This window comes from Paraeggerthella hongkongensis, from assembly GCF_003726035.1.
Classification (GTDB): Bacteria; Actinomycetota; Coriobacteriia; order Coriobacteriales; family Eggerthellaceae; genus Paraeggerthella; species Paraeggerthella hongkongensis.
Map to the genome: position 1 here is coordinate 57,672 of NZ_QICD01000008.1, position 41,128 is coordinate 98,799.

31 protein-coding genes, 1 rRNA gene and 1 other annotated feature are annotated in these 41,128 nt (G+C 61.4%); of the genes, 6 read left to right on the forward strand and 26 right to left on the reverse strand.

What is annotated here, in order from left to right; genetic code table 11:
• Positions 1-248: 248 nt before the first annotated feature.
• From cysK to DMP08_RS05780, 3 genes are all read right to left on the reverse strand, one after another.
• The gene (gene cysK / locus DMP08_RS05770; RefSeq protein WP_123192005.1) at positions 249-1,178 is read right to left on the reverse strand and encodes a cysteine synthase A; all 930 of its coding nucleotides are present in this window, start codon (positions 1,176-1,178) and stop codon (positions 249-251) included.
• Between the two features lie 105 nt (positions 1,179-1,283).
• Positions 1,284-2,648: an MFS transporter gene (locus tag DMP08_RS05775; protein WP_123192006.1), complete on the reverse strand. Its 1,365-nt coding sequence runs from the start codon at positions 2,646-2,648 to the stop codon at positions 1,284-1,286.
• Between the two features lie 6 nt (positions 2,649-2,654).
• Complete coding sequence (locus DMP08_RS05780; protein ID WP_123192007.1) at positions 2,655-4,106, reverse strand: M20/M25/M40 family metallo-hydrolase; 1,452 nt, start codon at positions 4,104-4,106, stop codon at positions 2,655-2,657.
• Positions 4,107-4,185: 79 nt separating this feature from the next.
• Here DMP08_RS05780 and DMP08_RS05785 point away from each other — a divergent pair, with 79 nt between their 5' ends.
• Together DMP08_RS05785 and DMP08_RS05790 are read left to right on the forward strand one after the other, a co-directional pair.
• A complete protein-coding gene (locus tag DMP08_RS05785; protein ID WP_123192008.1) occupies positions 4,186-5,688 on the forward strand; it encodes a helix-turn-helix transcriptional regulator in 1,503 nt (500 codons plus the stop codon).
• A gap of 139 nt (positions 5,689-5,827) precedes the next feature.
• A complete protein-coding gene (locus DMP08_RS05790; RefSeq protein ID WP_123192009.1) occupies positions 5,828-7,513 on the forward strand; it encodes an FAD-dependent oxidoreductase in 1,686 nt (561 codons plus the stop codon).
• A 160-nt stretch (positions 7,514-7,673) separates the two neighbouring features.
• On the opposite strand, the gene DMP08_RS05795 is transcribed toward DMP08_RS05790, so the two are convergent.
• From DMP08_RS05795 to DMP08_RS05845, 11 genes are all read right to left on the reverse strand, one after another.
• On the reverse strand, positions 7,674-8,216 hold the full coding sequence (locus DMP08_RS05795; protein WP_123192010.1) for a methylated-DNA--[protein]-cysteine S-methyltransferase: 543 nt from the start codon (positions 8,214-8,216) through the stop codon (positions 7,674-7,676).
• Between the two features lie 99 nt (positions 8,217-8,315).
• Entirely contained in the window at positions 8,316-9,461 is a 1,146-nt protein-coding gene (locus DMP08_RS05800; protein ID WP_123192011.1) for a DUF3810 domain-containing protein, read from the reverse strand.
• Positions 9,462-9,537: 76 nt separating this feature from the next.
• On the reverse strand, positions 9,538-10,581 hold the full coding sequence (locus tag DMP08_RS05805; protein ID WP_123192012.1) for a ribonucleotide-diphosphate reductase subunit beta: 1,044 nt from the start codon (positions 10,579-10,581) through the stop codon (positions 9,538-9,540).
• Positions 10,582-10,799: 218 nt separating this feature from the next.
• A complete protein-coding gene (locus DMP08_RS05810) occupies positions 10,800-13,331 on the reverse strand; it encodes a ribonucleoside-diphosphate reductase subunit alpha (protein WP_123192013.1) in 2,532 nt (843 codons plus the stop codon).
• Positions 13,332-13,627: 296 nt separating this feature from the next.
• A complete protein-coding gene (locus DMP08_RS05815; protein ID WP_123192014.1) occupies positions 13,628-15,268 on the reverse strand; it encodes an FAD-dependent oxidoreductase in 1,641 nt (546 codons plus the stop codon).
• 8 nt (positions 15,269-15,276) lie between these two features.
• Complete coding sequence (gene ahpC / locus DMP08_RS05820; protein WP_123192015.1) at positions 15,277-15,840, reverse strand: alkyl hydroperoxide reductase subunit C; 564 nt, start codon at positions 15,838-15,840, stop codon at positions 15,277-15,279.
• A 222-nt stretch (positions 15,841-16,062) separates the two neighbouring features.
• The gene (locus DMP08_RS05825) at positions 16,063-17,541 is read right to left on the reverse strand and encodes an ABC transporter ATP-binding protein (protein WP_244596831.1); all 1,479 of its coding nucleotides are present in this window, start codon (positions 17,539-17,541) and stop codon (positions 16,063-16,065) included.
• Between the two features lie 9 nt (positions 17,542-17,550).
• Positions 17,551-18,306 carry an energy-coupling factor transporter transmembrane component T gene (locus DMP08_RS05830; protein ID WP_244596832.1) on the reverse strand — a complete coding sequence of 252 codons (756 nt, stop codon included), beginning with the start codon at positions 18,304-18,306 and terminating at the stop codon, positions 17,551-17,553.
• A gap of 1 nt (position 18,307) precedes the next feature.
• On the reverse strand, positions 18,308-18,958 hold the full coding sequence (locus tag DMP08_RS05835; protein WP_114567526.1) for an MptD family putative ECF transporter S component: 651 nt from the start codon (positions 18,956-18,958) through the stop codon (positions 18,308-18,310).
• An 80-nt stretch (positions 18,959-19,038) separates the two neighbouring features.
• On the reverse strand, positions 19,039-20,772 hold the full coding sequence (locus DMP08_RS05840) for an ABC transporter ATP-binding protein (protein ID WP_123192016.1): 1,734 nt from the start codon (positions 20,770-20,772) through the stop codon (positions 19,039-19,041).
• Positions 20,769-22,616, reverse strand: a complete 1,848-nt coding sequence (locus DMP08_RS05845) for an ABC transporter ATP-binding protein (RefSeq protein ID WP_123192017.1) — start codon at positions 22,614-22,616, stop codon at positions 20,769-20,771. The genes DMP08_RS05840 and DMP08_RS05845 overlap by 4 nt, the downstream gene beginning before the upstream one ends.
• A gap of 291 nt (positions 22,617-22,907) precedes the next feature.
• Here DMP08_RS05845 and DMP08_RS05850 point away from each other — a divergent pair, with 291 nt between their 5' ends.
• The 4 genes from DMP08_RS05850 to DMP08_RS05865 all read left to right on the forward strand — a co-directional run bounded on the left by DMP08_RS05850 (position 22,908) and on the right by DMP08_RS05865 (position 26,291).
• Positions 22,908-23,345 carry a Fur family transcriptional regulator gene (locus DMP08_RS05850; RefSeq protein WP_123192018.1) on the forward strand — a complete coding sequence of 146 codons (438 nt, stop codon included), beginning with the start codon at positions 22,908-22,910 and terminating at the stop codon, positions 23,343-23,345.
• Positions 23,346-23,740: 395 nt separating this feature from the next.
• Complete coding sequence (locus DMP08_RS05855; RefSeq protein WP_123192019.1) at positions 23,741-24,763, forward strand: metal ABC transporter substrate-binding protein; 1,023 nt, start codon at positions 23,741-23,743, stop codon at positions 24,761-24,763.
• Positions 24,760-25,524 carry a metal ABC transporter ATP-binding protein gene (locus DMP08_RS05860; RefSeq protein ID WP_161555425.1) on the forward strand — a complete coding sequence of 255 codons (765 nt, stop codon included), beginning with the start codon at positions 24,760-24,762 and terminating at the stop codon, positions 25,522-25,524. Before DMP08_RS05855 ends, DMP08_RS05860 begins: the two co-directional genes overlap by 4 nt.
• Positions 25,479-26,291 carry a metal ABC transporter permease gene (locus DMP08_RS05865; protein WP_123192021.1) on the forward strand — a complete coding sequence of 271 codons (813 nt, stop codon included), beginning with the start codon at positions 25,479-25,481 and terminating at the stop codon, positions 26,289-26,291. Before DMP08_RS05860 ends, DMP08_RS05865 begins: the two co-directional genes overlap by 46 nt.
• Before the next feature lie 91 nt (positions 26,292-26,382).
• Here DMP08_RS05865 and DMP08_RS05870 read toward each other — a convergent pair whose 3' ends face one another.
• The 12 genes from DMP08_RS05870 to rrf form a co-directional block, all read right to left on the reverse strand.
• Positions 26,383-27,762, reverse strand: coding sequence for a uracil-xanthine permease family protein (locus DMP08_RS05870; RefSeq protein ID WP_123192034.1), 1,380 nt, complete (start codon positions 27,760-27,762; stop codon positions 26,383-26,385).
• 128 nt (positions 27,763-27,890) lie between these two features.
• Positions 27,891-29,792 (reverse strand): YgiQ family radical SAM protein, encoded by a 1,902-nt coding sequence (locus DMP08_RS05875; protein WP_123192022.1) that lies wholly within the window; start codon positions 29,790-29,792, stop codon positions 27,891-27,893.
• Positions 29,793-29,896: 104 nt separating this feature from the next.
• On the reverse strand, positions 29,897-30,793 hold the full coding sequence (locus DMP08_RS05880; protein ID WP_123192023.1) for a DUF4013 domain-containing protein: 897 nt from the start codon (positions 30,791-30,793) through the stop codon (positions 29,897-29,899).
• Positions 30,794-30,970: 177 nt separating this feature from the next.
• Positions 30,971-32,080: a group II intron reverse transcriptase/maturase gene (ltrA, locus tag DMP08_RS05885; protein ID WP_211328397.1), complete on the reverse strand. Its 1,110-nt coding sequence runs from the start codon at positions 32,078-32,080 to the stop codon at positions 30,971-30,973.
• Positions 32,014-32,373, reverse strand: a complete 360-nt coding sequence (locus DMP08_RS12530; protein WP_211328398.1) for a hypothetical protein — start codon at positions 32,371-32,373, stop codon at positions 32,014-32,016. The genes ltrA and DMP08_RS12530 overlap by 67 nt, the downstream gene beginning before the upstream one ends.
• Before the next feature lie 475 nt (positions 32,374-32,848).
• Positions 32,849-33,226: a 50S ribosomal protein L7/L12 gene (gene rplL / locus DMP08_RS05900; protein ID WP_123192024.1), complete on the reverse strand. Its 378-nt coding sequence runs from the start codon at positions 33,224-33,226 to the stop codon at positions 32,849-32,851.
• 87 nt (positions 33,227-33,313) lie between these two features.
• Entirely contained in the window at positions 33,314-33,835 is a 522-nt protein-coding gene (gene rplJ / locus DMP08_RS05905; RefSeq protein ID WP_114567537.1) for a 50S ribosomal protein L10, read from the reverse strand.
• Between the two features lie 59 nt (positions 33,836-33,894).
• Positions 33,895-34,037, reverse strand: a sequence feature (ribosomal protein L10 leader region).
• Between the two features lie 121 nt (positions 34,038-34,158).
• Entirely contained in the window at positions 34,159-36,129 is a 1,971-nt protein-coding gene (locus tag DMP08_RS05910) for a putative periplasmic lipoprotein (protein WP_123192025.1), read from the reverse strand.
• Between the two features lie 96 nt (positions 36,130-36,225).
• Positions 36,226-38,904: an aconitate hydratase AcnA gene (gene acnA / locus DMP08_RS05915; protein WP_123192026.1), complete on the reverse strand. Its 2,679-nt coding sequence runs from the start codon at positions 38,902-38,904 to the stop codon at positions 36,226-36,228.
• 15 nt (positions 38,905-38,919) lie between these two features.
• A complete protein-coding gene (locus tag DMP08_RS05920; protein WP_123192027.1) occupies positions 38,920-40,017 on the reverse strand; it encodes an isocitrate/isopropylmalate dehydrogenase family protein in 1,098 nt (365 codons plus the stop codon).
• Between the two features lie 110 nt (positions 40,018-40,127).
• Positions 40,128-40,736 (reverse strand): HEAT repeat domain-containing protein, encoded by a 609-nt coding sequence (locus DMP08_RS05925; RefSeq protein ID WP_114567541.1) that lies wholly within the window; start codon positions 40,734-40,736, stop codon positions 40,128-40,130.
• 287 nt (positions 40,737-41,023) lie between these two features.
• A 5S ribosomal RNA gene (gene rrf / locus DMP08_RS05930) occupies positions 41,024-41,128 on the reverse strand; the annotation flags it as partial.

Here is a 41,128-nt window from a genome sequence, read left to right on the forward strand (position 1 = left end):
AAAGACGCCGAGCCAATGCCGGCACCGCCCGTCCGCCCGCCCCATGTTGCGCCCAAGCCCGACCATGTACCAACCCGCATAGCAACTCGGGTGCAATTCGCTACCGCAAAATGATATTGTCGCCCGAAACGTACGGTTTTCGGCTCGATTCCGTCCGTTTCGGGCGACAATGCATCTTGCAGCAAAAAAGTCCGCCGCAGGTCGTTCGAACCTGCGACGGACCCTTCTTGTTGCATCGTCCCCGAACGTTAGAAGTCGAACATCGCCGTCGAGAGGTAACGCTCGCCCGTATCGGGAAGGATCACCACGATAGTCTTCCCCTCGTTTTCCGGACGACGCGCCAGCTCGGTGGCAGCGGCCACGGCCGCGCCCGAAGAAATGCCCACGAGCAGGCCTTCCTTCGCCGCCAGTTCGCGCCCGGCCGCGAAAGCGTCCTCGTCGGCCACGGCGATGACCTCGTCGTACACGTCGGTGTTCAGCGTGTCGGGCACGAAGCCCGCGCCGATGCCCTGGATCTTGTGCGCGCCCGCGCGTCCCTCGGACAGCACCGGCGAAGTCGCGGGCTCCACGGCAACTACCCGAACGTTCGGGTTCATGCGCTTCAGGTACGCGCCCGTGCCGCTCACCGTGCCGCCCGTGCCCACGCCCGCCACGAAGATGTCCACATCGCCGCCGGCAGCTTCCCAGATTTCCGGCCCCGTGGTGGCCTCGTGCACCGCCGGGTTCGCCGGATTCACGAACTGGCCGGGAATGAACGAGTTGGGAATCTCGGCCGCCAGCTCGTCGGCGCGCGCGATGGCGCCCTTCATGCCCTGCGCGCCCTCGGTCAACACGAGTTCCGCACCGTATGCCTTCATGAGGTTGCGGCGCTCGACCGACATCGTTTCCGGCATGGTGATGATAAGGCGCATGCCGCGCGCAGCGGCGATAGCAGCCAAACCGATGCCGGTGTTTCCCGACGTGGGCTCGATGAGCACGGTGTCCTGGTCGATAAGCCCATCGGCCAACGCCTGGTCGATCATGGCCTTCGCGATGCGGTCCTTCACCGACCCGCCCGGATTGAACGATTCAACCTTGCCGACGATCTTCGCCTTCAGGTTGTGGTTGCGCTCGTAATTCGTCAGCTCCACCAGCGGCGTAGCGCCGATCAGCTCCGACACGCTCTTGTAAACCGTCATACCTCGCCTGCTTTCTCATCTGCGCCCGGCAAGCTCCCGGCCGACAATCGGCCTCAACCCCGGGCTTCCCTTGTGTCGCAGTAAATCCTACTTTCTTTATAGGTTTTAGTCAAGAACCCCTTCCGGCAAGATCTCGAATCCTTCGGCATCCAGCTGGGGCGCGCCCTCGGCACGTCGCCGGGCCACCAGCCGCTTCGCTGCAGGAATGGACGCCAGCAGCGCCGCGCCCATGACGACGCTCGCCACGATGACCATGATCCACACCGGCGCGAACGATAGGTAGACGTCGAACATCACGCCCGACGCCACCGCTCCCACTGCGGCGCCCAAAAGCTCGAACGCCGTGACAATGCCCGTCACCGTGCCAAGATCCTTCTTGCCGTACTCCTTCACCACCATGATAGGCGGCGCCACCGTGCCCATGCAGGTGGCGAACCCGAAGAACAAACAGGCCAAAATCGGGCCCCAGTCGGTAGCGGGAAACAACAGCATGACGCCGGCCAAAACCGACGTGATCGTGCCGAGGATCGTACCCGTGCGCATGCCCCATCGATCGTAGATGGCGCCGAGCGCCACCTTCGCCACGATGACCACCGCCAGGTAGAATGACCATACGCTGCCGGCCCACAGGGTCGAATGGCCGCCGGTGACCACTTCGGTGCCCCCTACGGTCACACTCGTCATGTTCGCAATGGAGTTCGTGATGATGCAGCCGTTCGTGATGCCCATGGCCACGAACCCGATCACCAGCAACCAGAACGCCGAGCTCGAGCGCAAGGTCTTCCATCCCACCGAAACGTTAACGGGAACGTCGGGCGAGCGATCTTCCTTCACCTGCTCGACCTGGCCCGCGCCGTAAGGGACCATGCCCTTGTCGCTGGGGCGCGTGCTGAACGTTGCCAGCACAAGCGGCAACGCCGCCACCAGGCACACCGCAGCCAGCAGCAGAAACGCCGCGCGCCAGCCCGACGCCTCGATCATGGCGCTCGTGGCCGGGGAGAGCACGACTCCGCCAAGGCCCGATCCTGAAAGCGCAATGGACACTGCCAGGCCGCGCTTGAGCGTGAACCAGTTCGAGATGACCACCGAAACCAGCAAGCGCGTACCGGCGACCACCACCATGCCAGCCACCACGCACAGCGCGTACAGTTGCCAAGCAGCCGTAATGAACGAAAGCCCCACCAGCACAAGAGAGCTGGTCAGCACCGTCACCGCGCCCAGCACGCGCGCCGAGCACGTATCGGTCAGCCGCCCGATCACCAGCGACGCGAACACCGCAACCACCGTGGTGATGGAAACGCCCGTGTTGAACTGCCCCACCGTCAACCCTAGGTCGCGCACGATATGCGTCTGGAACAACGGGATGCAGTTCACGAACACCGTGTAGCACGTTGCCATGATCAGCAGGCCGCCCGCCACAATCCACCAGCCGTAGAAGAATTTTCCCTCGCTCGATCCCGCCTCAGCCATGCTTCCTCATTTCCCCAGCTTATCCAAATGCCGAATGAACTCGATGTAGAACCCCACTCCGCGCTTGAACGCGTCCACGTCCAAATTCTCGTCTTGCCCGTGAATGCGCGTGCGCTGATCGCCCTTGAACAAGATGCCCGCGAACCGGTACGTGCGCGGGCATACGCGGGCAAAATGACGCGCGTCGCTGCAGCTGGTCTGGACATACGGGACAATGCCGGCATCGGGGTATACGGAGCGAATCACGCGCTTCACATAAGCGAACGCAGGATCGTCCTCGAACGGAGACACCGGCGAAGGTTCGCTCACTTCGAACAGGTCGTACGCAGTACGATCGTCAAAACGAGCCTTGATGCGAGCGAGCGCATCCCCCACCGTTTCGCTCGGATCCACGCGTACGTTCACCGTGGCTTTCGCCTGCTTGGAAATCACATTGTGGGCCTTCGACCCTTCAAGCTGCGTGAGCGCATACGTGGTGCGCACCATAGCCGCCGTTTCGGGGTCGCGCTGCATGACGCGCACGACCAAGGGACGAAACAGCCATAAATTGCCGAACACCAAGCGCAGCGCGAAACCACCGTGCGCGGCCAATTCGCGAAGCATTGCCGCCACCGGAGCAGACAGCGCGGAGGCCGGCGGGTTCTTCTGCAAACCGTCCAACCCTGCCACCAGCTTCGCCGCGGCGTCTTCAAGCGAAGGAGTAGCCGCGTGGCCCCCTTCGGAACTCGTGGTGACGCGCGCGTTGAAAATGCCCTTCTCCGCCACGCCCACGACGGCGAACTGCCCGGTCACACCCAAAGGAGGGTTGTCGATAAGCGCGCCGCCCTCGTCCAGGACCAGGTAAGGAATTCGTCCGATGGCCTTGAGGTGATCGACCATGTGGGGAGCCGTATCGCCGCCGTCCTCTTCGGTGTTCGACGAGAAGAAGTAGATGTCGCGAGGAGGAACGTATCCCTCCTCCAGCAAACACTCGGCAGCTTCCATGAGAGCCGCCCAGATGCACTTCGTGTCTACCGCGCCGCGCGCATAGATCTTCCCGTCCGCAATGTCGGCGGCGAACGGATCATGCGACCACCCATGCGGGTCGGCCTCCACCACGTCATGGTGCGCCATGAGCACCACCGGGGCAAGCGCGCGGTCCGCGCCCTTCCATAGAAGCGAGATGCCGTACCCGTCGATCATCTCAAGATCCAAAGACGCGAACACGCGCGGATACAATCGGCGCAGCTTGGGCACGAACTCGTCGAAAGCGCTGTGGTCGGCCTCGGGGTTGCCCGCACCCCACACGGTAGCGCTGCGAAGCATTTCGCGAAAACGCTCGACAGCCTCGTCCGATCCCATAGCCTGACTCTGCGGCAAAGGATCGGAAACGGGCGTCGGCCTGAGCCTTACGGCATTCACCGTCAATACGACTGCGAACAGCGCGACAATCGCAACAAAGCAAACGAACACGATCATATACGGACCCTTCTCTGCGGCATCATGCGGCCATTATAGACCCAACTGCTATAATCCCCCGCAAGGGGAAGGGGATCGGATGGCGCTCATCGACAGGGTTCACGGAGCATCGGGCATCAAAATCATCGTCGGATCGGCGTTTCTTTGGGCGTGGCTCGACGCGCTGTTCATGAGCGCGTTCTTCACGGCGCCCGACACGAAAGGGCTCACGGCCGAGCTGGCCGCCGTGGCCGTGTTCGGCTTCAGCGCCCTCGGATATGCAGCCGCCCTCAAAAAGCCAGGCACCGTCAACAAGCTCATCGCCGGAAAGCGCCTGCCGTTGATCGCGGCGGTGCTGGGAACTACGGGGTCTTTGCTGCTTACGCTTTCGGGCTTCGGGTTCGGCTGGATGCCGCTCGTTATCGGAAGCGCGCTCGTCGCGGCATTCGTGGCCGTGTTCCAGATCGGATGGGGCGCCGCGTACTGCCAGGACGGGGCTCGCACCGCCACGCCCTACGTCGCCGGCGCGTTCGCGTGCGCAGTCGTCATCGACACGCCCATGCTCTTCATGATCCCGGAAGCGTCTGCGGTGTTCTTCTCGCTGCTGCCCCTTATATCGGGCCTGATATTCACCGCGGTACCACCCGACCAGCGAACTTACCGCCGAACCGCCGAAAGCTCGGTTCCCGCGAAGCGCGGCGCGCGAGCCCACCTGAAAACCCACCTGGGAATCTCGATGATGCTCCTATGCGCCGCAGCGCTCGTGCTGACCAGCTTCGGATACTTGCAGCACCTCGTTTCGTTCTCGTCCATCGCCAGCAACGGGTCGCCCGGCGGCGTGATCGTGCAGGTTGCCCGCGGCATAGCAGCCATCCTCATGTTCGGCATCGTCTGCATCGCCCCGCAGCGAGCGAGCGCCGTTTACCGCGTAGGGCTGCTGGCGATGATCGCCGGATTCATGATGATGTCGTTTCTGTTCGGGTCCGAATTGTTTTGGATTGCCGGAGCGGTCATCATCAGCGGCTACACCGCCTTCGACCTGCTAGTATGGGTCGTTTTCTCTCAGATTGCCCACACGCAGTCGCGCGACCCGCTCAAAACCATCGCCGCCGTGCGATTGCTCGCGGTCGTCTGCTACGTCGTGGGGGCCCTTGCGGGCATCCTTTTGGTGGGCAACGACCAATCCATGCACGCGTTCGTCTTCCAAAAAACCACGGCCATCGGCTATTTGGTGGTCATCGCAACCGTGCTGCTGCTCAGCAGCGAGGATATCTGGATGCTGTTCGGCTACACCGCACGCGCAGGGTCGGCCAATCAAGAAGGAATCGGGCAGGAAGAACGCCTGGCCGCATGGTTCGACCGCATCGGGCTCACCGCGCGCGAGCGCGACATCGCGTCGCTTCTGGCCGCCGGTCGCACCCAGCCCTGGATCGCCGACTGCTTGAGCATATCCGAGAACACGGTGGGAACCCACGTGCGCCATATCTACCAGAAAGCAGACGTCCACAATCGTCAAGAGTTTATCGACCGCGCCATTTCCCCCGATCATCCAGCATCACCTGAATCACGTGACCACGTCTCGAACGTCACGGATGTCGCCTGATATTCCAAAATACGGGCATTCGGGCGTTGCGCGGCGCAACCCCTATCCCCCATCTTGAAGCCACGCGAACGAACTCGCGTGCCGCGCTTCTTCGCATCGGCGAGGATCGCGGGAGGGATTGAAAGGGAAGGGGAATTCCATGGAAATCAATCGCAGGAACTTCTTGAAGGGCGCGCTCGTCACCGGCGCCGCAGCAGCGGCCGCCGTTGCGCTGCCGGCGTGCAGCCCCGCCGCTCCGGCCGATTCGTCGGCTGACGCAAGCGGCTCGGCTCAAGGCGGCGCAAGCGCGAAGCATACGTGGGAAGTAGCTCCCGCGCCCATCGCCGACATCGCCGAGACGCAGGACTTCGACGTGGTCATCGTGGGCGCCGGCCTTGCGGGCGTCAACGCTGCGGAAGCGGCGGCGCGAAACGGTGCGAAAACGGTGGTCATCGAGCGCAACACCACCATATCCATTCGCGGCGTGGATGTGGGCCACATCGGCAGCAAGTACCACAAGGCGAACGGCTTCGACCTGGATCCGCGCGTGGCTACGCGCTACCTGCACCACGCGTCCCACCAGACCACGAACTACGACCTCATCTACGTATGGGCCTCGCGTTCCGGCAAGGTGTTCGATTACATCGAGGAATTGGGCGCCGCAAGCGGCGTGAGCATGGTGCCCGCGCTTTCCGGCACCGCCAAGTACGGCAACTGGTCCAAGCTTTCCGACAACTGGCGCGTCTACCCCGATGCCGTGTCGTTCGTGCGCGGCGGCGAGACGTACGACATGCGCGACGACGGACAGCCCGTCAACATCACGTTGGGCGAGCTGGTATACGAATCCGCCAAGAAAAACGGCGCCGAGTTCGTGTTCGAGGCGCGCGCCGAGCAGTTGGTGGGCAATGCGCAAAGCGGCATCACGGGCGTTGTCGCAACCACGAAAGACGGCAAGCACGTGCAGTACAACGCCAAGAACGGCGTCATCCTGGCCACGGGCGACATCGGCGGCAACCAGGAGATGGTGGACGTGTTCTGCCCCATTTCGAACCGCTCGGACGCGAACGTGTACGCCCCTGCCGGCTTCAACAACGGCGACGGCATCCTCATGGGATGCTGGGCGGGCGCGGCCATGTCCAAAAGCCCCGCTGCACCGATGATCCACCAGTTCACGCTCGACACGCTTGAGTTCAACCTCACGTCCTTCATCATGAGCTGGCTTGCGGTCAACGCCAACGGCGAGCGCTACGGTGCCGAGATGCCCTTCGAACCCATGCTGACCAACGCCCGCATGAACACGCCCGGCAACATCGCCTGGTCCGTCTTCGACAGCGACTACGAGACGTACGTCATGCAGCAGCAGCCCGAGCGTTTCGATCGCTTCACCGACGGCCTGGACGCCGTCATGGAAAAGTGGCTGGGCAACGGCAAGCTTGTCAAGGCCGACACGCTCGACGATCTGGCGAAGCAGCTCGACATCCCGGCGGACACGTTCAAGGCCACCGTGGAACGCTACAACAGCATGGCCGAAACCGGCGAGGACATCGACTTCGACGTGCCTGCGCAGTGGCTCGCGCCGGTCAAGACCCCGCCGTTCTACGCAACGAAGAACGTGTGCAGCACGCTGACCATTCCGTTCGGCCTGCATGTGAACGCCGACTCCCAGGTGCTCACGGCGGAAGACCAGCCGATCGACGGCCTGTTCGCCATCGGCAACGTGCAGGGCGACTTCTTCGGCAACGACTACCCCGTGCACTGCCCCGGCGTCAGCCATGGCCGCTGCGTGACGTTCGGCCAGCTGGTCGGCGAAGCGTGCGCGAAGGACACGGTCATCAGCAAGATCTAGACCGTCTGGACAACGCGGAGCACCGCACCCTCCCGCGAAAAGGCCGCATCAAGCGGCCTTTTCGTCATCTTGGAATGTCGAGCGAAAAGCTACAAGGGCGCCCTCCGATCTCTTGCAACGGCAAGGAAGATGCCCTGCGCCATCCCGCAACGCCGCGCCCCTACAACGCCGTGCCGCACGCCGGCACGTAAAGACCCTCCATGCTCGCGCCCTCGTGTTCGAGCAGCCAGATTTTGCGCTCGATGCCGCCCGCGTACCCCGTAAGGCTGCCGTCCGACCCCACCACGCGATGGCACGGAATGATCACGGAGATAGGGTTGTGCCCAACAGCTCCGCCCACCGCCTGAGAAGACAGCTTCTCCTTGCCGTCCTCCTGCGCGATCTCGCGCGCCAGCTCGCCGTACGTGCGCACGCAGCCGTAGGGGATCTCCATAAGCTTGCGCCAGACGCGCAGCCGAAACGCGGTGCCGCTCGGCTTCAAGGGCAGCTCCGCGATGGCAGGCTGCTCGCCAGCGAAGTACCGGTCGAGCCAATCCTTCGCCTGCATGAATGCCGGCAAATCGTCGTTCGGAGCCATTTCGCCGTCCACGGTGCCGCCGAAGTACTTCTGCCCCGCCATCCACAGCCCGACGATGCTCTCGCCGTCGCTCGCAAGCGTGACTTCGCAGAACTCGGGGCGAGCGTAGTTCGTCCGATATATCATGCGCGTTCCTTTCGTCCATTCGGCAAGCGAATTCCGCAGGCAGACGTCCGCGCACCCGCGCGCAGACCCCTCCCGCACAAGTCTATCGCGAAAAGAGCGCTACTGCCCCGCCGCTCGCCGTTCGGCCAAAAGCAGATCCACCATGCGTCCGTAGCTCCGCATGCCGTCAACCTGGTTGTTCGCCTTCAGATACGTGTCGTTGGCAGTGTTGGAAACGTTTTGGACCGGACCCTCGTACTTCGCCCAATGCTCGGCGCGCTGGACAAGGTCGCGCTGCACCGCAGGCGCAAGGCCAGCTGCAATTTCCGAAGCCCGTTCGGGATCGACCTTGCGCAGCGCGCCCAAGGCGTTATCGTACGCCAGCAGACAGCCGCTGTAGCGCATCAGCGCGTCATCGGATTGCCTGCACGCCAAATACGCGATGAAGTTCGCTTCGTCCTCGCGCATGAATCCGCACTGGTGCGCCAGCTCGTGCGCCATGGTCCAGGGAATCGTAAAAAACGGATTGTCCACGTTGATGTTCGACTCCGCTGTGAAGGGGAAGAACATGCCGCCGATGTTCGCGTACGACAGCAGCTTGGAAGCGAGCACCGGCTTCGGCGGCGAGTACAGCGGCCGCTCCAGCACGGGATACCGCTCGGCAAGCTTGCGCATGGCCTCGACCGACTCCTGCGCATAGCGCTCGAACTGGCCCGGCTGGGCGTCGAACAGGTCCGTGTCGTCGCCCAGCTGCGCCCGGGCTCGTCCCAGTTCGTCAGCAAGCGAAGCGGTAAGCGTCACAAGCTCTTCCTGGCGCTGCGCCGCATCGACGTCGGCTTCCTCCACATCGTAGCCAACGTGCTCGGCGAAGGTGTGCCGATAGTAGTTCAACCCGCACAAAGCCGTGAACAGGAAGTACACCGTGCAGCAGATGGCCGCAGCACCCATCGCGGCGCGGTACGCCACCATGAGCCGCTCCCCCTTGCCCACGACGAGCTTGCGAACGTAGAAGCCCAGATAGCCCGCGCAAAACAGCAGGAACAGCGCCACGACCCACTCGGCCACGGAAAAACTCGCAAGCGAGGGCAGAAACCCCACGACCGACGACAACGCCGGATACGCCGCCTGGCTGTACACCTGCTCCGTCCAGTCGGGATGCTGCCGCGCATACGCGGTCATCGCCAGCGCGACAGCCCCAAGCGGAAGGAACAGCATCCGTTTGAGCAAGAAGTCCCGCACGCCGCGTTTCGATTCGTTGGTTTTCATACGGGACAGTATACCCGCGCCGTCAAACCGCGAGGTCGTCGACCGGTCAAGAACGGCTCGCAGGCAAGCCCCATCCCTACAGGTCGTCCACCAGCGCGCTCGACTTCGCATAGGCGGTGCTGCGCGCCTCGAAGAAGTCCGTCTTGATCATGTTCGCGTTCGCGAATTGGCTCACCCACGACATGCTCTCCGGCTCGCGCTCGTGACCTTCGTACAAGGGATCGAATCCCAGCTGAGCGCAGCGAAGGTTGCCCAGGTACTGAATGTAATCGGTCACCATCTGGCGGTTAAGACCGGCCACATCGTCGCCGATGGCGTAATGACCCCAGCGAATCTCCTGCTCGCACCCCTCCTTGATCATGGCGCGGTACTCGTCGATCAGCTCGGACGTGAACAGCGCGGGCTCCTCTTCCTTGAGTTCCAGCAAAATGTTGCGGAACAGCCACAGGTGCGTGTTCTCGTCGCGGTTGATGTAGCGGATCTCCTGCACCGACCCCGGCATGAGGTTGTTGCGGCCCAGATTGTAAAAGAACATGAAGCCGCTGTAGAAGTACACCCCTTCCAAAATGTAGTTCGCCACCAGCACGCGCGCGAGCGCTTCGGGGCTCTTGTCGTCCTGGAACTCGTTGTACAAATCGCCGATGAACTCATTGCGCCTCAGAAGATGCTCATCCTCCTTCCACTGGTACAGCACGTCGTTGCGCTCCTGCGGCTCGCAGATGGTATCGAGCATGTAGCTGTAGCTTTGGCTGTGCACGGTTTCCTGGAACGTTTGGATGGCCAGGCACAGGTTCACCTCGTTGGCGGTGATGTACTCGCCCACGTTGGGCAGGTTCGCCGATTGCAGGCTGTCAAGGAAGATGAGAAACGACAGGATCTTGTCGTAAGCGCGCCGCTCAGGTGCGGGCAGCTTGCGGTAATCCTTGATGTCCACGCCAAGGTTGATCTCTTCGGGTATCCAGAAGTTGTTCATGGCCTGGCGGTACCAGTCGCTGGCCCATTCGTACTTCATGTTGTTGAAGTCGTTGAGGTTCGTCGTGTTCCCGCCGATCATCCGCCGGTCGAGCACATCGGTGTCCCCCAGCGGGTTGAACAGGGGCTTCTTCTTCAACTGGTTCATAAAAGCGCTTCCTCTCAGAAAACGATTGCGGACAAACAAAAAGGGCTTCAGAAGCCAGTACGAGCGTGTGACGAAGGTTCAACCCACGATCAGGGGCTTCTCGGCGGCACCCACCAAGCGAGTTCCGCACGAGCCGAAACGCCCAGTGGGCGTTTCATGCGAGCAGGACTGCCGAGCGACTGGGTGTTGCCGAGAAGCCCCCGTCCCTCAGGTTCAACCTACGACGAGCACGCTTCGCACTCTTCCACTTCCAAGCTCTTCGAACGCACGTAGTAGATGGTCTTCACGCCCTCTTCCCAAGCCAGAAGATACAGGTCGAGCACGCGGCGGAACGTGTACTCGTTCGTGATGTACAGGTTCATGCTCTGCGCTTGGTCGATATGGCGCTGACGCGCGCCGCACGCGCGCACCGACCACGTCTGATCGATAAGATGGGCGTTCTTGTAATACCAGAACGTGTCCACCGACAACTCGGGCGCAACGCGCGGCATGAGCCCGTTTTTCTTCTCCTCCAGAAAGTAGCGGTTCATAACCGGGTCGAGCCCCGCCGTGGTGCCGGCAATGATGCTCGTGGAACTGGTGGGCGCCACAGCCAGAAGGTAACCGTTGCGCAGACCGTGCTCGGCCACGTCGCGCGCAAGATCCGCCCAGCGCCCGTCGGTCAAGCCCCTGTCGAGAAAATACTCGCCCGTCTGCCAACCGCTCCCTTCGAAGAACTCGTACGAGCCCTTTTCCTGCGCAATGGCGCAGCTGGCGCGCACCGCGGCGTAGTGTACGTCGCCGAACACGCGATCAGCGAACGCCAAATGCTCCTCGCTTTCCCATCGGATGCCGCTTTTCGCCAGCAGATGGTGATAACCGCTCACGCCCAGCCCCACAGGTCGGTACTGACGGTTGCTGATCTGCGCGTAGGGCACCGGGAAGAAGTTGAGGTCGATGACGTTGTCCAGCGCGCGCACCGCGCTCTCGGTGATCTGCGTCAGCTCATGCGCATCGTCCATGTCGATATGCCCCAGCGACAAGCTTGCCAGGTTGCACACCACGAACGCTCCGGGCTTCGTTACCGTCACCACCACCTGCTGGCCGTCAACGTCCTCGATGCGCTGCTCGATCTGCTCGATGACCTCCATGTTCTGCGCGATTTCGGTGCACAGGTTGCTGCAATAGATTACGCCCCGATGCTTGTTCGGGTTCGCTCGGTTCACCGCATCGCGGTTGAACGTGAACGGCGTCCCCGTCTCCACCGCGCTCTTGATGATCAGCCGGATGACGTCCTTGATGGGAATGACCCGCTTCTTAATGCGCGCGTCGGCCACGCATTCCAGATACTTGATCGTCCATTCCTCGCCGAAACAGTCCTCCAGCGCGTAGCCCTTCACCGCAAGAATCTCGTGCGGGCACATGAGGTACCAGTCGCCTTCGATGTTATCGCGCGCCTGCTGCCAAAAGTAGTCGGGATAGCACACGGCCGGGAACACGTCGTGCGCCTTCATGCGATCATCGCCGTTGTTCGTACGCAGGTTCAAAAACTCGGGCAAATCGCGATGCCACGCATCCAGGTACACCGCCACGGCGCCCTGGCGCATGCCCAGCTGATCGACCGCCACCGCAGTGTCGTTAGCCAGGCGAATCCACCGGATAACGCCACCGGCAGCACCGTCGAACCCGCGTATGGCGCTGCCAGAAGCGCGCACCTTGCCGAAGTACAAGCCCATTCCGCCGCCGTACTTGCTCACCTTCGCGAAGTTGTCGATGCTGCGATAGATGCCGTCCAGACTGTCGGGCACCGTGTCGATAAAGCACGACGACAGCTGATGAAACGGCTTGCGCGCGTTCGACAACGTGGGCGTGGCCATGGTCACCTTGAGCGTGGACAGCATGTCGTAGAACCGACGCACCCACTGCATGCGATCCTCCACGCGCTCCTTCATAGCCAGGTGCAGCGCAATGCCCAAAAACATCTCCTGCGGCGATTCGAGCGGCGCGCCTTGATGGGTGCGAATGACGTAGCGATCAAGCAGCAGCTGCAACCCTGCATACGTGAACAGGTCGTTGCGGCGCAGGTCGATGAACGCCGCGGCTTCGTCCAGCTCGGCTGGCGTGTAGCTTTGCAGAATATAGTCGCCGTACAGGCCCTCTTCCGCAAGGTAAGCGACTTTTTGCGCGAAGCCGTCAATGCGGCGCACGGCCATGCGCTCGGCAAGCGCACGCTCGAATTGAAGCATGAGCAGGCGCGCGGCGATCATCTCCCACCGCGGAGCCTCCTGCGTGGTCAGTTCCACCGCCGCCTTGATGAGCATGGCAAGCTTCTGGTCGTCCGAAGCCTCGGGCTTCGCGAACGACTGGAACTTCGCTTGCAAATGCGCAAGCTCGTATTCCTCCTCGGGAAACTCCTTTTGCGCGGCGGCAAGCGCGTCGGCCAAGCCGGAAACGCCCGCGAGCTGCGCGCACAGCTTCTCGCGCGCCATCCGCTTGCGCGTGCGCTCTTCGCGATACAGGATGTAGCTTTTCAGCTCTTGGTAATAATTGGCCTCCATAAGAGCGCGCTCCACCAAGTCCTGCACGTCTTCAACGGCAATGGCGCCGTCGCAAGAAACGGCCTCCATAGCGCGTTCGACGTTCGCCACAAGGCGCGCCGCCTCGCCATCGGTCAAAGCGCTGCCCACGCTACGAAACGCCGCGCCCATGGCGCGCTTGATCTTGCCAGCGTCGTACGGCTCCGTCGTGCCGTTGCGTTTGGAAATCTGCATGATGGTCCGTGTCCTTTGCACTCTTGCGGTTGGAGCAACCATCCTAGCATGATATGTTGCTAAAATCACAACATATTGGGGAACGAATAGGCAACACACGCTATCGCTACGATAAGAAACGGGATGCCTTGCGAAGAAAATCGAACGTTGAGCTGACCGATCCGCCAGGTAGGGCGCCAAAATCGCACGCCTTTCCCGCATATCGCCGCCCAAAGCACAACGACCCGACCGTGATCTGCGCTCTGGCAACGGGCTCGCCGGAGCGCAGATCACGGTCGGGTCGCCCCGCCTGCCGACTAGCCCACCAAGTCGAGCAGAGCCCCCAGGTTCTTCTTGCCGAAGCTCACGCGCTCGCCGTCGTTCACCACGACGCACGGCACGCTCATCACGTTGAAACGCTCCTTCAAGTCCGGGAAGTGGTTCAAATCGTACACGTCCGCACGCACATGAGGGCTCTCCGCCGCGATACGCTGCGCGGCCGCCACCGTATCCGGGCACATCGTGCACGAAAGCGACACCAGCACCTTCAGGTCGACCGGCCGAGAGATCGCTGCGATAGCTTCACGCGACTCGTCGTCGATAGGCTGCCCCGGACCTGCGGCGTTGTACAAGCCCAACACGAACGAGGTGAACTCATGGCCTCCCGGAACGCCGTGGAACGCCAGGCCGGTGGCGGTCCCGTCCGGTCGACGCACCCGCACGCACGGAGCCTCGGCTTCTTCGCCCATATCCTGGCTCACCTCCACCGATAGCTTGTCCGTCAAACGCGCAAGCTCCTCCATGTAGGCTCGAAGTTCTTCGGACGCAGCGCCTTCGCCGAGCGAAAGACGCAGCACGAGCGAGTTCTCCATGCGTCCGAACACCGTGTCCAGCTGAGCGCGAGTCGCCTCATCGAACAAGCCGTCGCCTTCGCGAGGCGTCTCCGTGGCAACGGGCAAGCTTGCCGCCCGCGCCGTCGCACGAACGGGCCGCACGGGAACCAAGCCCGTCCGCTCCTGCATCGCGGCCACGTAGCGCTCCATTTCCGTGGCGGCAAGCGCAGCCTCGCCCGTAGCCGTAACCACCTGGCGCAGCGCCTTCACGCACACGTCGCCTGCAGCGTACAAGCCCTCGACGCTCGTGCGCTGCGATCGGTCGGTCACGATGTAGCCGAACTCGTCAACCTCCGCCGCCTCGCGCACCAGCTCGGTTGCAGGCTCGTATCCGGCGAACACGAACACGCCGAACGAATCGCCCTCGGAGGCGCAACGCTTCGTCACCTCGCCGGTTGCAGTGTCGCGATAGCGCACGCACCGAACGGCGTCGTCGCCCGAAACCTCCTCCAGCTGCGTATGGGGCAGCACGGTGATCTTCTCGTGGGCACGCGCCTCGTCGGCAACCGAGGAAGCGCACGTGAAGTCGTCAGTGACCATGAGGATGGTCGCATGCGTGGCGTACTTGGTCAGAAACACGCTCTCCTCGGCAGCCGCGTAGCCGCCGCCCACCACGAACACTTCCCTGCCCTCGAAGAACTCGCCATCGCACGTGGCGCAGTACGCCACCCCGCGCCCCTGGAACGCGTCTTCGCCTGCAAAGCCCACGCGACGAGGATGCGCGCCGGTGGCAAGCAGCACGGCGAAGCATTGCAAATCGCCGCGCGTGGTGCGCACGGTCTTCACGTCGCCTTCCAGGTCGACGCCCACCGCTTCGGCCAGCAAGAACTCAGCGCCGAACGCTTCGGCCTGGCTGCGCATGGACTCCGCAAGCTCCTTGCCGCTCGCGCTGGGAACGCCCGGATAATTCACGATCTCAGAGGTGATGGTTATCTGCCCGCCGAAATGGTCTTGCTCGACGACGATCACCCGGTAGCGGGCCCGGGCCAGGTACAACGCGGCGGTGAGCCCCGCAGGCCCACCGCCGACGATGACGGCGTCGTAGAGCGTCTGCTCGTTCGCCATGTTCGGAATTACAGCTGACCGACCAGGTCCAAGCTGGGCTTGAGCGTTTCGGCGCCCGGCTGCCACTTCGCAGGGCACACCTCGTCGCCGTGCTCGGCCACGAACTGGCTGGCCTGCACGCGACGGAGCAGCTCTTCGGCGTTGCGGCCCACGTTGCCCGCGGTCACTTCGTACGCGACGATCTTGCCTTCGGGGTTCACGATGAAGCTCCCGCGCTCGGCCAGGCCGTCCTCTTCGATAAGCACTTCGAAGTCGCGCGCCAGCGCATGCGTCGGGTCGGCCAACATGGGGTACTGGATCTTCTGGATGCGCTCGGAAGCGTCGTGCCACGCCTTATGCACGAAATGGGTGTCCGTGGAAACGGAGTAGATCTCGCAACCGGCAGCCTTGAACTCGTCGTACTTGTTGGCCAGGTCCTCAAGCTCGGTGGGACACACGAACGTGAAGTCGGCCGGGTAGAAGAAGAACACGCTCCACTTGCCCAGGACGTCTTCCTTGGTCACCGTCTTGAACTCGCCATCCTGAAACGCCTGCACGCTGAAATCGGCTACCTCTTTGTTGATCATCGACATGCTGAAACTCCTATCCACTAATGATATTAATTCCTGATAAGGTCTTGCGGATATGATACTTCATCTATGCCATTTTACTAGGCGCTTCACAACATGCGCACAAGGGAGGAACGCACCGCCGATGAAGGGTTGATTCACCGGCCAAACCCCAAGCTCCGGGCAGCGCCCGCTCCGCTCGCTGCCCAACCACAGCCCGTCCCATCCCCGGCTCGACAGCAAGCCTTACGCAACCAGCCCTTCCAGGTCGAACCGATGCGTGCAGCATGCGCGCATGAACTCGTTGTCGTGCGTAACCACCACAACCGCAGCGCCTTCATCGGCCGCGCACCGCAAAGCATCGGCCAGCTTGCGCATGCTGACGGCATCCAGGCCGCTGGTAGGCTCATCCAGCATGAGCACCGATCGACGCGAAACCAACCCGCACGCAATGGACAATCGCTGCTTCTGCCCGCCCGACAACGAAGCGGGATGACGGTCCCGGAGCCCATCGAGGCCCAACCGCTCGAGTATGCGCTCGGCATACGCCGCGCGTTCTTCGCTTTTCTCAACGAACAGCAGCACCTCCTGGTCAACGCGCGCCGCAAAGAACTCCATGCTCACGTCGTTAGGGCTGTACCAAACCCGTTCGCGCAATCTTCGCCGGGAAAGCGCCGCGCCGCCTATGCGCACCTCGCCCGCATCGGGTCGCCGCAGCCCAACCACAACCTGAGCAAGGCTGGTCTTCCCCACGCCGTTGCTCCCCGTAAGCGCGAGAATCTGCCCCGAACGCACCTCAAAGCAAGCTCCCGAAAAAAGAACCTTCCTTCCGCGGGAAACCGTTAAGTCGCGCACGTCCAACACAGCCGGTTCTGGCGCTGGACGTGCACCCTTCGAAGCCTCTTCCGAACGCACGGTCGAAGAATCCTCCGCTTCGAAGCCGGGCGCATGCAAAAGAGGGCGCCGCACGGGAGTCGGGCTGCGCACGCCCATCGCAGCGCGCTCGGCATCGGACATGCCCAACACGTCCGATCGCGAGAGCACCGCCTTCATTTCCCCGTGCTCCATATAGCAGAACCGATCGGCGCAATCCATCAGATAGGCAATGCGATGCTCCGCCACCACCAGCGCGTACCCTTGCCGCTTCAAGTCCATCAATACGGCGCCCAGCTCTTGGGCGGCAGCTTCGTCAAGGTTGGCGGACGGCTCGTCCATAGCAACGATGCGCGGCGCAGGAGCCAAAGCAGACGCAATGGCCACGCGTTGCTTCTGCCCGCTCGAAAGCTGATCCACGGGAATCCTGCGCAGATCGTTCAGCCCCAAGCGCCGAATAGCCGCGTCGGTTCGGCTCACCACTTCGGCGTGGGGATACCCGATGTTCTCGCAGCCGAACGCAACCTCTCCGACAAGCTGGCTGGAGAAAAACTGGGTCGCCGGGTCCTGGAACACGCTGCCAACCAGCTCGGATCGCTGCCAAGCCGCAAGATCGCGCGCAAAACGGCCGCCCAGGAACACCTCGCCGGAAACGTCCCCACGATAGTACCCTCCGGCCAGCCCGTTCAGAATTCGCACGACCGTCGTCTTCCCGCTGCCCGATGCGCCCATCAGCACCACGCATTCCCCGGGCTTCACGCTCAAGTCCACGCCGTGAAGCGTCTCGGGCGCATCAAGATACGAAAAGCGCACCTGCACAAGCTGCGCAATAGGATCTTCCTGCATCCTCATCCACGCTCCTCACGAAAGCCAAACATAGGCGGCAATCGCCGCCGTGAACACAACCAAACACGCCGCATCCGCAAGCTTCACGGGGCTGCGATAGTAACTCGTTCGCCGCGTCGGAGCCTCGGCCGCACGAGCAACAGCCGAAGACGACAGCCGGTCCGCGCTATCCACCAGCGAAAACATCAGGGGAACCAGAACGTGCTCGAACGCCTGAACAGGATCGCCCGCCACGCAGCGCAGCGAAAGCACACCGCGCCTTCTGCACGACTCGCGCAAACGATGGACGCTCGAGCGAACCGTCGGCGGAAATCGCAGCAAAACAAGCGCGCCCACGATGAACTTCTTGGGAACGCACGCCCTTGCCAGCGCAGCGCTTATCAAGCCTGGCGGCGAGAGCGCTACCGCAAGAGCCGCCACCATAACGGGATACGAGTTCAAGCCGGCATACAGATGCACCGGAGAAAACACCAAGATCCGGGCGTTCAGATACACCAGCAGCAGGTACACCCCGCCCAATACCGCATACGCGACAAGCAGCTTGAGCGCCATGCCGGCCCGCCCGCCAACGGCAAGGTAGGCCAGCAAAATCCCAGTCAGGAAAGGCGTGAACGGCGAACTGCCCGCAACCGAAACCGCAACCGCCGTCAAAACCAGCACCGCGGCCTTGGTGCCCATAGCAAACCCCGCCTCGCTCCAAGCGGGAGCAAGACGCATGACCTGCGGCTCCGACGCACGAGCGAACCGATTGCCTTGAGCATTTCCTTCCATGCTAGATAGCACCCGCCTTCGCAAAGTGCTTCTTCATAAGGCGCTTGCCCACAAGCGCGCCCAGCAATCCTCCGATTGCGGTGATCGCCACAATGCCGACCAGCCACTCCCAGCTTGTATAGTACTTAAGGTACGCGTCGATGTACGCCTGCCCCACTTGCCGGACTTCCAGCGTTTCTTGGATGTAGGCGGTCAAATTCACATATATGGGAATAATGGACGACAGAACGTACAAAGAGCTGTACGTCGTCCACGCCCCCACCACGCAATTGGGCTTCGACCGAAGAGCGGGCGTGCGCAAAAACAGCAGCTCGATGATCAAGCCGCCGGCAAAGTAAAACGGGATCATGTACCAGTAATTGCCCATCAAGCAAAACGCCAACGAAGTCAAACCCGCAAGGAATATCGTGGTGCCGAAGCGGTTGACCCTCATGATCATGAGGAAGTACAAAGGCGCGACGGCAAATGAGGAAATGGCCGTGCTGGCAACCATCGATACATCGATGTTGATCGTGCTGATGGCAGCAATCGAAATCTGAATCACGATGATCAAGGCGCTGAACAGCACCGCGGTCACCACTTCCTTAACGCCCCATCTTCGCGACTCGGCCCCGCCCTGAGCTTTCGGGGTGTTTTTCGCTGTCTGTTCCATATCAATCCTACTTTCAAACGTCATGTGTTCATACAGCTTCGGAGCCCGGCCGCCCACGCCGCCGGACTCCGGCCCAACCGCTAATCCCGGTCGGTCAGCCTCCAGCCTTCCGCTTGTTCGCGTTCGCGCCAGAACGACCGATACCGTCCGGGAACCTGCACCAACTCGGCATGGATTCCCAGTTGCGTGACCCGCCCATCCTCCAGAACGGCTATCTGGTCAGCTGCCGCAATGGTGGACAAGCGATGCGCGATCGCGATAACCGTGCGATCCTTCGCCAGTTCGTGCATGGCCTCCACGATTGCCGCCTCGTTCTCGGCGTCGAGCGCTGCCGTCGCCTCGTCGAACAGCACGATGGGAGCATCTTTCAGAAGGGCGCGGGCAATGGCAACGCGCTGGCGCTCGCCGCCCGCCAGGCGGCAGCCCCCCTCCCCGACCGGCGTGTCCCATCCCTGCTCAAGACGATCGGCTACCTCGTTCAAGCGGGCTGCGCGGGCGGCTCGGCGAACTTCTTCGGGAGAAGCGTCAGGACGCCCGATCAGCACGTTCTCCTCAATGGTGCCGTCGAACAGGTACACATCCTGAAACACCAACGACACCTGGCGCATCAGTTCGTCGGGCAGCATGTCCCGCACGTCCACGCCGCCAATGCTCACGCTGCCGCTGGACACGTCCCAGAATCGGGCAACCAGCCGGGTCAGAGTCGTTTTGCCGGAACCCGAAGGCCCGACCAGCGCCGTAAGGCTGTTCTCGGGGCAAACCAAGCTCACGTCCTTCAGCACCGTGCGGGTCCCATCGTAGGAGAACCCGACATTGTCGAAGGAGATGCGCGAACCGGCTGGAATCCGAGGATTCTTCGTCTCCGGCAGAGAAGCTTCGTTCAGAATCTCTTCCGATTCGTCCAGGGAGTTCTTCGCCACGCGCAAAGCCATGCCCTGCTGGCCGATCGAGGACAAGGGATCAATGAACCGCAGGGAAAGAACGGCTACGAACACGTACGAGGCGACGTCGATCTGCCCCCAGCCCAGCAAAACCGTAGACACTGCGAACACGAGGGCAAACGTAGCTTGCACGAACAGCGTGTATTGCCCAACCGGAGCAGCGCACTTTCGCAACGTGTCGATCGTCGCTTTACGATCGTCCTCGAAGGCTCGCTCCAAAACGTCCCATCCGTCCACCGAGCGCTTCGTCGCGCGCAAAACCGGTTGGGCATGGGCGAATTCGAGCACGCGCGCCGCAACCTCGGCGCTCGAACGCTCTTCTTCCCGATGGTTCGTTCCCGCAGCCTTCGCCATGCGACGCGAGCCCCAGAACAAGAACGGCCCCATGATCACGAATGCAAGGCCGATGCGCCAATCGATGAAGAAGAACAGCAGGCAAACCGCCGCAGGCGTCGTCACGGCCAAGATCATTTGGCGCATGAATACGCTTGGCATGTTCATGGCCATCTGCAAGTTCTTCGTAAGCAGAGTGGAAACCTGACCCGATCGTTCCTTCGTGAACCAGCCGAGCGGCAGGCGCACGATATGATCGCCCAGCTTGTCCTGAAGCGAATGCATCACTTCCTCGATACCGATGAGGTACCCGCGATTGTCGGCCCAGAATCCAATTCCGCAGTTCAGCAGCGCCAGTGCGGCCGCCAGGGCCAGCAGGTACGCCGCTGCAGCATAGTCGCCAGCAACAAGCGATCGCAGCAAGGGAAGCAGCGCCACGTATATGGCCGCTTCCGACAGACCGCACAGCACGTACAAGAACGCTTGCAGCTTCACGCCGGTAGGCTTGCCCACCAGGTTGTCCATTTGAGTGGTTATCATCGGTCCTCACCTCCGAACGAACCCTCTTCCGAAGAGCCCGCGCATTCCGTCCCGCACGAAGCAGCATCGGCATGCGGGGCCTTTCCAATCGCATCCACCTGCTGGGACTTCCACAATGCCGCATAATGACCGTCCGCCGCCAAAAGCTCCGCATGGCAACCGCGCTCGATGATCCGACCGCGGCTCAACACCAGAATCTGGTCCGCATGCACGATAGTGTCCAGCCTATGCGCAATCACGATGGTCGTACGCCCCGCCGCAAGGGCGGTCAGCGCCCTTTGGATAGCCGTTTCGTTTTCGGGGTCCGCATGCGCCGTCGCCTCGTCGAGCACCAAGATGGGAGCGTTCTGCACGATGGCGCGCGCGATGGCAACGCGCTGCGCCTCGCCGCCCGAAAGGTCGGCACCCTCGCTTCCCACCACGGTGTCGTAGCCGCAGGGAAGCTCCTCTATGCGTTCGTGAATCTGAGCCTTGCGCGCCGCCGCCACCATGTCTTCGTCGCTTGCGCCGGGCTTTCCCAAGCAAATGTTGTCCCGAATGCTCGCGCGCAGCAGCATGCTGTCCTGAAACACCACGGCAACCTGGGACAGCACGTCGCTCGAGGCAAGATCGGAAAGCGGCGTGCCGTTCATGCGCACCGCACCCGAAACCGGATCCCAGAATCGCGGGACCAAACGCGCGAACGTGGTCTTGCCGCTTCCGGAGTCGCCGACCAGGGCCGTCACGGTTCCCGGCTCAAGCTTGGCGTCAATCCCCTCCAAAACAAAAGGCGAGTCCGGGCCGTACGCAAACGACACGTCCTCGAAGTCGATACGCAGCGAACCGTCGCCCACGGGCAGCGGGCTCTCCGGCTCTGCAAGCGGGGCAACGTCCAGGACAGTGGCAAGGTGGTCGGCAGCCTGAACCGACTGCTGCAAAAAGCGCACCGACACGAACAGGGCCAGAATCGCCGAAGGGATTCCCACTCCCAGCACCAGAAACGGAATGCACTGCTCGAGCGCTATGATGCCCTGGGAAACAAAAAACAGCGTGGCGGCGGCCATGACCACCAACATGGTTGCAGGAGAGAACAAAGCTGAAATCAGGCTAAACGGATTGGAAGTGCTCTTGGTCCATTCGTAGCAGATCTTGGCCAACGCAGCCGTCGCCTCTCGATACCGCACACCGGCGCGGCTCGCCGAACCGAAGGTCTTCACCACGGCTATGCCGTCGATCATCTCGACGCTTGCCGAAGACACTTCGACCAATGCCTCGTTGTACTGCTTGTTGAGCGGACCGAAGTCCTTCATCATGAAGGGCCATGCCACCCCAATCACCGCAGCAAGGTAGACGACGACCAGCAAAGCGAATCGAGCGTCCACGGTAAACAGGTACACCAGGGGAATAAGCGGGGAAAGCAGCGCCGTGGTCACGTCCACCGGCGCATGCCCGACCGACTGATGCAAGTTGAGCACATCGTCGGTGGCAGCCTGCTTCACCTGAGCCGAGTTGTTGTCGCTGAACCATCCCAGCGGAACCTTGCCCAAATGCTCCACCAGCACGGTGCGCACGTGCACGCGAAAATCAGCATCGGCGTAATGGCAGCTGCTCGTGGCAAGCGCGAACAAAATCCTCCCCGCTACAGCGCCGGCAACGGCCAGAAGCACCCAGAAGGCAAGTTCGTCAAGCGAAGGCACGCCTTCGACAATCGAAATTTGCGCCACGCGCGTAATAGCGAAGTAGGGAACGAACCCGCACAGCGAGGAAAGCGCCGCTATCACGATGTTCTTGACAATTCGCCCCCTCACCGGCTCTATCAGGCGCACGTACACGCGCTGCGCGGCGGCCTTGTCTATAGATTCCATACGCAACTCTCTTCTCTCTTGGGAAATCGTGCGGACAAATCCGCCCTACGTTCATACGCCTCGATGTTAGTTATAGCTAACTTTAATTGGAAAGCATACCATGTTCAACACAGAAAATCCATGCTCTCGAAAACGCCTCGCAATCGCCGCTTCTTCAACCGCGAACCGCGTTCACGTCCTGCCTATCGAGCCGCATCAACGCGTCCATCCCCTCCTCGTCCTTGACAGGCATGCGCGCTCTGTCTATATTCTGGAATCTAATTTCGATTTCAGATCAACTCAGGAGAGACCGTGACTCCGCGAACCGCCTATCGAACCAAGCAGAAAGCGCTCGTAGCCGAGTGCATGGATCGACATGCGGACGAATTCCTCACCGTCGACGAAGTCTGGGGCAACCTGAAATCCCACGGATCAGCCATAGGCCGCACCACGGTGTACCGCACGCTCGAAGCAGCCGTCGCCCAAGGAGCCGTAGTCAAAGTTGCCGGCATCAAAGGAACCGCCGCACGCTACCGCGCACGCAGCACCGACCAAGATCGGCAGGGACAGCTTTCGTGCATTCGCTGCAAAGCGGTGCTGCCGCTCGACTGCTCGATGCTGCAATCGTTTTCGCACCACGTCAAAGAACGCCATGGCTTTGAAATCGATCAGCGCAGAACCGTCCTGTACGGCCTGTGCGCAGCATGCGAAGCGCGCGATCGCCAAGAATCGGGGCCCTATGCAACCTAGCATGCGCTCAAGGCTCGCAGCCTGCCTGGTCGCAGCAAGCCTTGCCCTGGTTTCCCTGACCGCAAGCCTGACCATCGCCGACAAGGCGGTCCACGAATGCACCGGCGACGCATGTCCCCTCTGCCACCTCGTCGCATCCGGGCACGCCGCGCTCGTCCTTGCCTCATCGGAAGGCGCAAGCACGCTCGGATACGAAACAAGCCCGTCGTTCCTCGCGCATCCGAACGAACCCTCGTCCTCTCTAGAAACTTGCTGGTCACTCATCCACCAGAAAACAAGGCTGGACATCTGATCCTCCGCATGCATCGCGGCGCATCGGTCAACTCTTCGCGCTCGCGCACAACCCGTGCATCGCGCACAACCCACACCCTCTCCTTCAAATGATAGGATCGTATATGAACGCCTTTTCTCAGCGCGCCGCAAACGCGCCCCGAACTCCTGCACCCCTTATCGCCATCCTGGCAGTGCTGGGGCTTTTGATCGCATCGATGCTCGCAGGATGCGCTTCCTCCCAGACCGCCTCGCAGCAAGACGATCAGGGCTCCCGAAAAGTCCACGTGGTAGCCAGCTTCTACCCCTTGTACGACTTCGCCCAGAAAATCGGAGGAGACCGCGTCACGGTCACGAACCTGGTTCCCGCCGGAACCGAACCTCACGATTGGGAGCCTTCGACTGCCGACATGAAAACCATCGAGTCCGCCAACGTGTTCGTGTACAACGGAGCGGGAATGGAGCATTGGACCCACGACGTGCTCCACAGCATTCAAAACAAGCACCTGGTAAGCGTTGCGGCTTCTGACGGCATAGCGCTGCTTCCGGCCGCTTCGGAAGACGAGCATGACCACGGCCATGCCGACGATCACGCGCACGAGCACGGCGAAGACGCCGACCACGGCCGATACGACCCCCACGTGTGGCTTGCCCCCGAAAATGCCAAGCAAGAAATGAAGAATATCCGAGACGCCCTCGTGCAAGCCGACCCCGACGGCAAAGACGTCTACGAAGCGAACTACCAAACCTGGTCTGAAAAGCTTGACGACCTGCACAAAGCGTACGAAACCAAGCTTTCCTCGGTGCCGCGCAAAACCATCGTGGTGTCGCATCAGGCTTTCGGGTACCTGTGCGACGCTTACGGCCTCACCCAAATGCCCATTGAAGGCATGGAGGCGGATGCCGAGCCGAACGCCAAGGACATGGCGCGCATCGTCGACTTCGTGAAAGCCAACAACGTCAGCGTGATTTTCTCCGAAGAACTCGTCAGCCCCAAAATAGCCCAGGCGATAGCCGACGCAAGCGGCGCTTCATGCGAACAGCTCAATCCGCTCGAAGGCTTGACACAAGAGCAAATCGACGCGGGGCAGGATTACGTCTCGGTAATGACGGAAAACCTCGACAAACTGGTCAAGGCGCTCTCGTGAACCAGCGCGTTGCGTCTTCGCCTCATCCCGCAGTCGTTTTCGACAACGTACGGCTCTCGTACCGAACCTCGCCCGTACTCAAGGGCGCGAGCTTCACGCTCGCGCCCGGCGGGTTCTACGTGCTTGCCGGAGCAAATGGATCCGGCAAATCAACCTTGATCAAGCTGCTGCTTGCCGAGCTCTTCCCGAACGAGGGCGCCATCCAGCTATTCGGGCAGGACGCGCGATCGTTCAAGTCATGGCAGCACGTAGGCTACGTCCCTCAGCAAGCGCCTTCGGACTACCGTCGCTTCCCTGCAACCGTGTTCGAAACGGTTCGCGCCGGCCTTTATGCAGAATCGAAAGCGCTTCTCCCCTACCGACCCGCACATCGATCGAAAACGCTTGAGGCCCTGCGCCAAGTTGGGCTGGCGGGATTCGAGCAGCACCTGATAGGAGAGCTTTCCGGAGGACAGTTCCAGCGTATGCTGCTGGCCCGCGCAATCGTGGCGAAGCCGAAACTGCTCGTGCTCGACGAGCCTACGAGCAACCTCGACGACGACAGCGCGCAAGCCCTTGCGCGAATCGCCAGCGAGGCGGCCTCGTCATGGGGAACCACCGTGCTGCTCGTCACGCACGATCGGGCGCGGTTGCCTCGCTTGCACGCGAGCATGCTCGTGCTCGAGTCCGGCACGATACGGGAAAAACCCCTGAACACCACCAAGGAGGAGGCGCCATGTTCGAGTACCTGTTCATGCAGCGGGCCTTCGTCGCCGGCTTGATCCTTGGCATCGCGGTGCCGTGCGTAGGCGTGGTCGTGGTTCTCAAACGCCTGTCGATGATGGGCGACGCGCTCTCCCACACCGCTTTGGCCGGCGTAGCAGGCGGCCTCATCGCGGGAATCAACCCCGTGCTGGGGGCGACCATCGCCTGCCTGGGAGCCGCCGGCGCCATCGAGGTGATCCGGCGTCGATTCGAGGGGCACGCAGAGCTTGCCATCGCCATCGTCATGTCGTGCGGAATCGGATTGGCCGGCGTGCTTTCCGGATTCGTCCCGAACGCCGCCAGCTTCTCCAGCTTCCTGTTCGGCAGCATCGTCACCGTCAACGACGACGACCTGCTTGCCGTAGCGGCCGTGGGGGCAACCGTGCTCTTGCTGTGCGCGCTCATGCGCAAAGAGCTGTTCCTGGTCACGCTCGATGAGCGGGCTGCACGCCTTGCGGGCGTGCGCACCAAAACCGTAAACGCGGCCTTCATCCTGATCACCGCGCTCTGCGTGTCCGTTGCGGCCCGCACCGTCGGAGCGCTCATCGTCTCATCGATGATGGTGGTGCCCGTGGCCTGCGCCTTGCACATAGCCCGCAGCTGGAAGCAGGTCGTCATCCTGTCCTGCGGAATCGGCGTGACCATAACCGCCATCGGTCTGACGGTCTCTTACGAACTCGGGCTCAAGCCCGGCGGAACCATCGTGCTCATAGGCATCGGCGTCCTTGCGCTCGTGCTCGTTGCAAAGCGCCTCCGCTCGAAGACGCACCGCTCAACCCGCTGAAGCGCACGCAGCAAGGTCGCCGCCGCAACAAAAAACGACCCGCCCGGCCAATGGCGCCGGCGCGGGTCGCCCAACGAAAAGCGCAGAGGGCTTACTTTCCCGATCCGCCCACGTCGTCCAAACGCGCTTCCAAAGGCAGCGGTTCCTCGAAGGCGCCGCCCGCCCCCTGGCCGCCCTTCGATTCGTCGTCGCCCCACGGCAGGATCATGTTCAACACGATGCCCACGACCGAGCCCACGGCCAAGCCGGACAACGAGATGGTCACGCCGCCCACGGGAACCACGATCGCACCCGCAGCGCTGTAGGCGATGCCCAGCGACAGCACCAGGATGAGCGCCGTGATCAAAACGTTGCGGCTCTTCATGAAGTCCACGTGATTCTCCACCAGGTTGCGAATGCCCACTGCGGAAATCATGCCGTACAGCACCAGCGACACGCCGCCGATAACGCACGCCGGCATCGCAGCGATGACCGCCGCGAACTTCGGGCAGAACGAAAACGCGATGGCGAAGCAAGCGGCTATGCGAACAACGCGCGGATCGAACACCCGCGTCAGCGCCAGCACGCCCGTGTTCTCGCCGTACGTCGTGTTGGCCGGAGCCCCGAACAGCGATGCCAAGATAGTGGCCAAGCCGTCGCCTAGAAGCGTGCGGTGCAACCCGGGATTGGCAATGTAGTTGCGGTTGCACGTGGAGCTGATGGCCGACACGTCGCCGATATGCTCGATCATGGTGGCGAACGCAAGCGGCATGATGGTGATGATGGCGGTAATGGCCAAACCGGTATCGAAGCCAGAGCCGAACAGCGAGAACACCGTGTTATCCCACAGCACCGGCAAACCGATCCAGGACGCCTGGGCAACGCCGGAGAAGTCAACCTCGCCTGCAAGCGCAGCTACCAGGTACGACCCCACCACGCCCAGCAAAATGGGAATGATCTTCATCATGCCGCGACCCCAGATGTTCGCCACCACGATGATGGCGATGGCAACCAGCGCAATAAGCCAGTTCGTCGACGCGTTGCCAATGGCAGAGCTCGCCAGGATCAAGCCGATGGAAATCACGATGGGCCCGGTCACCACCGGCGGGAAGAAGCGCATGACGCGCGTCGGCCCGAACACGCGAAACAATGCCGAAAGCACCAGGTACAAAAGGCCCGCGCAGGCAACGCCCAGGCAAGCATAGGGCAGAAGATCGGCTTCGCCGTTCGGAGCGATAGCCGCATAGCCGGCAATGAACGCGAACGACGACCCGAGAAACGCCGGAACCTTCCCCTTGGACAGCAGATGGAACAGCAACGTCCCCACGCCCGCGAACAAAAGCGTCGCCGAAACCGAAAGCCCGGTCAGCGTGGGCACCAAAATGGTAGCCCCGAACATAGCGAACATGTGCTGCAAGCCGAACAGCGCCATTTTAGGCGCACCCAGCGAACGAGCATCGTACACGGCGTCCGGACTGTCTTGCGCGCCCATGGTGGGCACGGCGTTTTTATCGCTCACGTGTCAAACCCCTGTCTATCGAATCCCTCCGCTAGCCTGCCCGGAATCGGACGCAGCACAAATCTTGCCTATTGTGCCACAACAGAGAAGCACGTGCGCGCTCAATACCGCCGAGCTGCAGGACCCTTCCCCCGAGAGCCCTTGCCTCGACGTCCGTCATCGGGCTTCCCCTTCTTGCTCGGACGATCCCGCTTCTCGGCCTTGTCGGGCCTCACCAAGCACGTCGGGCCGTACCCGACCAGGTCCATCCTCCCCGTGCGGCGCAAGGCTTCAAGCACCAACGCACGGTTCTTCGGGTCGCGATACTGAATGAGCGCGCGCTGCAAGGCCTTCTCATGCGGCTTCTTCGGCACGTACACAGGCTGCATCGTGCGCGGATCCACGCCCGTAAAGTACATGGCGGTCGACATGGTGGAGGGCGTCGGGTAGAAGTCTTGAACCTGCTCGGGCATGTAGCCCAGATCGCGACAATACTCGGCCAGCTCGACGGCCTCGTCCAACGTCGATCCCGGATGAGACGACATAAGGTACGGCACCGCGAACTGCTTGAGCCCCAGCTGCCGATTGACCTGGTTGAACTTCTCCAAGAACCGATCGTACACAACGCGTCGAGGCTTGCCCATCACCGAAAGCACCGCGTCCGACACGTGCTCCGGGGCCACGCGCAGCTGCCCGCTCACATGATGCGCGCACAGCTCCCGCACGAAGTCGTCGCCGTGCTCCTTGTCCGCCAGCACGTAATCGAAGCGAATGCCCGAACGCACGAACACCTTCTTCACGCCGGGCAGCTTGCGCAACGTGCGCAGCAGTTTCAAGTAATCCTCGTGATCAGCCTCCAGTTGACGGCAGGGGTCGGGAAACAGGCATCGTTTTCCCAGGCAGGCCCCGTGCTTCATCTGCTTGGCGCAGGCCGGCGCACGAAAGTTCGCCGTCGGACCGCCCACGTCGTGGATATACCCCTTGAAGTCGGGATCCTGCACGATAAGCTCGGCCTCGGCCACAAGCGACTCGTGGCTGCGAGCCTGCACGATGCGACCCTGATGAAACGTCAGCGCACAAAACGAGCATTCGCCGAAGCACCCACGGTTGCTGGTCAGGCTGAACTTCACTTCCTTGATGGCGGGAACGCCGCCGGCGCTCTCGTACATCGGATGGTACGTGCGCGCAAACGGAAGCCGCGACACCGCATCCAGCTCCGCCTGGGTCAAGGGGGCGGCAGGCGGGTTCTGCACCACGAACTCGTGATCGGAATACGGCTCCACCAGACGCTTGCCCGTGAACGGGTCGCTGTTTCGATACTGCACGGCAAAGCTGCGCGCGTAATTCAGCTTGTCAGCCTGCATATCATCGAAAGACGGCAGCATCTCGGCATCGTACACATGGTCCAAGGAACGCGCACGATACGCGGTACCGTCGATGAACGTAAGGTCCTCGATGGAAAGGCCCGCCGCCAAAGCGTCGGCTATCTCCACCACCGAATGCTCCCCCATGCCGTACGACACCAGATCGGCACCGGAGTCAAGGAGTATCGACCGCTTGAGCTTGTCCGACCAGTAATCGTAATGCGCCATCCGCCGCAGGCTCGCTTCGATTCCGCCGAGCACGATGGGAGCCTTCTTGTACGTCCGCCGTATCAGGTTGCTGTAGACCACCGCCGCATGGTTCGGGCGCTTCCCCGCTTCGCCTCCCGGCGAGTACGCGTCGGTGCGGCGGCGCTTCTTTGCAACCGTGTAGTGGTTCACCATGGAATCCATATTGCCCGCCGAGACGAAAAACGCCAATCGCGGCTCCCCGAACACGGCGATGCTGCCCGGATCGTTCCAGTCGGGCTGCGCGATAACGCCCACCTTGTACCCGTGCGCCTCAAGCAAACGCGTGATGATGGCCGTCCCAAACGAAGGGTGGTCCACGTACGCGTCACCCGACACGTACACGAAATCAACCTGGTCCCAGCCTCGCTGCTCCATATCAACCCGGCTGACCGGTAAAAATCGCTCCCCCACGCCTGCGCCTCCGTCTTCCTTGCCGTCGCAACGCAAACAGCCCGCCGAAGCGCTCGGCTTCAGCGGGCTGCACTTACCGTTCCATACTACCAGGTTTGTCGGTTCTACCGAGGCGGCTGCTGGCCCGCGGCCCTTGCATGCGCCGCCGCGATCTCAAACGGCATCGGGTCATCCTGGCCACGCCATGCCGGAACTTCGAACTGGCGCGTCCAGTACCCCAGCGCGCGCGAAACCATAGCCAAAACGAACACGCTCAGCATCATGGACAGCACGCCGCATGCCACGGCCAACACCACGATCAGCGCCAAAAGCCCGGGAAGCGCCGCGAACAGAATCGCGGGGCTGTCCGTATGAACAACCGGAATGCCCGCAACCAAGCCAATCGCCACGCCCGCCAGCATGATGCCTATCGTAATCACCGATATGACGAACCCTGCAACTACCCATAACAGCAACGCCATGCCCAAGATGCGAACCAAGCCGCCGAAATCATGGCGTATCATGGCCCAGATCTTGCCGAACTGCAAGCCCGGAGCCAAGCGACCGTAAATGCTCATACGCATGATGCCCACCGCCGCGAACACCACCGCGAACAACGTCCCGGCGAAAACGACCACTGAGAACAGCAACGAGAACAGCCCGAAAAATGCAAGCGACCCGCCGTATCCGTATCCGTAGCCCGACCAGTTCGCGCCAATGCCCGTGACCATAGCCCAAACAAACTCCAGCACCCAGGGAATAAGCATGCATACCAAACCTATGACCAGCGCAAAAAACCCGCGGCTGTACAGCCTGCCGTCTTCGTTGCCAAATATGCGAGCAGGCATGGGCGCATGCACGTTCCAGGCAACATCGCGCGCCCATCCGAACAAGTATCCGAATACGACAATCCACCCGAACACGGGGATCAGTCCAACCAGCGACAACACCGCAAGCTTGCCGAACCAACCCGGCGAGTTCTTGATATCGTTCCAGGCGGCGCTAAAATAACCTGTCTGCATAGCGAGCCTCTTCTTCTCTTGCTTTCGTTTTTCCCACCATACACGCGCGGGATTGCTGCGCAAAAATTCGTTGCCATTCCGTCAGCGGCAAAAAGCGATCGAGTAGGAGGCGCGTCATTAGTTGGCGCGCCGTCCTCTCACACCACCGTGCGTACCGTTCGGTACACGGCGGTTTCGCTAGCATGCATGCACTTGTTCGTAATAGTCAGAGAAAAACAGGTAGCCTTTGCGGCGCAGTTGCTCGGTTTTGATGGCAACGCTCAATATCGGGCTGCCGGCTGTTCGCCAGTAGCTTTTCCTAGTGTTGGCATGCTCCCACGCCTTGCCCTTCTCGATGCCGCATTTCTGCAGCATCTTGAAGCGAGTACGGACACGCTTCCACTGCTTCCAATAAACCATGCGGATGCGTCTGCGCATCCATTGATCGACGTCTCGGAGCAGCGATTTCATATCCGCCAGCTTGAAGTAGTTGACCCATCCGCGTACAAACCACGTTATCGCCCGTGGTCTGTATTCGTTAGACATGGCGTTGCTCCGTGCGGTGAGTTCCCGAACGCGCTCCTTCATCGCCTCGACGCTTTCAGGGTGCACGCGGAATCGGCACTCCCCTTTGTAGCGATAGAGGGCATAGCCTAGGTACTTCACCTGATTGAAGTTTGCCACGCATGTTTTCTCACGATTCACCTTGAGAAAAAGTTTCTCTTCGATGAAGCGGATGATGGATTCGCAGGTACGCATCGCCGCTCGTCTAGACTTGCAAAATATCATGCAGTCGTCAGCATAGCGAACGAAGCGATGACCCCTCTTTTCTAGTTCATGGTCAAGTTCATTGAGCATGACGTTCGATAGAAGCGGCGAGAGCGGTCCTCCTTGCGGCATGCCTACCTTGGTTTCCTCTAGCTTATCCTTTACCATAACGCCGGCGTTCAAGTATTTATGTATCAGCGATACTACCCGTCCGTCGGTGACGGTTTCTGATAAGACCTGAATCAATTTTGATTGACATACTGTGTCAAAGAACTTTTCCAAGTCCATATCGACCACCCAGCTAAAACCTGCATCTATATGACGCTTGCAAGCGTAAAGCGCATCGTGTGTGCTTCTTTTTGGTCTGAACCCATAGCTTGAATCACTGAACTTAGGTTCGAAGAGCGGCGTTAGTTGAGTGACGATAGCCTGCTGCACCACGCGGTCGACTACCGTGGGTATTCCGAGCTTTCTTACCTTGCCTTTCTCTTTCTTGGGGATCTCCACCCGAAGCACGGGCTGGGGGCGTATTTCCCGCATTTGATTTTGTTGAAGAGTTCGTCTGAATGCTGCTCGAAGTAATCCTTCATTTCTGCAACATTCATCTTGTCGATACCAGCTGCACCCTTGTTGGCTTTAACTTTCCCGTAGGCATGCCGCATGTTGTCCTTATCGACGATCCTCTCCAGCAAATCTGTCGGACAGTGCACGTTGGCGCTTTCGGCAGGGGCTATCCCTTGCGTGCTCGACGCTTCAAGCTGCTCTCCCTGTTCCGCAAGTACCATCGCCTGCAAGCCCCACAATGTGAGTTGGCTGTCGTTCATCGCACCCATAAGGTAACCTCCCTTCTACTTGCACCGCTAACGGTTCGGCCCTTCCTCGGCGCTGGACAGCGCTCCAAGTACTATGGCCTCGGCTGACTCCTCATGACAAGCTTTACTCCGTGCCAGCGAAGTTCATCGCTTTGCACGTCCATGAGGCCTCCCGAGGTAAGCCACGTTTCTTTCCCTCCATCCACCTGCCGCATCTACGCTGTGGGCTTCCGTATAGCTATCGGGCTTTGGTTTGCTTAGCAACCTCACCCACCCGCTTGCGCCTAATGCGATTCCTGTTCGTCAGGCCAGAGGTTTGCCTCGATGCTTCCTTCAGATTCCACCTCGCGATGGACACCCTTGCACTTGGCTATACGCTTCCCGCTATCGGGCGCGTTAGGGACTTTCACCCATTAGAAACGTGCGCATGCTCGGCGCACTAAAAAAGCCCGCTGCAGTGCAGCGGGCTCTGTGCAAAGTTCGTTGAACCAGCGAGTTACTTCAGGGTAACAGCAGCGCCGGCTTCCTCGAGCTTGGCCTTGATCTCCTCGGCCTTGTCCTTGTTGACGCCCTCCTGGACAGCCTTCGGAGCGCCCTCGACGACCTCCTTGGCCTCCTTCAGGCCCAGACCGGTGATCTCGCGGACAACCTTGATGACAGCGATCTTGTTGTCGCCGAAGCCCTCGAGGACAACGTCGAAGTCGGTCTTCTCCTCAGCGGCGGCGCCACCGTCGGCAGCCGGAGCGGCAGCCACGGCCACGGGAGCAGCGGCGGACACGCCGAAGGTCTCCTCGATGTCCTTAACCAGCTCGGAAGCCTCGAGCAGCGACATTTCCTTCAGGGCCTCGATGATCTCTTCACGAGTAACAGCCATGTTAGTTTCCTTTCAAAACGGCCGGAGGTTCCGGCCTCTTCTGTTTCATACCATTAGGCGGCATTTCCTATGCCGCCAACGCTGCATTTACGCAGCTTCCTTCTGATCGGCCACAGCCTTCGTGACCTGGGCAAGACCGCTGGGCACGCCGTTGAGGGCAACAGCAAGACCGCGGGCAACACCGGAAATAGCACCGGCGATCTGAGCGATGAGCTCTTCGCGGGACGGCAGAGAAGCAATAGCTTCCACCTCGGCAGCCGAAACAGCTGCGCCTTCCATCAAGCCGCCTTTGATCTCAAGGTTCTTGTTGGTCTTGGCGAAGTTCTTGACGGCCTTAGCAGCGGCAGCCACGTCCTCACCAGCGAACACGAACGCGCTCGGACCTTCCAGCATGTCCTCCAGCGTGGGCAGCTCGGCCTCGGCCAGGGCGATGTGCATCAGGGTGTTCTTGTACACCTTCAGGCTCGCGCCAGCTTCACGGATCTCCGAGCGCAGGGCCTGGATCTCCTTCACGCTCAGGCCGCAGTAATCCACGACCCACACAGCGGAAACGCCGTTCAGATCTTCCTTGATCTTGACCAGCGTCTCTTGGTTCTTTACGTTGGGCATTGGTACACCTCCTTTTCCTCAAACTCGGGTTCCGCCCCTTGCGGGTGGGATCGTCGCTTGAAGAAAAGAAACGACCCCTGCCGTCCAAAGACAACAGGGGCCGTCAAAGCGCGAAACTTATCAGAACCACCTCGGCGGGCCGCGTCTCTTCGCGATTAAACCTTTCGGTGCCTGCTGTCTTGGGCAGCGGAACTACATCCATTAATGCCGCTTCGAGGAAGCAGCCCTTACAGTTTGACAGGCTTTTTCAGAATGTCAAGAAAAAAGTGCGGGGCCTCCCATTTTTTCGGAAAGCCCCGCACCTGTCGTTTCATGCAAGCGAACTACGCCGCATTCCCTTGAGCATCGCCCGTCGCCTGAGCCTTCTCGGCGGTCTTTTCCGCCGCATCGCTCGAAGACTTGACGCTACCGGAGCCGCCGATGATCTCCTGTGCAGGATTCGTCGGTTCGGCCTCCACGTAGGTGAACTCGATCGTGTCGCCTTCCTTGTACCCGACGATCTCGATCAGCCCGGGCAACGCGAAGTCGTAGATGCCAGAACCCTCGGCAAGTTTCACGTAGAAGTGAGAGTTGCCTTCCACGACCGCCTGGGCAATGTGAGAGATCGTGCCCTTCGCCTCGAGCGCGCCCGTATCCACGTCGCCATCGGCAAGAACGCCGTTCGTTGCCAACAGAGCCTGGTATGCCTTCTGGCATTCGGCAACCGTGTTGCCCACAGCCACGTTCTGGTAGCGCTGGATGTCCAGCATGGCGAACTGCTTCACCAGACCGGCGTCGTCCTTCAAAGCCATGAAGTACGTCGGCTGTCCTGAGACGTTGATCAGAAGCGGGAACGTCGCACGGTAGCGCAAGTTCTGAACCTGACCCTCTGCGGACTGCATAGCCGATTCTTCCGTCGCGCCCGAAACCGAGTAGAAATGCGATTCGGCCGTACGCTGGTTGATCAGCACGAAGCCCACGATGGAATTGTCTGCCGTGGCCGAGGTCACGCCCGTGTACACCCACACGTCATCGTCTTTGGCAATGTAGTTGTAACCCAGGTTGCCATCGGTTCCCGGCGTGGTCTGCACCACGTTGCGCTGACCCAGAACGGAGTTCAGCCAGCCGTCCTTGTACTTGCCCGACCAGTTGTACTGCTCCAGCAAAAGATCGGTCGGATACGCATGGTCGACCCACTGCGGAACGTCCTGGATAGCCAGATCCTGCGTCTCGCCCGTGGTGGCGTCAACCATGACCACGCGCTGAATAGTGGTGCCGCCGAACAGCCCGATGGTACGGGTCTGCACCGGGCAGATCCACCACGGATGCCCCTCGTCGTCGATCTCGAAGGACTTCTGATCGAACATGTAGAAGGGATAGCTCAGCTGCACGTGACGATCGATGTTGCGCGCAAGCGGCTCGGACTCGGAATAGTAGATGGGGCTGTCGCCAAGCTTGACGATCTCAGCATCCTGCGTCGTCATGTTCACCAAGGCGTAAGCCGGGATGCCGCCGTCGCGGTTCGTGAACCACTTGAACAGGTCCGCGTAACCAAGCGGGCTCACGCGAACGGGCGCGCTCTGGTAGTTGATCTGGCTGTACAGAGGCGAGATCTCGAACTGGCTCACGAACTCGGGAATGGAGCCCATTTCGCGGTTGCCCAGCAGGATGGCCGAGCTGCGGTCGATAACGGGAATCTCCGAGTAATTGACCTCTTTGATGTCCTGCGCGAAGTTGTCTTCAGTCGTCTGCAGCACGTTCGCGTACTTCGCGGCATTGCCCGGGAAGATGGACAGCGACGCCACCGCTCCCACAACGCCCAGCAGCGCAACCAGAATCGGCAGGTACGACGCCCACTTGAACGCCTTCGCCTTGCCAGGGCTCGGATCCACCTTACTCGTGCCCGTCTCATAGCTGCGCGACTTGCCCCAGAACAGCAGGAACAACGGCAGCAGGATGAACATGGCCACGAACATCCACGTGTCCGTGCTGTGGATGTTGATGGGCGGATGGAACCACCAATACGCGCACAAGCCCACGATGACGATGAGGATGGCAGCCCCGATAAGGGCTTTCTTTCCCCAAGCAGCCACCTGATCAGCGAACGGGATCTCCACGTTCACGTGCGGCGGCTTTCCACCGCCGCCATTGCCAGAACCCGCAGCGGAATCGCTTGCGCGCCCACCGCGTCCGGCGTTGTCTCCATCGTTGTTGAACGGCGAGCCGGTGCCCGAACCGCCGAAACCTCCGTCGACGTCCACGCCCGACTGCTTAAGCGCTTCGAGCAGCGCTTCAAATCCGGATGTCTGTTTCACGGCATCCCTTTCAGTCTTTCCCCGATACTAAATGCTTAACTATACACCAAGGCGCTCGATCGAATGCGACGATCAAGCGCCCTCGTTACCTTCTTCTTACAAAAGATTCCGAAGCACGAACTGGAGAATGCCTCCGTGTTCGTAATAGCGCCCCTCGGTCGGCGTATCCACCCGCACGACCGACCGGAATTCCACCGTCGTTCCGTCTTCGCGCTCGGCCCGCACTCCCACCACGCTCGGCTCAGGCAGCCCTGCCGAAAAATCGATCGGAGCTATCGTGTACCGCTCCGATCCGTCCAGACCCAAGCTCTCGGCGCTCTCTCCGTCTAGGAACTGCAACGGCAAAATGCCCATGCCGATCAAATTGCTGCGATGGATGCGCTCGAAGCTCTCAGCAAACGCGGCGCGAATACCCAGCAGCATGGGGCCCTTGGCCGCCCAGTCGCGACTCGAGCCGCTACCGTACATCTTGCCCGCCACCACGACCAACGGCACGCCGGCATTCCCGTACTTCATCGCAGCATCGAACAGCGGACGAATCTGCCCGTCTGTGAAATCGCGCGTCCAGCCGCCCTTCTTGCCCTCGGCCAAAAGGTTCTGCAGCTTCACGTTGGCGAACGTGCCGCGCATCATCACTTCGTGATTGCCGCGGCGCGCGCCGTACGTGTTGAAGTCAGCCGGCGCCACCCCGCGCTCCTCAAGATAGCGAGCAGCCGGAGAGTCCGCCGCAATGGATCCGGCCGGAGAGATGTGGTCCGTCGTGATGAAATCGCCCAAGCGGCCCAGCACGCGTGCTCCCTCGATGGCCTCGGGCGCCGAAGGCTCGCGCTCCATGCCGTCGAAGTACGGGGCGCGACGCACGTACGTCGACGCATCGTCCCATGCGAAGGTGTCGCTCGGTTCTTTCCCGAGCGCCTGCCAGGCGGCATCGCCGTCGTAGAGCCCGCGCGTGCCCGCCTCGTACAGCTCGCGGGTGACGCACGTCTCCACCAAAGCGTCGATCTCTTCCTCGGTCGGCCAGATGTCGGCCAGCAGCACCGGCGTGCCGTCCGGGCGCGTGCCCAGCGCGTCGTGCTCCAGGTCAACGTCCATCGTGCCCGCAAGCGCGTACGCGATGACCTCGGCCGGAGCAGCCAGGTAGTTCTGGGATACATCGGGAGAGATGCGTCCTTCAAAGTTGCGGTTGCCCGACAAAACGCTCGCCAGCTCCACGTCATCCGCCACGTCGTGCAACGCATCCAAAATGGGACCGGAGTTCCCGATGCAGCTCATGCACCCGAAGCCGCACGTGTAGAATCCCAAGCGACGCAAACCGTCCAACAGCTCCGCGCGCTCCAGCAAAAGCTCGGTAGCCTTGCTGCCCGGAGCCAAAATGCACTTGACCCACGGCTTCGGCGAAAGTCCCGCCTCCGCCGCCTTAGTGGCAAGCAGGCCCGCTGCCAGCATCATGCGAGGGTCGGTGGCGGTCGTGCAGCTCGTCACCGCCGCAATGGCAAGCGCGCCATGCGTGATATCGAAAGCCTGGCCCCGTACATCCACCTGAACGGTTTGATGCAGATCCAGACCCCGATCAGCGCACACCGCGCGGAAACGCTCCTGCACGTCAGACAGGGAAATCCTGTCGTGCGGACGCGATGGCCCGGCCAACGACCGCTCGACCTCGCTCAAATCAAGCTCGATAACCTCGGCATAAGCACGCTCTTGAGCGGCGGGGTCGTTCCAGAAACCCTGCGCCTTCGCGTACGCTTCCACCAGTGCAACCTGCTCGTCGGAGCGTCCCGTCAGGCGCAGGTACGCCAACGTCTGCTCGTCAACCGGGAACAAGGTGCACGTGCTGCCGTACTCCGGCGTCATGTTGGAGATGCACGTACGCTGCGTGGCGTTCAAGCTGTCCAAGCCCGGGCCGAAGCATTCCACGAAGCACCCGACCACGCCCTTCGCCCGCAGCATCTGAGCGAACGTCAGCGCCACGTCCATGGCGGCAACGCCCTCGGACAACCGGCCCGTCAGCTTCACGCCCACCACGCGCGGCACGAGCGTGGTGATCGGCTGGCCGAGCGCCGCAGCCTCGGCTTCGATACCGCCGACGCCCCAGCCCAGCACGCCAATGCCGTTAGCCGTCGGCGTATGGCTATCGGTACCCACCAACGTATCGAAGTAAGCTACCGGAGCTTCCCCTTCGGCAACCGCAACGCCCGCCGCATCCGACGTCATGACCACGCGCGCGAACTGCTCAATGTTCAGCTGATGGCAAATACCCGCCCCCGGCGGCACAATACGCACGTTGTCGAACGACTCCTGAGCCCACTTCAAGAAGTCGTAGCGCTCGCGGTTGCGCTCGAACTCCAACTCCATGTTGCGCTCAAGGGCGCCCGCGCAACCAGCTTCGTCGGCTATCACGGAATGGTCGATCACCAAATCGCACGGGATCTGCGGATTGATCCTAGCAGGATCCCCGCCCAACTGCGCGCACGCTTCGCGCATCACGGCGAAATCGACGAACACGGGCACGCCCGTGAAGTCCTGGAACAGCACGCGCGCCGGGCAGAATTCAACCTCGCTGCCCACCTCGCCCGCATTTCCCGCAGCAACAATACGTCCCGCCAGCTCTTCCGCCGCCTCAGAGTCCTCGGCGTTGCGCAGAACGTTCTCAAGCAAAACCGTCAGCGCGTACGGAAGGCGTTCGGAACCAGGAACCCCCGCAACGGGATAGTACGTGTACGCCGCGCCGTTCACCTCAAGCGTAGCGGCAAACCGATCGTTCTTGACCGTCATCGACGACCTCCTCCTCTAATCCATCTGCTCAAGCGCTTCTTCAAGCGCAGCAGTAAACTCAGAACAACGTGCAGCCCGCTCGCTCGACCTTGTAGCCTTGCGAATGTCGGCGGTCAGGTACTTACCGTCGGCATACACGGCGCGCACCGCGCGACGGATGCGCTCGGCCGCCACGCGCTCGCCCACATGATCAAGCATCATAGCGGCGGACAGGATCTGCGCTGTCGGGTTCGCCTTGTCCTGCCCCGCGATGTCGGGAGCGCTGCCGTGCACGGCTTCGAACACTGCATAGCGCTTGCCGATGTTCGCCCCAGGGGCAATGCCCAAGCCGCCCACCAAGCCAGCAGCCAAATCGCTTGCTATGTCACCGTACAGGTTGGGGAACACCACCACATCGAATTGGGAGGGGTCCACCACCATGTTCATGCAGAATGCATCCACAATGCGATCGTCGAACCCTATCGACGCCGCGCGCTCTTCGGCAACCTCCCGCGCAACGCGCAGGAACAAGCCGTCCGAGTGCTTCATGATATTGGCTTTGTGAACGGCGGTGACCTTCGTGCGCCCATGCTTGGCCGCATAGTCGAAAGCGTACTCCACAATGTCGCGCGTCGCCGTCACCGAAATAGGCTTCACGGAAATGCCCGAGTCGGGGCGAATCGCTCCCGCACCCGTTTCTTCGCAGAACCGTATGAGATCGCGTGCAGCTTGCGAACCTTCCTCGAACTCGATGCCAGCGTACAGGTCTTCCGAGTTCTCGCGCACGATCACCATGTCCACGTCATCGTAGCGACCGCCCGCCCCGGGAAGCGACAACACGGGACGCAAGCAGACGTACAGTCCGAGCGCCCTTCGCAAGGCAACGTTAACGCTGCGAAAGCCCGTGCCCACAGGCGTGGTAATGGGTCCTTTGATGGCCACGCCGTTTCGCTTGACCGCTTCTATCGTCGAGTCGGGCAAAGGCGTGCCGCAATTCTCCATCGTATGCGCGCCTGCTTCGGCGACCTCCCACGCGATGGCGGCACCGCTCGCTTCAACCACGCGCTGCATTGCAGCCGAGGTTTCCAAGCCTATACCGTCGCCGGGAATCAACGTCACGGTACGCTTTGCCATGCCTCCTCCTTCTTGCCCCTTGCTGGCTCAGCTCTATCTGCCAAAAGAATAGGCGCCCGATTGGCGCAGAACGAAAGCGGGCCTTAGGCCCGCCTGGTATCGAGAATACGCTACTTCGATTGCACGTTGTCGAGGATTTGCTGCGCGCGGCGCTTGAGCGCGCCCTTGCCGTTCGAGGCGTCGAAAGCCATGCGCGAAGCAAGTTCGTCCTTCACCTGAGAAGACAGCTTGCCCGACGAAAAGTCAACCACAGCAACCAGCATGTCCTGGAATTCGAAATCTCCGTGATAGCACTGAATTGCCTCGTCGATAAGCGGCCATATACGCTCGGAGCGGTTCTCCGTCGTAGCTCCCAGCTTGCACAAAAAGCGCATGGCCGCAAGGCGAACAGGGCCGCTCTCCTCATCGAACAGAGCCGTTTCAGCTCCCGGAACCGCCTTGTCGCACGTACGAGAGTCGTGATCGACCATGCCAGCCAGCACGTCAAGGCACTCCCAGCGCGTCTGAGCTTCCGGTCGGTTAAGCGCGTCGATAAACGCATCGCCGTACGGAACGAACAGATCAGCATGGTCTTTCGAAAGGAAGGCAAGCGCCGCCGCAGCATTTTGACGACCCCGACGAGATGGGCCAGAAAGCGCGTTTACCAGCTGGATGAATTGACGTTCGTTGCCAAGTGCTTCTTCTGCGATGGTTTTTGTCCCCTGCGTCTTTTCGCTCACCAGACCACTCCTCTGCCCTCATGTGGGAAAATGCAGCTACTAGTATTCGCTTTCATTATACCCCTCGCCCCGATCCCTCCTTGGATCCGGCGCAGAATCAACACGACGCCCCGGCAGGCGGCTCCCCAGGCTCCCCAGTACCAACCGGTGCGTCCTCCCCGAAAGCGCGAGAAGAGCGCACGCTTCAGGCATCGCCTCGGCCGAATCCCCCCCCCGAACGCGAAGAGGGCCCCGGAGCCTCTCCCGGCTCCGGGGCCCTCCTGCTCGGAAACGCCGAGCGCCCTGCGCGAGCGCGACGTCCTATCCTCCCACAGCCTTGCGCTGCAGTACTTTCGGCGATGGCGGTCTTAACTTCCGGGTTCGGAATGGGACCGGGTGATCCCCGCCTCCAA

Excerpts from the sequence above, each read along its gene's own strand:
- DMP08_RS05790 (WP_123192009.1), top strand. The coding sequence starts at position 5,828 with ATGGAAATCAATCGCAGGAACTTCTTGAAGGGCGCGCTCGTCACCGGC.
- DMP08_RS05795 (WP_123192010.1), bottom strand. The coding sequence starts at position 8,216 with ATGATATATCGGACGAACTACGCTCGCCCCGAGTTCTGCGAAGTCACG.
- DMP08_RS05870 (WP_123192034.1), bottom strand. The coding sequence starts at position 27,762 with ATGGGCGCGCAAGACAGTCCGGACGCCGTGTACGATGCTCGTTCGCTG.
- ltrA (WP_211328397.1), bottom strand. The coding sequence starts at position 32,080 with ATGCGGGAAATACGCCCCCAGCCCGTGCTTCGGGTGGAGATCCCCAAG.
- DMP08_RS05920 (WP_123192027.1), bottom strand. The coding sequence starts at position 40,017 with ATGGCAAAGCGTACCGTGACGTTGATTCCCGGCGACGGTATAGGCTTG.
- DMP08_RS12530 (WP_211328398.1), bottom strand. The coding sequence starts at position 32,373 with ATGGGTGCGATGAACGACAGCCAACTCACATTGTGGGGCTTGCAGGCG.
- DMP08_RS05830 (WP_244596832.1), bottom strand. The coding sequence starts at position 18,306 with ATGGAAGGAAATGCTCAAGGCAATCGGTTCGCTCGTGCGTCGGAGCCG.
- DMP08_RS05800 (WP_123192011.1), bottom strand. The coding sequence starts at position 9,461 with ATGAAAACCAACGAATCGAAACGCGGCGTGCGGGACTTCTTGCTCAAA.
- DMP08_RS05840 (WP_123192016.1), bottom strand. The coding sequence starts at position 20,772 with ATGATAACCACTCAAATGGACAACCTGGTGGGCAAGCCTACCGGCGTG.
- DMP08_RS05845 (WP_123192017.1), bottom strand. The coding sequence starts at position 22,616 with ATGGAATCTATAGACAAGGCCGCCGCGCAGCGCGTGTACGTGCGCCTG.
- DMP08_RS05855 (WP_123192019.1), top strand. The coding sequence starts at position 23,741 with ATGAACGCCTTTTCTCAGCGCGCCGCAAACGCGCCCCGAACTCCTGCA.
- ahpC (WP_123192015.1), bottom strand. The coding sequence starts at position 15,840 with ATGTCGATGATCAACAAAGAGGTAGCCGATTTCAGCGTGCAGGCGTTT.
- DMP08_RS05865 (WP_123192021.1), top strand. The coding sequence starts at position 25,479 with ATGTTCGAGTACCTGTTCATGCAGCGGGCCTTCGTCGCCGGCTTGATC.
- DMP08_RS05880 (WP_123192023.1), bottom strand. The coding sequence starts at position 30,793 with ATGCAGACAGGTTATTTTAGCGCCGCCTGGAACGATATCAAGAACTCG.
- rplL (WP_123192024.1), bottom strand. The coding sequence starts at position 33,226 with ATGGCTGTTACTCGTGAAGAGATCATCGAGGCCCTGAAGGAAATGTCG.
- DMP08_RS05785 (WP_123192008.1), top strand. The coding sequence starts at position 4,186 with ATGGCGCTCATCGACAGGGTTCACGGAGCATCGGGCATCAAAATCATC.
- cysK (WP_123192005.1), bottom strand. The coding sequence starts at position 1,178 with ATGACGGTTTACAAGAGCGTGTCGGAGCTGATCGGCGCTACGCCGCTG.
- DMP08_RS05805 (WP_123192012.1), bottom strand. The coding sequence starts at position 10,581 with ATGAACCAGTTGAAGAAGAAGCCCCTGTTCAACCCGCTGGGGGACACC.
- DMP08_RS05825 (WP_244596831.1), bottom strand. The coding sequence starts at position 17,541 with ATGAGGATGCAGGAAGATCCTATTGCGCAGCTTGTGCAGGTGCGCTTT.
- acnA (WP_123192026.1), bottom strand. The coding sequence starts at position 38,904 with ATGACGGTCAAGAACGATCGGTTTGCCGCTACGCTTGAGGTGAACGGC.
- DMP08_RS05815 (WP_123192014.1), bottom strand. The coding sequence starts at position 15,268 with ATGGCGAACGAGCAGACGCTCTACGACGCCGTCATCGTCGGCGGTGGG.
- DMP08_RS05775 (WP_123192006.1), bottom strand. The coding sequence starts at position 2,648 with ATGGCTGAGGCGGGATCGAGCGAGGGAAAATTCTTCTACGGCTGGTGG.
- DMP08_RS05780 (WP_123192007.1), bottom strand. The coding sequence starts at position 4,106 with ATGATCGTGTTCGTTTGCTTTGTTGCGATTGTCGCGCTGTTCGCAGTC.
- DMP08_RS05835 (WP_114567526.1), bottom strand. The coding sequence starts at position 18,958 with ATGGAACAGACAGCGAAAAACACCCCGAAAGCTCAGGGCGGGGCCGAG.
- rplJ (WP_114567537.1), bottom strand. The coding sequence starts at position 33,835 with ATGCCCAACGTAAAGAACCAAGAGACGCTGGTCAAGATCAAGGAAGAT.
- DMP08_RS05810 (WP_123192013.1), bottom strand. The coding sequence starts at position 13,331 with ATGCAGATTTCCAAACGCAACGGCACGACGGAGCCGTACGACGCTGGC.